Below are 57,671 nucleotides of genomic sequence, written 5' to 3'. Positions count from 1 at the left end.
GATATTGAGCTTTCAAGTTTGCGTACACAAATTGCAATGGTAAATCAGCAAGTTGTTTTGTTTAACCGAACTGTACGTGAAAACATTGCTTATGGTCAGTTACATAATGCAAGTGATGAAGACGTAATAGCTGCAGCAAAGGCTGCTTATGCCCACGACTTTATTATGAACTTACCAAATGGCTACGATACTGTTTTGGGTGCTCAAGGTCTAAATTTATCGGGTGGTCAACGTCAACGTATTGCAATTGCTCGTGCAATTTTGAAAAATGCCCCAATTCTCATTTTGGATGAGGCGACAAGTGCGCTTGATAATGAATCTGAACACTTTATTCAACAAGCATTTGATGAAGCTATGCAAGATCGTACAACGATTGTGATTGCTCACCGTCTATCAACCATTGAAAATGCGGATCGTATTGTTGTGATGGACCGCGGACAAATTGTTGAACAAGGTACTCATCAAGAATTACTTGCTAAGCACGGTGCTTATTATCAATTACATCAGCGTAATTTTGAGGACCATTAAGTATGTCTTTAGCCCAGCTGATCCAAAATGCATGGAATAAGCAATCAAGTTGGTTGATTGTTTTACGTCCTTTGTCTTGCTTGTATCGTGCTGGGTTTTTACTAAATCGTTATCTTTATAGTTCAGGCTTTAAAAAAGTTTATACCGCACCTGTGCCGGTCATGGTAATTGGCAATATTACGGTGGGGGGAAGTGGAAAAACTCCATTATTAATAGAGCTGGTCAATTATCTAAAGCAGCATGATGTAAAGGTAGGGGTAATTAGTAGAGGCTATGGTGGAGCTGGCCCTTTTCCTATGTTGGTAACATCGGCCAGTCAAGCAGCTGAAGCAGGAGATGAACCTGCTTTGATTGTACAGTCAACTGGCGTACCTATGGTAGTAGGACCCAATAGACAAGTAGCAATCGAGTTATTATTAGCATCGACTAAACTAGATTTAATTATTAGTGATGATGGGTTGCAACATTGGGCATTAGGTCGCCAAATAGAATGGATCGTACTTGATCAAAATCGTGGCCTTGGAAATAGAAAGTTATTACCAGAGGGATATTTACGTGAACCTGTGGAACGTTTAAAAACTAGTACGGTAATTGAGCATACTTTCACACCAACAACTACATTGCATATGCATCTTGATGCAGGCCAGCCTTACTTATTGAATCCTTCTTCGGCAACTGAATTATCATTCAATATTCAAAATAATTACCATGCAGTAGTCGGTATTGGTTTTCCTCAGCGCTTTTACCAAACACTTAAAGGTTTAGGGGTGAAACAATTTCAAGAGCATGCTTTTCGTGATCATCATGATTACAGTATTGATGACCTTCTATTTAATGATGACCAACCTATCATTACAACTGAAAAAGATGCAGTTAAGTTGTTACCATTACTTAAAAAGCATCCAGAATTTAAACGACCTATTTGGGTCGTGCCAGTTAAAGCTGTTTTGTCTGAAGAGTGCTATCAGGTTTTAAATCAGCAATTGCAAAAGCTTGATATTCAAATATCTTAGGAAGAAAAAATGAAACATATCGTCATTCCAGCACGCTTCTCAAGTTCTCGTTTGCCAGGTAAGCCATTGTTACTTATTCATGATCGTCCTATGATTTTACGTGTAGTGGATCAAGCAAAAAAAGTTGAAGGTTTCGATGACCTATGTGTAGCAACGGACGATGAACGTATCGCTGAAATATGTCGTGCAGAGGGCGTTGATGTTGTTTTAACAAGTGCAGACCATCCATCGGGAACAGATCGTTTAAGTGAAGTTGCTCGTATTAAAGGATGGGATGCTGATGACATTATTGTAAATGTACAAGGCGATGAGCCATTACTGCCAGCCCAGCTTGTTCAGCAAGTTGCAAAGCTTTTGGTTGATAAGCCAAACTGTTCAATGTCTACATTATGTGAGCCTATTCATGCGTTGGATGAATTTCAGCGTGATAGTATCGTAAAAGTAGTCATGTCTAAACAAAATGAAGCATTATATTTTAGTCGTGCAACTATTCCTTATGATCGAGATAGTGCTAAACAAGCTGAACCAACTTTACATAGCCAAGCATTTCGTCATTTAGGTTTATATGCTTATCGTGTGAGCTTATTACAAGAATATGTTACATGGGAAATGGGTAAACTTGAAAAGCTCGAGAGTCTTGAGCAATTGCGTGTTTTAGAAAATGGACACCGTATTGCTATTGCTGTAGCAGAAGCGAATTTACCACCAGGTGTTGACACTCAAGCAGATCTTGATCGTTTAAATAATATGCCTGTTGAGTCTTTTGAGTAAGCGTTAATTTAATGAATCAGAATGTGACTTCTAAGGTTTATCCGTGGCAACAGACAATGTGGGAAACGTTAACAACACGTTTTCCTAATATTGGGCATGGCTTATTATTTTATGGTAAACAAGGTTGTGGTAAACATGCTTTTGCTAAGCATTTCTTAGCGTGGGTACTTTGTTTAAATAAACAACCTCAAGGTGCTTGTGGTGAATGTAGTAGCTGTCAATGGTTAAAATCAGATACGCATCCAAACTATGTTCATATCACGACAGATGAAGAAAATAAAAAACAGAATGCAAAAATTAAAATAGAAAAAATTCGAGATTTATTGCCATTTGTACAACAAACTGGTGAGGGATGGCGTGTTGTTGTTATTGAGCCAGCTGAAGCTTTAAATCTTGCGTCATCAAATGCGCTGCTAAAAACCTTAGAAGAGCCAGGTGAACGCGTCGTTTTAATCTTGTTGGCCGATCATTATTTGAAATTACCGGCAACCATTCGAAGTCGCTTACAGCATTTTGCTTTAGACCGTATTTCATATACAGAAGCCACATCTTATCTAAATGAACATTTAGCGGAAACAGCATCTGTACCACCTGAATTATTGCTAGGCCTTTCTAATGATATGCCGTTGCAAGCAGTTGAAATTGCGACTAGTGATTGGTTTGCTAAAAGACAGTCTTTTTTAGAAGATTGGACTAAAGTTGTAAATCAAAAAAATATGCCTTTATTTTATTCGGCTAAATGGCAAAAAGAACTCAACTTTAGTGATTTTATGATGCTTCTTGAATACTTGTTAGGGGATTTAATTTGTGTCAAGCTCAATCAACCACAGAAAAATATTGATTTACAGTTCGATCAATTAGCGCAAAACTATAATTTAGAAAGCTTATTCAGTCTTTATGAGGAATTACAGCAATCTAAAAGATTAGTTGAACAGAATGTACAAACACAACTCATCATAGATCAACTTTTTATAAAATTAATGAACGTTTAAGGGGAACACTAATGCAACCACAAATGGGTGGAATTATTCAGGTCAATATTCCAGATAGAGCAACATTGCAAGCAAGTTATATGGGATATGTACAAGGTGGGGGCTTGTTTGTACCATCGAAGCAAAAAGTGAAGATGGGTCAGGAAATTTTTATTTTAGCTACGTTACCAGAACAATCACAAAAAATTCCTTTAACTGGTAAAGTAGTTTGGATTTCACATAAGCAAAGTGGATTTAAACCGCAAGGTTTCGCAATTCAATTGAGTGGTGATAAAGGAATTTACTATAAAGCTGAAGCTGAGCGGATTTTAGCTGGTAGTATGTCTTTAGATCGCCCAAGTTATACCATGTAAGCAGATAGGAAAGAACAGTGTTTGTTGATACCCATTGCCATTTAACAATGTTAGATTTAACGCCTTATAACGGTGATTTAGATCTAGCACTTGCTGCTGCGCGAGCAGAAGGTGTTTCTAAGTTTATGGCAATTTCAGTTGACCTTGATGATTATATTGCTTTAGCTGAAATCGCAAAGCGTCATGAAGATGTGGGGTATACGGTAGGCGTACATCCGTGTGAGGATGTTGATACTATGGCTCGAGCAACGACTGAGTATTTGACTGAATTGGCTCAATCAGAAAAGGTGTGGGCTTTAGGTGAAACAGGTTTAGACTATTACCACAGCACTGACTTTATTAATGAGCAAAAAGATTGTTTTGCTCGTCATATTCAAGCCTCTAAAAATGTTAAAAAACCAGTAGTTGTTCATACACGTTCAGCAAAACATGATACGGTGGATATTATTCGAGCTGAACAATCTACACATGGTATTTTGCACTGTTTTACTGAGGACTGGGAAACAGCAAAAGCTGTATTGGACTGTGGTTACTATATTTCCTTTTCAGGAATTGTTTCATTTAAAAATGCTCAAGATCTACGAGATGTAGCCAAGCAAGTTCCTTTAGATCGGCTTTTGATTGAGACAGATAGCCCTTATTTGGCTCCCGTACCATATCGTGGTAAAACGAATGAACCAAAATATGTACCTTATGTAGCGAAAGCACTAAGTGAGGTATATGATAAGCCAGTTGAGGAAATTGCAAGAATCACCTCGCAGAATTTTGAAAATTTACTTAAAGCGATTTAACTTATAGAAACTATATAAAGAGAGTAATTGCGTGAAGATGGACCGTCAAGCTCAGTTCCGAGCAAGAGAAGCATTAATATTTCAAGTTGCGGAACAGTTGTTGTTAGAAAATGGCGAAGCCGGAATGACACTTGATGTGCTGGCTGCTGAGCTTGATTTGGCAAAAGGTACTTTGTACAAGCACTTTCAAAGTAAAGATGAATTGTACATGCTATTAATTATTCGTAATGAGCGCATGTTACTGGAAATGGTTCAAGATACTGAAAAGGCTTTTCCAGAACATTTAGCTTTCTTTATGTTGCATCATTTGCACCATCCGGAAAGAACAGTGCTGTTTCACCAAATTGAAGAAAAGCTTTCAATTACTGCCCAAGGTGTGCACCATCTTTTTAATGAACTCTACCAAGTGAGAAAGCAACGCTTACGTATTATTATTCGTATGACTGATCACTATTTAGAGTCAATCCAGAGTCATATGACTACACGAGATTACTTGGCTTCAATTTGGTCACTCACTCATGGAGCTGCTGCAATTCTGAATTCAAGCTTTTATCAACGTTATTTGGGTTCAAGAGATACTTTACGAGTAGCCTATATTGACCAGGCATTAGCCTTACCCAAACAAGCAGTTGAGCAGTATGCTTAATAGGTCGATATGAAATCGAATCTACCATTTCAATCACAAAAAGGCTTTACCCTCATAGAAGTGATGGTAGTCATTGTGATTATGACAATTATGACTTCTCTGGTTGTATTGAATATAGGTGGCGTCGACCAAAAAAAAGCAATGCAGGCGAGAGAGTTATTTTTACTCGATTTACAGAAAATTAATAAAGAATCGATCGATCAATCACGTGTATTGGCTTTAGAAACTCATGGTGAGACAGATGTCTCACCATTTTCTTATGAACTTTATGAATATCACGATCAAAGCACCTTACAAGTACAAGATATAAAAAACCGTTGGCAGAAATATACTGAGTTTAAAACACGGCAACTTCCTGCCCATGTGTCTTTTTCAGTACAACCCTTAGATGACCAGAATTATTCTAAAGCTAAAAATACAGATTTGATTGGAGGACAAACGCCTCAACTCATCTGGTTTGGCAATGGAGAAGCTAAAACCGTTAAAATACAATTTTATTTAGAACAAAAACCGATTGGTTCAGAAATACAAATAGATCACTTGGGTAAAATAAATGAAATCTAAAGGCTTTACCCTCTTAGAAGTTATGGTTGCTTTGGCAATCTTTGCTGTCGCAGCTGTCGCTTTAACTAAAGTGGCAATGCAGTACACTCAGTCCACTTCAAATGCAATTTTGCGAACAAAAGCTCAGTTTGTAGCAATGAATGAAGTTGCTATGATGGAGATTAATCAAGAATGGTTGCAAGGAACTCAAAGTAAGCAAGTAACTTCCCAAGGTGAAACTTGGCAAATTGATAAGTCAGCTCAATCTACTATTAGCCCGAATGTTCAAAAAATTGATTTACAAGTGAGTTTGTATGATCCGGATAAGGGAAAAGTACAAAATGGCATTACACATATGGTCTTTTTTAATTATCCAGTGAAAGCAAAATAATGATAAAAAATAAATATATTCACATCCGCAGCTTTGCTTCTCGCCTTGCAGCACGATCGAGCAGTGCTCGATTAACTCGCGCCTCAGGATTTACTTTGGTTGAATTGTTAGTCGCGATCGCTATCTTTGCGGTTTTATCTTTATTGGGGTGGAAAATTTTCGATTACTTGCTCAAAGTTCGTGATCGTAATGCCGAACATGAAGTGCATTTATTTGAATTACAAGATGCTTATCAACAAATTCTTCGTGATACTTTGCAGATTATCCCTTTATCCGCCAACCAAGGTGGGCAACTTCATCCAGCTTTAGAAATCGATAATCAAATTCTACGTTTTAGTAAAGCTGGGGTAACAGATCCTTTAAAACAAGGCTTATCACCATTTGAACGAATTGAATATCGTTATGATGCAGATCAAAAAAAACTATATCGTCTTAAATATACAAATTTAAATACTTCGAACAGAGAGCAACCTTTATCGAGTACTTTGTTAAGTCAAGTCGACCAATATCAGATTATGGTTTTGACTCCGCAAGAAGTCACAAAATGGCCCGAGGTTAATATTGATCCAACGAAACCTAATGAGTTAAAAAAATTACCGAAAGGGATAAAAATCCAACTTACAGTCGCTGGTGTAAATTATGAATGGATTTATAGCTTAAATCAGGGTGACTTATCGCTTTCACAGGAAGGTAATTCATAATGGCCGTTAGTTACAAACACCAACAGGGTGTCGCTTTACTGACAATACTTATTATGGTTGCCTTAGCTACAATTTTAGCGGCTTCTATTGCCAAGCATCAAAATAATACTATGGAAAATACAGCCTACTTAATGCGCCAAAATCAATCTTTGCTTTATGCAAAAAGTGCAGAAGCCTTTTTTTCAGAATTATTAATTCAAGATGCAAATAATGCAGGTGGAGTAGATCATTTAAAAGAGACATGGGCACAACCTATGCCTCCGTTTCCTATTGAAGATGGTTCAGTATCCGGTCGTTTGCTTGATGAGTCTGGTAAATTTAATTTAAATAATCTAACTAATGGGGAAGGCATTGTAAATGAAGATGCTAAAAGTTGGTTTGAACGTTTATTGGTACGTGTGGGATTACCAGCCGAATTAAGCCAAGCTGTGATTGATTGGCAAGATCCAAATGATGAGCCAACTGGGCCAATGGGGGCAGAAAGTAGTTATTATGAAGGTTTGGATCCAGGTTACATGGCTGCGAATACTAAATTCCACCGTATTGAAGAGTTAAAGCTAGTGAGAGGCTTTGATGGAAAAAAATTTGATCTAATCGCTCCATATATTTCTGCTTTACCAGAAAATTCGAAGTTAAATATTAATACTGCTTCGCCATTGGTTTTAGCAAGTATGGATGAAAAATTAGATATAGGGGCTATCGAAAGAGAATTACAGACACGCCAACAAAATTTAAAGTTCTTCCAAAATGTAGATGAATTATGGCAATTGAATGCTTTTTCAGCGGTTGATAGTCAAAAGAAAAATCAAGTAAATAGCCTTATTGATGTTAAATCCAGCTTCTTTCAAGCTCAGATTGAAGTTGTTCTAAATAATAGGAAGCGACAGTTTACTAGTGCTTTAATGAGAAAAGATAAACAAGTATATGTTTATTCAAGAAGCATGGCTCCATTTAACTAAATAAATTTATTGATATTTTTTCTGAGTCTGTAATACTTGAAACTTATTAATAAAAGGGATGAGGTCATACTTCTGTATAGGCAGTATTTAAAGTAAAAATCAATATCTTCAAAATTTCTTCACATCTCTTATCATACTTTTTGCTAATTGTTTCTATTTGAAAAGTGGTGCGAAGTTTTTATCTTTTGCTTTATAATAATGTTCTTAGAAGGAATGATCGATTTGGCACATGTTAATTCGTAAGTTATTTAAGTTTGAAAATGCACACGTTGTACGTAACTGTACATCGGATCGTTGTAAGCGATCCATTCATGGGCATAGTTATAAAGTCGAGTTATTACTTAAAGCTTCGAAATTAGATCATGGACAAATGGTATATGATTTTGGGCTGTTAAAAGGCGTAATTAAAGACCTTTTTGATAGCTTTGATCATGCGATTTGTTTCTGGGAAAAAGATGATCCTCAATATATTGATGCTTGTAAGACTTTTAGCGCGCGTTGGATCTCTTTACCAGTTTCGCCATCTGCTGAGCAATTTTCTCGAATCTTCTTCTATTTAGCTCAGCAAGTATTACAATCTACTGTTACCCAAAATGGGGAAGGTGATGTTGAAGTCTATTCAGTGATTGTTCATGAAACCGATACAGGTTATGCCCAAAGTTTTCTTGAAGATATTCAAAATGAACAAATGGGGCTGTTAAACCTTGAGGGAATTATTTTTTCAGAACAAGTCCAATCCGAATGGGCTGATCCAAATATGTATGAAAATTTAAAACAAGGGATTAAGTTTCATAATCCGCATGTTAACTTACAAGTAGAAGTGTAAGTTAACTTCCTTTTGTTTGTAGAAATGAAAATTGATCTAGGATGACATTAATGCAATTAACTGAGCAACAGCAAGACAAACTCAGTAAAGTTCAATTAGAAGAAAGCTGGAAAAGATCATTAACTCCATTTTTACTGAGTCCTTATATGGATAGTTTAAGAGACTTTTTGTTTCAACAAAAACAGGCTCAAAAAACCATATATCCACCAAGTAAACAAATATTTAATGCTTTAAATATTACGCCGTTAGATCATGTGAAAGTCGTTATATTAGGGCAAGATCCATATCATGGTCCAAATCAGGCAAATGGCTTAAGTTTCTCGGTTCAAAGAGGGGTTGCATTGCCACCATCTTTACGTAATATTTTTCATGAACTACATACAGATTTGGGTGTGCCGGTTTCTCGTCATGGTGATTTAACCAAATGGGCTGAGCAAGGCGTACTTTTATTAAACAGTGTACTTACTGTAGAAGCAGGGCAACCCACATCACATCAAAAACAAGGTTGGGAAGAGTTTACTGACGCAGTAATTGATGTTTTAAATGAACAACGTGAACACATTGTTTTTATTTTATGGGGTGCTTATGCACAACGTAAAGGACAACGTATAAATAGAGAAAAACACTTGGTTTTAACTGCTGCACATCCATCGCCACTTGCGGCTAATCGTGGTGGTTTCTTTGGATGTAAAGTGTTTTCCAAAACAAATCAATATTTGAAACAACATGGCATTGAGCCCATAGACTGGCAATTGGACGCATGATGAACTCTCCCAATGTAAATAGCTATCATCCGGATTTGGTAGTTGAAGAAGCGAAAAATGGTTGGCGTATTGTACGTTTGAATCGACCTAAATCATTACACGCTTTAGATGAATCAATCGTAACGGCTCTATTACGAGTATTTGAAGACTTCCGTGATGATGAGCAAGTAAAAGCAATTTGGTTGGACTCGACTACACCAAAAGCATTTTGTGCGGGTGGAGATGTACGCAAATTACGTCAGCTGGTAATTAATCAGGAAGTAGAAACCGCAAATAAATTTTTCCAGCAAGAATATGCTTTGGATTTATTGTTACATAACTATGCTAAACCGGTTGTTGTTTGGGGCGAAGGCTATGTAATGGGTGGTGGTTTAGGCTTGTTTATGGCTGCACCTTTCCGTTTGGTTACACCATATTCACGTTTGGCTATGCCTGAAATTAATATTGGTTTATACCCTGATGTTGGAGCAAGCCGTTTCCTTGCTGACCGTGGGCAAATTGGTTTATTTACTGGTTTGACAGGTTCTATTATGACGGCTGCTGGGGCATATAGCATTGGTTGGGCGACGCATATTTGTGAAGCACAACGTGATAATGTTCTACAGAAAGTACTCAATATTAATTGGGCTCACTATCCGGCAGGTGATTTCCGTGCGATTGATGATACTTTAAATAGTTTACATCGCCCGGTTGCCGCAGGGCCATTACAAAATTCGTTAGACGTTATACATAGTGTTTGCCGTGGTTCAAGCTTTGAACAAGACTATCAAGCGATCGTCAGCTTGCGAGATGCAAGCAGTGACTGGTTGCGTCAAGCGAGTGAAAACTTACAAAAGGGCTCGCCTAGTACAGCAGCAATTACTTGGTTGTTATGGCAATGGGGTAAACAAGTTCATTCTTGGGATGAAGTTTTTGATCTAGAAGCGCAAATCTCTGAATGGAAAATTCGCCATCCTGACTTTGTGGAAGGTGTTCGCGCACGCTTAGTTGATAAAGATTTATCACCTGAATGGAAAGCATGTGAAGACCTTACATTACGAGGCATTTTGGCCGATGATCCACCGATCACGACGATTGATAGCTGGAATGCATTACTTAGACAATATGGTGTAGTGTCATAATCAATAATGTCTAAATTTAGTGATGAGTATTGGATGCAGCTTGCTTACGAGCAAGCTGAATTAGCAGCCGAGCAGGGGGAAATTCCTGTAGGAGCTGTAATCGTGAGCCAAAATAAGTTAATTGGAGCTGGTTTTAATGCTCCAATTGGTTTATCTGATCCTACAGCTCATGCAGAAATTCAAGCTATTCGTGCGGCTTGTGAGTCATTGAAAAATTATCGTTTACCTGAAGATGCGACTTTGTATGTTACGCTTGAGCCGTGCACAATGTGTGTGGGAGCATTAGTACATGCAAGAATTAAACATGTCGTATTTGGAACAACAGAACCTAAAGCTGGCTCACTCGTGAGTGCACGTCAATTATTAGAAAATGGTTATTACAACCATAAATTTACTTTTGAGCATGGATGTTTACATGAAAAATGTGCTCAACAGTTAAGTCTTTTTTTTAAGCAAAGACGTGAACAAAAGAAACAAGAGAAACAACAAAAAACGTCCTTAAATGATTAAAAAATGTCATGAGGTTATGGCACACTAACGCCGTTTCATTGACATGATTTATTTAAATAAGGAACTTTCATGCGTAATGTAATTACTATACAAAAAGAATTTAATGCTCCTCTTAGTGATGTCTTTAACCTGCTTTCTAAACATGCAGCTTACAACACTGCATTTGCTCCACTACAAGTTGTGCGTGTTAAAGATTCGGCAGATCCTGAAAGACCTGATGGAGTGGGTTCTGTTCGTCGTATGGGGTTTGGCGTGATTAAACCACTTAAAGAAGAAATCACGCATCTCGAAGAAAACAAACGTATTGAATATAAACTGATTGATAATCCGCTAGTGAAACACCATTTAGGTCGAATCGAGTTCTCAGAAATTACTCCTTATATTACTTTGGTTACGTATCGTATCGAATTAACCGCAAAAGCTCCTGTTGTAAGTAAATTAATTCTTGCACAGCTAAAACTAGCGATTACACTAGGCTTTTCGAGATTAGCTAAAGCATTTGCTTCTTCGTGAGAGTTCAATGACAGTTCAAATTATTACTATTGATGGTCCGAGTGGTTCGGGTAAAGGAACATTAGCGGCGAAACTTGCTGCGTATTATCAATTTCATTTACTTGATTCAGGTGCCTTATATCGTTTGTTAGGGTTGTCATTACATAAACATGATTTATTGGAAAAATTAGATAGCCATTTAGATGAGTGTGTTAACTATGCTCGTCAGCTTAATATTAAGTTTGAAACCTCGGCAGAGGGAACATTAGTTTTCCTCGATGGGGAAGATGTAACCCAAACTATCCGTACAGAGCGAGTTGGAGAATATGCATCTAAAGTTGCAGCAATACCAGAGCTCAGACAAGCACTTTTTGAGCGTCAAAGAGCATTTGCACAAACTCCGGGATTAGTTGCAGATGGTCGAGATATGGCAACATCAATTTTCCCGGAAGCTAATGCTAAAATTTATTTGACTGCTTCAGCTGAGTCGCGTGCTGAGCGAAGAGTAAAACAGTTGCAGGGTATGGGGCTAGATGCTAAAATAAACGACATTTTAGCTAATATACAAGCGCGTGACAAAAGAGACATGGAGCGAGAAGTAGCTCCTCTCAAGCCAGCCGCAGATGCTTATATTATTGATAGTTCGGAATTAACGATCGATCAAGTATTTAAGTTGATGGTTGATTACGTCAATAGCCGTACTGTTAGCAACTAAGATTATCAGTTGACGCATAGCTTGATCAGTCTATAAAGACTATGTTGATACTTAACTAAACCGGCCTTGTCTGATCCAAGACCGCTGACTTTATCAGGTATATCATGACCGAATCTTTTGCAGCCCTCTTTGAAGAAAGTGAATTAAACCTCAACGTTGAAAAGGGTGCAGTCATCCAAGGTGTTGTTGTAAACATCGATAGTGACTGGGTTACTGTTGACACTGGCCTTAAATCTGAAGGCATTGTTGACCGTGCTGAATTTTTAAATGAACAACGTGAACTTGAAGTTCAGGTTGGCGATACTGTTGACGTAGTTGTTGAAGCTCTTGACAACGGTATGGGTCAAACAGTTTTATCACGTGAAAAAGCTAAACGTGCTGAAACTTGGACTAAACTTGAAAAAATCTTTGAAGATGGCGAAATCGTTACTGGTGTTATCTCTGGTAAAGTTAAAGGCGGTTTCACTGTTGACATCGGTCCTGTTCGTGCGTTCTTACCAGGCTCATTAGTTGACACTCGTCCTATCCGTGACACAACTCACCTTGAAGGTAAAGAGTTAGAGTTTAAAGTAATCAAGCTTGATGCTAAACGTAACAACGTTGTTGTATCTCGTCGTGCTGTTATGGAAGCTGAATCTTCTGCTGACCGTGAAGCATTACTTGCTCAACTTGAAGAAGGTCAAACAGTTACAGGTACTATCAAAAACCTTACTGATTACGGTGCATTCGTTGATCTTGGCGGTATTGATGGTCTTCTTCATATCACAGATATGGCTTGGAAGCGTATTAAGCACCCTTCAGAAGTTGTTGAAGTTGGTCAAGAAGTTACTGTTAAAGTACTTAAGTTTGACCGTGAACGTAACCGCGTATCTTTAGGCCTTAAACAATTAGGCGAAGATCCATGGTTAGCGATCATGAGCCGTTACCCTAAAGGTTCTATCGTTAAAGCACGTGTTACTAACTTAACTGACTACGGTTGTTTCGCTGAAATCGCTGAAGGCGTTGAAGGTTTGGTACACGTTTCTGAAATGGACCACACTAACAAAAATATCCACCCATCTAAAGTTGTTCAGATCGGTGACGAAGTTGACGTTATGGTTCTTGAAGTTGACGAAGAACGTCGTCGTATCAGCCTTGGTATCAAACAAACTCGTGCTAACCCATGGGAAGAGTTTGCTAAGTCTCATGAGAAAGGCGAAAAAGTTTCAGGTACAATCAAGTCTATCACTGACTTTGGTATCTTCATTGGTTTAAATGGCGGTATCGACGGTCTAGTTCACTTGTCTGATATTTCTTGGAACGAACAAGGCGAAGAAGCTATCCGTCGTTACAAGAAAGGTGACACTGTTGAAGCAGTTATCTTGTCTGTAGACGCTGAAGGTAACCGTATCAGCCTTGGTATCAAGCAATTGAACAGCGATCCGTTCAATGATTTCTTAGCTGCTAACGAACGTGGTGCTTTAGTTAAAGGTACTGTAACTGCAGTTGATGCTCGTGGCGCAACTGTTAAGTTAGCTGACGAAGTAGAAGCTACTCTTAAAGCTTCTGAAATCAACCGTGACCGCGTTGAAGACGCAACTAAATTCTTAGAAGTTGGTCAAGAAGTTGAAGCGAAAATCATCAACGTTGACCGTAAATCTCGCTCTATCAACTTGTCTATCAAAGCGAAAGACGAAGCTGAAGAGAAAGAAGCAGTTGCTAACTTGCGTACAGCATCAGCTTCTCAAGACAATGGTCCTAAGACTATTGGTGACTTGATCAAAGCACAAATGAAGTAATAAGTTAACAAAGTACAGTTTCATGTAACGAAATTGTACTTTTTATACAAATTACTGTAAACGGTAGCGTAGTATTCAACATACTGCGCTACCGTTTTGTATTTAAACAGGTTATTATCAAACGACTTAGAGTAGTAATAAATAACGAGGTCGTAGATGACTACTGAAGCTCTTAATAAGTCTGATTTGATTGAACGCATTGCGCTAAAAAATCCACACTTGGCTGAACCATTAGTGGAAGAAGCGGTTAAGATTATGATTGACCAAATGATCGAAGCTCTTTCGTCTGACAATCGTATTGAAATCCGTGGTTTTGGTAGCTTTGCATTACACCACCGTGAACCTAGAGTTGGTCGTAACCCTAAAACAGGTAAGTCAGTAGATGTTGCAGCGAAGGCTGTTCCACATTTTAAACCAGGTAAAGCACTTCGTGATGCAGTGAATGAATCTGGAAAATAAATAAAACTCATAAGTGGGGTGCCTATGCGTTATATTCTAATTGCATTACTCATTATTGTATTTGGCTATTCTTTAGCACTTGTTTTGCAGAACCCAACAGAACTTCCTGTTGATTTATTATTTACTCAAGTTCCTGCAATGCGTTTAGGTTTATTATTGTTGCTTACCTTAGCGCTTGGAATTGTAGTTGGGCTTTTATTAGGTGTACAAGTTTTCCGAGTTTTCCAAAAAAGCTGGGAAATCAAACGTCTTCGCAAAGATATTGATCATTTGAGAAAAGAACAAATTCAAAGTGCTCAATTGGCTGCAGCAGAAGCAGCTGCAAATGTAAGACACGAAAAAACTGTTGTAGATATTTATCCGCAAGATAAAAACTCTACTCCTTTATAATTTTTGGTACTACTCTTTATTTCGTCATAAAGAGTAGTATTTTCCCTTCTATATTCCTCATTATCCTTCTAGTTTAAAATCACTATTTCCTCATTTAAGAACTTGGTTCAATAGATTTCTTTATTACTGGCTGACTTGTCTATTATAATAGCGCTGATTTTATGTGATGGAAGAAAGTCTCTTGAGTATCATTGTTGCGTTGGATGCTAAAAGCCAATATGACGCTTTAAAAATTGTTGAACAACTTGATCCTACTTTATGTCGCGTAAAAGTAGGTAAAGAGCTTTTTACTCATGAAGGCCCATCTGTTGTAAAAAAACTTCAAGAAGAAAATTTCGAAGTTTTCCTAGATTTAAAATTCCATGATATTCCAAATACGACGGCTCAAGCTGTATGTGCTGCCGCAGACTTAGGTGTATGGATGGTTAACGTACATGCATCAGGTGGCCGTAAAATGATGGAAACCTGTGTCGAGCGTTTAAAAGCAGGTAATTATCAAACACAATTAATTGCGGTAACAGTTTTAACTTCAATGGGCCGTGAAGATTTAAAAGATATCGGGTTAGATATTGAACCTGTAGAACAAGTTAAAAGATTGGCGAAACTTACTAAAGAAAGTGGTTTAGATGGTGTAGTTTGTTCTGCTCAAGAAGCTAAAATTCTTCGTGAGTTAATCGGACAAGATTTCTCTTTAGTTACTCCGGGAATACGTCCTGAGGGTAGTAATGCAGATGACCAAAAACGTATTGTAACTCCGAAACAGGCAATGCTTGATGGGTCTACACATTTAGTTATTGGTCGTCCGATTACTAAAGCAGAAAATCCAACTGAAATGTTGAAGTCAATTCTTGCTTCAATTGCTTAAAAGTTTAAAAACACAGTAATTAAAAATGGAGCGAGTAGACTTAAGAGTAAGCCGCTCATCATGGCATGTGGTACATAATGTGTACCACATGACTGTTTTACCATTGCTAATGTTACATCCATTGAGGTAGCGCCAGCACTTGAAATTGCTGGACGTGGAAACCGCCAACCCATGGTATACATGAGTAAAATTGCAACTATCTCTCTAAATAGATCTGTGAGCAAGGCAATCCCACCTAACTCAGCTGAATGTAGCTGTGTAAATAAAATACCTGACATTGAATACCAACCATAGCCTTGGCCCAAAGCTAATATTTCATTAAGTGTAAACTCATGACCAAGTAAGGAATAGTTGAGAAACCCAGCTAAGCACGAGCCTATAAAGGCGGCCAAAGGTACAATAAGAATTTTCCAACTTAACCATGTACGATTAAAATGAGTAAAAGCAAGTTCGATTCCGATTAAAAAAATAAAAAGTAATAGTAAATACCAACTATTAAAGGGAATATGGGTATGTAATTGGGTAAGAAGAATTCCTAAAATCACGCCTATTGTTAAAGCTAAAAATGCCTTGGCAATATTTTTTAATGCATTCATAAAAAGTTGAAGTGAAATTTTCCCTTTAACACTCTCTTTATCAAAAATTGTATAGGCGAATAAGCAAGTAAAAAAAGAACCAAGAGAAGTGGTTAATGCAATTAATAGAGCAGGTGGAAGTATAGTAGAAGGATTATCAATTTGATCAAGGGCGAGTGTTAGTTCTAAAGCTACACTGGTTAGTAAAATATAAGAAAAATAAGGTAGGATTTTAAAAATAAAATGCCGAATATTTAGTGAGAGTTTAGGACCTAGAAAATAACCAAATGCTAATACAAGAAAAATTTGAATAATGAGACTAATGGACTGCATATAATAATAGATAGATTGTTATCAACCTATCTATTATGTATTGAACATTTTATGCTGCATAGCTCTGTGAGCATTTATTTAATAACAAATAATCTTTAGGATTAACTTTACGAGTGTCTAGCCAATATTTCCATGTATAAGTTGGCCATAAAGAAAAGTTCTTTCCATCGGCAGCTTGATACCAGCTGCTACATCCGCCAGCTTGCCATACAGTACCTTGAAGTTGTGTTTGTATTCTTTCATTGAAGGTATCCTGAACTTCCGGTTTAACTTCTATAGCGTGCTGTCCAGATTTTTCAACCAGATCAATAAGCTGTAAAATATAATTAACTTGTGACTCAATCATAAATATAATCGAGTTATGACCTAAAACGGTATTTGGCCCGACCAGTTGAAATAGGTTAGGAAAATTCTTGGTCATAATTCCATAATAACTTTCTGCACCGTTTTTCCAAGCCTGTTTTAATTCTATTTGATTGCGACCAATACATGTAAAATGTTTTAAATAAATACGTGGATCGGTAACAAAACCAGTTCCATAGATTAAACAGTCAATTGGTCTTTCTTTTCCATCCTTTGTAATAATACTGTTCTCTTTAATTTCTTGAATACTCTCGGTCACTAATTCAACATTTTTACGGTTAAATGTAGGGAAGTATTTATTTGAAATAAGAATGCGTTTACAGCCCATCACAAAGTCTGGTGTAAGTTTCTTGGCTAAATCTTTATCTTTAACTTGGAAACGTATAAATGCCTCAGCTAATTTTTGCCCATATTTCATGATTTGCGGCTGAACTATAGGAACAACGCGAGATTCATTACTCCAATAAAGGCGGCTGCGGTGAATTTGTCGGTAGAGGTTTGATTTTTTAAATAGAGCTTTGCTCAAATTAGAGTATTTACGCTCATCTCGTGGGATAACCCAAGCTGCTGTACGTTGGAATACATATAATTGCTTAACGTCTTTTGCGATTTCTGGAATATATTGAATTGCACTACCACCAGTACCGATGGAAGCAACTGATTTACCTTCTAGACTGTAGTCATGTTCCCATTGGGAAGAGTGAAAAACTTTACCCTTGAACTTTTCAATACCTTGAATATGAGGGATTTGTGGAATATGTAGCGGACCTGATGCAAAAACTACAAATTGTGCTTCGAGAGAAGGTTGGTTTGCAAAATCTAGTGACCATACATGGCGCATTTCATCATACTGTACATGAGTAACCTCATGGTTAAACTTACAGTAGTTTTTAATTTGATATTGATCGGTTATATCTTGGATATAATCGAAAATTTCAGGAGCTTCTGCATAACGTTTTGACCAGTCAGTTTTAGGTGCAAAAGACAAAGAGTACATATGTGATTGAACATCACACGCAGCTCCTGGATAGCGGTTTTCACGCCAAGTTCCACCGACATCATTAGATTTTTCTAAAATAAAAAAATCTGATTGTTGGCTTTGTAACAGACGAATAGCCATGGCAAGGCCACCGAATCCAGCACCAATAATTGCGATTTTAGTTTTTTGAATAGCATGTTGTTTTGCGTTTAGCATTGGAAACCCTGCATATGCGGTAAAGAGGATTGCAGGCAAGACTAACGTTTTTTAAACAGTTTAAACATGATTGTATCGACGTGAAAATTGATAGATTCGGCAATTAATTTTATCACTTCTTTATAGTAAAACATTTCAGTCTAGGGAAATTGATAAAAGAATGAAACGATCGGCACTTGGTTTAATCTATTTAATTCAAGGAATGCGCAATGCGGGCATTGATGTCGACTCACGTTTGGCAGATATAGGTATTAAAGTAGATTCCTTGGACCCAAGCTCAACAATTCATGACAGTTTGGAATGGGATATACAGCAAATTATTAGTGAGAATGTTGACCCAGAGAAAGGATTATTTATTGGACAACATTACGCATTGGCAGGTTATGGTCCTTTACTCATGTTACTTGTGACCAGCCATGATATACAAACAGCCTTAGAAAAAGGCATACAGTATCAAAAGCTTACGCATTTATTTGGTACTTTGAGCTTACAAGAAACTGAAAATCACATCATTTTGAACTATTTACCGGTCGATTTAAAAACAGAAATCGGTTTACTCCGTGCCCAATGCGAAATTTCGGGCACTTATAAGTTTATTCAGGATATTTATACCATGATGGGCTTAAAAATGCCTGATATGCGTATAGATTTACCATTTCCGAAACCCTCTGATCCAGATACCGTTGCTCAATATTACGCATATTATGGAGATGATCTACATTTTAATTCTACACATGCAGCATTTAGCCTAAGTAAGAATGTGCTGGAAATAAAAATTCCTTCAGCAGATATTATTACTCATCGTATCTATGAGGCTAAATGTATTAAAGAAATAGAAAGATTAAATGAACAAGATCATCAAATACCGCCTATTATTCAATATGTGCAAGATTATTTAGAGCTACAACAAGGAATTATCCCGAGCATGGCGGAAACCGCTTTTGCTTTGAAAATGCCTGAAAGGACATTAAGGCATCAATTGCAGCAGCTTAATACGAGTTATAAACAAATTCGTGAACAGATTATTAAGAATAAGGCGCTTAAACTTATGGAATATAAAGAGTATTCAATAGAAGTTATTGCAGAAGCACTTGGTTATTCTGAACCTGCCGCTTTTAATCATGCATTTAAAAGATGGTTTGGACAGAGTCCTCGGCAATATGGAAAAGAGTTTTACTGAGTGTAACTCTTGATGCTAAAAGCTAATGTGGTCGGACAAAATGTTCGCTATACTCTCTTCAGTTAAAATTGAAATAAAATGATATGTTAAATTTAAAATCTTCTCATAGTACTGCATTTACTCCGTCTTCCCCAGCAGAGCGCTATGCTGAGGCATTGGCTTCAGGCCAGTTTATGGCAGATGAGGCACAAGCACAGGCAGTGCAAGAATTAGATCGTGTATGGAAAGAACTTTTAAATCGTTATAAGGCTTCTAAAAAAGCTTTCCGTCGTTTCCGCCGCCAAACTTCTCCAAAAGGTGTATATATGTGGGGCGGTGTAGGACGTGGCAAAACTTGGCTTATGGACCAATTTTATGAGTCTGTACCATTTCGCCGTAAAACACGTATGCATTTTCATCACTTTATGCAACATGTTCATAAAGAGTTAAATAAACTTTCGGGTCAACGTAATCCACTCGATATCGTAGCTGATCAAATTTATAAAGATGCTGTCGTTATTTGTTTCGATGAGTTTTTTGTCTCGAACGTAACTGATGCAATGATTTTGAGTGACTTATTCCAAAAGTTATTTGTTCGTGGTGTAACACTCATTGCAACTTCAAACATTGCACCAGACGGTTTATATAAAAACGGGATTCACCGTGATCGCTTTATTCCTACAATTGAAATGGTTAAAAAGAACTGTGTCGTTTTAAATGTAGATGCAGGAGTGGATTACCGTTTACGTGTTTTAAAACAGGCTCAATTGTTTAAATCACCATTAGGTAATGAAGCTCAAAGCTGGATATCAGAGCGTTATACTGCTTTAACTCATACTCAAACAAATTCTCATGAACCGATTGTGATCAATAACCGTGTTGTTGAAACCCTAGGGCATACGGAAGATGTTTTATGGTGTGAGTTTTCTGAACTTTGCTTAAAGCCCCGTAGTCCAGCAGACTTTATTGAAATTGCCAATATTTATAATACGGTTTTAGTTAGTAATGTTCCTCACTTAACAGACTTCCTGTCTGAAGGCACACGTCGTTTTATTTATCTAGTCGATGAATTTTATGATCGTGGAGTGAAACTACTTTTAACCTCTCAAGATAGTATTATTGATATCTATCAAGGCGAGAAATTGGCTTTTGAAATTGAGCGTACTCGTTCACGTTTATTAGAAATGCAGTCAGATGAGTATTTGCATTCTGAACATCGACATATTGATGCGACTAAAACTTCTTAAGAAATCAGATATGAAGAGCGCTCTAAATTGAGCGCTTTTTTTACAACAAAAAAAGATAAATTTAGCGAAATAGTACTTTTTCATTGTGCAAAGTTTGATATAACTAAGTACGCTTTAGAAAAAACAAGATAGTGAAATTTTTTGTCTGTTAACAAAAAGTCTAGTTTCAGTATCTTTAAATATTGAATAAATTGTTGGGAATCCTAGTTAGAATTTTAATATTTTCCTATATAGAAAAATTTATCTTTGTCAATAGGTATGCAAGGGAAAATGCTTACTATTTAGGAATGTGATATTAGTATTCAGCTTAATTTAAATCGGTATACTAGGATTCTCTTGGTATAAAAAGTAGCAACTTCAGGAAAGACAATGACTGCACGTATTCAAAAAGGCAAGTTAGCGATTGCTAAAGAACTTTACGATTTTATCGAAAATGAAGCTTTACCAGGTTCTGGTTTAGATAGTGAAACTTACTGGAAGAACTTTGAGCAAGTTGTTGTCGACCTTAGTCCAAAGAATAAAGCATTATTGGCTAAGCGTGATGAATTACAAGCAAAAATTGATGAATGGCACCGCAACAATAAATTTGAATTAGATGCTTACAAAGCATTTTTAACTGAAATTGGTTATTTATTACCAGAAGTTGAAGACTTCCAAATTACTACTGAAAACGTAGATGAAGAAATTGCATTGTTAGCGGGCCCACAATTAGTAGTGCCTGTACGTAATGCACGTTATTGCTTAAATGCAGCAAATGCGCGTTGGGGTTCTTTATATGATGCACTTTACGGTTTTGATGTAATTTCAGAAGAAGGCGGTGCAGAAAAAGGAAAAGGATATAACCCTGTACGTGGTGCGAAAGTTATTGAGTTTGCTAAAAACTTCTTAAATGAAATTTTCCCGCTTGCGCAAGGCTCACATGCTGATGCAACTAAATATGCAATCGAGCAGAATAAACTGGTTGTGACTTTAAAAGATGGTACTAAAACTGGCTTAGCTCATGAAGCTCAGTTTGTGGGTTTCAATGGTGAAGAAGCGAACCCTTCAGAAGTTGTTCTTTTGAGTAATGGCCTACATGTCATTATTGAAATTGATGCGAATAGCCCAATTGGCCAAACTGATTTAGCGGGTGTTAAAGATCTAACACTTGAAGCTGCGGTTACAACAATTCAGGATCTTGAAGACTCTGTAGCAGCTGTTGATGCAGAAGAAAAAGTTGAAGGTTATCGTAACTGGTTAGGTTTGATGAAGGGTACTCTTCAAGAATCTATCGAAAAAAATGGTAAAACAATTGTTCGCGCTTTGAACAAAGACCGTGAAATTAAAAATTTGATCGGTGGCACAACAAAACTTCATGGTCGTTCACTTATGTTACTTCGTAACGTAGGTCATTTAATGACGAATCCAGCGATTTTAGTTGATGGTGAAGAAATTTTCGAAGGTATTATGGATGCGTTGGTAACACCATTGTTATCAATTGCTGACATCCGTAGTGAAAACGAAAATAAAAACTCTCGTAAAGGGTCTATGTATATTGTTAAACCAAAAATGCATGGTCCTGAAGAAGTTGCTTTTGCTGTTGAGTTATTTGAGCGTGCTGAGCAAGCCCTAGGATTACCAGCGAAGTCTTTAAAAATCGGTATTATGGATGAAGAACGCCGTACATCTGTAAACCTGAAAAACTGTATTGCTGCTGCTAAAGATCGCACAATCTTTATTAACACTGGGTTCATGGATCGTACTGGTGATGAAATCCATACTTCTATGGAAGCTGCTCCAGTTGTTCGTAAAGAAGCGGTTAAAACACAAAAATGGATTGCTGCATACGAAAACCGTAACGTTGCAATTGGTTTGAAATGTGGTTTACAAGGTAAAGCTCAAATTGGTAAAGGCATGTGGCCAAAACCAGATAGCATGAAAGATATGTTGGCAACTAAAGCTGCTCATCCAAATGCTGGTGCTTCATGTGCTTGGGTTCCATCACCAACTGGTGCTGTACTTCATGCGATGCATTACCATCAAGTAAATGTAAAAGCACGTCAAGATCAGTTAAAAGCTGAAGAAATGTTGTCATTAGATGACTTGTTAACTCCTCCATTTGCAACTGATACAAACTGGTCAGCAGAAGAAATTAATAACGAGCTCGAAAATAACTGCCAAGGTATTTTAGGTTACGTTGTGCGTTGGGTTGACTTAGGTGTAGGTTGTTCAAAAGTTCCTGATATTAACAACGTGGGCTTAATGGAAGACCGTGCAACATTACGTATTTCTTCTCAACATGTTGCCAACTGGTTACGTCACGGTATCGTGACTCGTGAACAAGTTGAAGAAGTGCTTAAACGCATGGCAAAAATTGTTGATGAACAAAATGCGAATGATCCATTGTATAAACCAATGGCAGCTAACTTTGAAACTAATATTGCTTTCCAAGCAGCTTCAGACCTTATCTTTAAAGGTTGTGAACAGCCTTCTGGTTATACTGAGCCATTACTACATGCGGCTCGTTTAAAATTAAAAGGTTATACAGGTGACTAATTTTAACCTGTTATAAAAAAGCCTCTTCGGAGGCTTTTTTATTTCCGGTATATTTTGTGCTTATAGATAAGGCGTGAATTTATAAATAAAGGATTTCAAGTTTGATTAACTTAAAAAATCTCGATCGTGAAAATTGGCTTCTATGCGCAAAATTATCATTAGATGAATCTCAAAAGGACTATGTCGCGCCAAATGTATACTCTATTGCTGAGTCTAAAGTCGAGGAACACTTTAAAAAAACGCTAACTGAGAATTCAAGTTAGCGTTGAAGGAAATGGAATTAACTAAAGTTAAAAGCGATATTAATTGCTACTCACAATCCCAATTTTAGTTACACCTAAACGCTGCGCCGTAGCCATGACCATCGCTACATTTTTATATTCAGCCATTTGGTCTGGTTTAAGTTTGATTTGGTCTTGATCTTTTTTGGCGACAACACCTTGAAATAAAGTCTCTAGTGCCTTGCGGTCAGAAACCTGTTGGTTATTCCAAAATACTTTGCCTGCTGCATCAATTCTTACATCAATGACTTCAGGTGGCTTTTCATTTGTTGGTGGCGGTGTGCCATTTGGCAAATTAATATTAATCGCATTGTTTGGTGCAGGTATAGTAATAATAAACATAATAATGAGTACCAGCATGACATCAATAAGCGGTGTCATGTTCACCTCTAGCATTACATCGTCATCATTATTTGAGCCAACATTCATACCCATAAAATTCTCCTTAAAATCATTACGGGGAAGCTGGAGGGGTAGTAACAAAGGCAATTTTGCCAATACCAGCTTGTTTGGTCGTACTAATGACCTGATCTATCGCTTCAAAATGGGTAAGCTGATCTCCTCGAATATGTACTTCCGGCTGCGGTCTTTTTTGTGCCACAGCTTGTAATTTTGCTAACAATATTTCTTTATTCGGTACATAACTCTCGTTCCAGAAAATATCGCCTTTCTTATTAACTGAAAGTTGAATATTTTCAGGCGTGGTCGCGTACGGAGTATTTTTTTCTTCTGGTAGTTTCACCGGAACTGTATGTGTAACTACCGGAATAGTAATAAGAAAAATAATAAGTAAAACCAACATGACATCTACGAGAGGTGTCGTGTTAATCGTTCCAATCATTTCTTCATCATCTTCAGAACCAACACTCATACCCATAATGTCTGCTCCTGATTATTTAATGCTGCGATTAATTGAATTGTTGGTATTAATTTCTCCGCTTAATAAAACTGCATGTAGATCTGAACCAAATGAACGAACATTTTCCATCACTGCTTTATTACGACGAGTCAACCAGTTGTAACCCAGTACAGCAGGTACTGCGACCGCAAGACCAATAGCGGTCATAATGAGAGCTTCACCAACTGGGCCTGCAACTTTATCAATAGATGCTTGACCTGAAATCCCGATTGCAGTTAAAGCGTGATAGATTCCCCATACTGTTCCGAAAAGACCTACGAAAGGTGCTGTAGAGCCAACTGTTGCTAAAAAAGCGAGACCGCCGCCTAAATGGTTTTGTACTTTTTCAATCGCACGTTGTATTGAAATGCTCACCCAAGTATTAAAGTCAATGCGTTCAAGTAGAGAGCCGCCGTGTGATTTAGTCGAGTTAATGCCTTTTTCTGCAATAAAACGGTATGCGCTACTTTGTTCTAAACCTTCTGCAGCATTATCAAGCGAAGTTGCCTCCCAGAAATGTTTTTCAGCTTCTTTACCTTGGCGTTTGACTTTACCTTGTTGTAATAATTTAGAGATGATGATGTACCAAGTACCAATCGACATGAGTACTAAAATAAATAAGGTAGACTTAGCGACTAAGTCACCTTCACGCCAAAGGGCTTCTAGACCATATGGATTTTTAACAGTTTCACTTGTTGCAGGCTGTGGTGGTGGAGTTGGAGTAGTTGTATTTGAAGTAGCTTCAGTAGTTGCTGTTGCCACAGGAGCATTGCTCGTTTCTTCTGCGAAAACTGAGCTTAATGGAAGTAACGAGCAAGCTGCGATTAAACTTGCAGAAGCGAAATGTACTAGTGGTTGAGTTGATTTTTTCATCATATATCTCCAATATTTTTTAATTTCTTGCTAATTCAATTGTTTATTCAATTACGAATGGATATTCAATTTCATACCAGTCTTGCTGAGGCACGCCATCTTTCATTGCTGGTTTGAACGTACATAAGCTGTAGGCTTTAGTTGCTGCTTTATCTAAGGTTTTGCTACCACTCGATTTTTTCACTTTGGCATCAATAACTTTGCCGGAAGTATCAACTAAAACACGTATACGCACCGTACCTTGCTCTTCGTTCATGAGTGCTTCGCGTGGATATTCTGGTTTTTCGCAGCCCGCAGAGCCTTCTGAAACACCACGAGTTACACCAGCGGGTTTAGGTGCTGGTGCAGCAGCCGCCACTGGAGCGGGTGCAGCAATAGGGCTCGGAGAGGGAGTGCTAGGTGCAGCAGGAGCCGGAGTAGCGACTTTAGTCGGTTGAGCTACTGGCGTCGTTTTTTGTACTGGTGTTGCTACTTTCTCTACTTCTTTTGGTGGCTCAGGAACCTTGGCAACTTTTTCTACCATTTTTGGTGGCTCAGGTGGTTTTTCCTTTGGTTTCGGCTCTTCCGGCTTTGGTGGAGGAGGTGGCTTAATATCCTGAATAATTTGTAATTCCACAGGTTTTTCTGCTGGTTTTTGAATATTGTTTGCTAAACCTGACATCAGAATATAGGCAACAAGAAGATGCAGAAAAATGACTGCAGCAATACCAATTAGGCGTTTGGCAGATTTATTTTCTATGTCTGTAAAAGTCATGCCCATAGTTACTCCTGAAACTGTAGACAAACAATTTTTAAATTAATGTTTGGCTAAGGATGAGTATTCGGTCTGAAACATGATCTCTAAAGTCGTGTTTGCAAAATAACCATTTAGAACTTGTATGTACCACGTAAATAGTATGTACGTCCTGTTGGGTCACCATACCGAGGGTCATATCCGTATTGGAAATTATCTAATACGTTTGAAGCAGATGGGTCTTCGTCGAAAATATTTTTAATACCCGCTGTTAGCTCAAGATTTTTAAAGCCTTTATAGGTACCAGAAATATTATAGAGGGTATAATCACTAACTTTGTGATGATCATATTGTTCTTCACCTATCTGATTTTGATCATCGTAACCACGTACAAACTGTTGTTCAAAAACTAATTTCCAATTTTCATATGCCCAGTTAATATTAGCTGTGTGTTTCCATCGGACGACAGCAGGGTCCTCATATAGACCAACCTGTCCTGTCCATGGCTCACCTTTTGAGTCGCGATAATCTAGTTTGGATACATAAGTCCCATCAATTCCAAAGCCAAAACGGCCAGTGGATGTCATTGGAGTTAAATAATTTAGGCTAATATCAAAACCTTCTGTTTTCATGCCACCAGAGTTGAATAAATTGGTTTTTATATAGTCGATAGTACCATCAGCATTTCTTACAAAAAGAGCAGAGTATTTTTCAGGTTCCCCAAAGATGGTGGCTTCTCCCACCTGAGCAATTAGGTCGTCAATTTTAATATTGAAATAGTCAACCGTTAGTACAAGATTTTTAATTGGTTCAAAAACAAAGCCGGCAGTAAATGATTTTGATTCTTCTGGTTGTAAATCTTTTGAGCCTCCCTGTAATTTCATAAATTGAGTATTACAAAAGTCATTTTTATTTTTCCCTTCTACGACCTCACCGCCTGGGCAATAAAGTGGGTCATTATATTTTGCACCAGTATAAGTTTTGCTTTGAGCCGCATTAATCTCATATAGGCTTGGTGCACGGAAACCTGTGCTATATGAAGTACGGAACATGAGTTGTTTTAATGGTTCCCAACGGATCGCGAATTTAGGATTAAAAGTATCGCCAAAGTCACTATAGTCATCGTAACGGGCTGCAAGTTGTGCCTCGATCGTTTTGGTTATTGGTATTTGTAATTCTGCAAATGCAGAGGTAATGTCTCGGTCACCAGAATTATCAGGTTTACTAGGGTCTGTACCACTACTAGGAGCTTGACGGACTAAATCTGCATTAATATGTTGTTTCCAATCTTGATTAGTAAAGCTGCCTCCTAAAGCAAAACCAACCTCACCAGCAGGTAAAGTAAAAATAGGGCGGCTAATACTGAAGTCAGCAGTAGTGGATTCTAAAGTTGCTTCATTATATTTCCCTTTAACTGATAAATTATTCCAGATATTAGGATCACTACTTTCACCAAATGGGTTTAATGTTCCGTTATTTAAGGCATCTTGTAATTTAGTCTTATTTAATTGACCAGTAACGAAATTATCTGAGGCTTCACTTTTTGCATAGGTAACACCTGTGTTTAAATCCCAACCCCATACGTCACCTTCCAAACCTGCAAAAAGCCGATGTGATTCATTAATTGATTTAGCTATACGGTTTCCTGCATGTGATCGTAAATAGAGTTCAAGGGGAGCACCACTTAACCCTTTAACGCTAGGAACAATACCATTGCCTGGATAATATGGACTATCACTTGAAAGGGTGACGCGAGTTGACAGATTACTGCGGCTAAATGGGTCAGGGGCAACAGAAGTGATAACTTCACTACGTGAATAAATATATTCACCAATAGCATTTAAATTATCGTTAACTTTGAATGTACCACGTCCTAAAACAGAAACGTTTTCTACATCTGGTTTGATACCTATCAAAGCTTGAGTATTTGCATAACAGAATCCTTCTTCTGCTGACTCTGCGGGACCCAAACATTGACCATTTTGAGCATAGGGATTTCCTGAAACTCCAGATATAGGGTCATAAAAATTTGAGGTAAAGGCATTAGCAGAGCGTCCATCAAGACCGAGTTCTGGTAATACTCCTCCACGTTCAGAAATTCTTCGGTCTTTCGCCATAATGCCGTTAGTACGACGATAATCTACAACACCGAAAATATTAAAACCATCTTCATCTAAGTCGCCGTAGCCACCAAAGATAGAAATATCTTGTTTATCACCACCTTTGTGTTCTGGTTGTAATAAACCTGCGCTAATACCTACACCTTGATATGTTTTTTTTGTAATGAAATTAATAACCCCTGCAACAGCATCAGCACCATAAACTGCTGAGGCACCATCACGTAAAACTTCAATACGATCAATCATTGCTAAAGGAATAATATTTAGGTTTACAGTGGAAGTACCAAAAGGGTTCGCTGCGAGGCGTCGTCCATTAAGTAAAACGAGTGTTTTATCACTACCTAAACCCCGAAGGTTAGCAGTAGAACCATCGGTATTACTGGCACCCACATTCTGGTCAGTTGAAAAACCTGCCTGATTTGAACTTACACGGGTTAATGCTTCTTCAACTGTAGTAACGCCAGCATTTGCGAGATCTTCGCCTTTAATAATGGTAATCGGGGAAGCACTTTGTGCCGCAACCCCTTTAATTGAAGAACCTGTAACGGCAACTTTTACGACTTTTGTTGGTTTTTCATCGGTACTTGATTGTTCAGTTTTTGCTGCTTGTGCCATGGTAAGACACATCATGCTTAAACTAAGGGTGCTTAATTTAAGAATTGTTTTGCCAATCTTGGGGGTTGCCTGAGATCGAACATTGTATTTTTTTTTCATCGTGGACTTGATCCCTTTTTGTTGTCGTTAGCGATATTGCTGGAAAGTTTTTAAGCAAAGCAAGTGCCAACTATATATTTTTCTTTTTTTAGTTTATGCAAAATATTGATAAATATTGATTTTATTATGCTTGAGTATGATGCTTTAGCTTTTTTGATATAAAAATAAATTTTCCATTTGGAAAATTTTTTGATGATGGCGAAAAGTTTCAAATTTATTTGTATAAAAAATATACATTACTAGACTCTTCACATGCTTATTAAATAAAAATGTATCGTTTTAGAGCCTTTTAATATGTAATGTTATAATATTTATCCCTACACGGTTAAATTATATTTTTATTATTAATCAATATATTGTTTTAAAAATATCTGTAATTTAGGCTTGAGCTAATGTGGATCATAATTAATTTTTAATGTATTTTATTTGTGCATTTAAGGTATTAGATGATTAACTTATATGAATATAATATTTGGCAAAAAGTTACTTTTATTTATATAGTTCAAACGTTTTTAAGTATCTAATAAAAATATGAATTTTTAATGTTTTTAAATATTTTAAGATGGATATTAATAAATGGCATGAAATTCGCTTTATATTCAATGGTTACAAAACACTAGGTATTTGAGTTTATTTTTTCCATTTGATCAAATCGAAAGAGGATAAAGGAAAGTAAATTTTAAATCCTAAATAGGCCTATCTGTTGAAAAAGAACTTTTCTTATGCAGATTTAGATGTTACTCAAAAGGATAATATCTTTTAAAAAAACTAATTACGTGGGTATGAACTTGAAATTAAAATTTTTTAAGCTCGCCATTTTAAGTCTGGCTATTACATCAGTTCCTTGTGCTTACGCAATTACGCCAGCGCAACCAAACAAAATTTTGCATGTTGCCTATGAGGCCCCAGATGATGGTTTCGATATGGTCAAAACCACCAATTTCTATAGTGCTAGTATTGCTGAGGCAATTTTTGAGCCTTTACTCAAATATGACTATCTAGCGCGTCCACTACAGTTAGTTCCCAATACTGTAGAAAGCCTGCCCAAAGTGGAACAAGACGGTAAAGTTTATATATTTAAGATTAAGCCGGGTATCTATTTTACCAATGATCCCGCTTTTAAAGGTAAACGCCGTGAGTTGGTGGCTGAAGACTACGTCTATACAATTAAACGTATTTTAGACCCTAAAAATAGAGCGCCTTCTGTTTCTTTTATTGATGGTAAGTTACAAGGTGCCGATGCGGTTGTAGCTCAAGCAAAGAAAACTGGAAAATTTGATTATGCTACTCCGATTGCTGGAGTTAAAGCTCTTGATCGATATACTCTACAATTTACTCTGACTCGCCAAGACTTTAATTTTCCTTATATTCTTGCCTATATTACTTTTGGTGCTGTTGCTAAAGAGGTTGTTGACTATTACGGTGACCGTATTGGTATGCATCCCGTAGGTACTGGTCCTTATATGTTAAGTAAATATGTACCGAGAAGTAAGGTCGAGTTAGTTGCTAATCCTGATTATCGTGGTTTTGTCTGGAATTTTAAGTCAACAGGAACACCTTGGGATAACCAACTTGTTAAGGAAATGTCTGGAAAGAAAATGCCACAAGTTGGCAAGGTGGTGGTCAGTATTATTGAAGAAGAGCAGTCACGATGGTTAGCTTTTCAGTCTGGACAACTAGACTTTGATAAACTCACAGCGAATGCTGTTCCTCAAGCTTTAGATGGAAATCAGCTTAAAGCTTCTTTTAAGAAGAGAGGAATTAAGCACTATCCAAATAAGGATCCTGAGATTACCTATACTATGATGAATATGCGTGATCCGGTGATCGGTGGTTTTAGCCCAGAAAAAATAGCGCTTCGTAGAGCAATTACTCTGTCATACAATCAAAAAGAAAGCATACAACAAGCTTATAAAAGTCAGGCTGTTAGATCACAAATGTTTATACCTGAAGGTGTAAACGGATATAACCCTAAATATAAAAGTAGCGTAGGATATAATCCGCTGTTAGCAAATAAACTACTTGATCATTATGGTTATAAAAAAGGGGCTGATGGCTACCGGACCTTACCAAATGGCAAACCTTTAATTTTAAAAATCAATACAGAAAATAGCTCAGCATCGGTTATTCATTCAGAACTCTGGAAAAAAAATCTAGATGCGATTGGCATTCGAGCTGACTTTAAGGTAAGTAACTTTGCAGATAACTTAAAAGCCGCTACTCAATGTAAATATATGATCTGGAGCGGTGCATGGATTGCTGACTATCCTGAAGGAGATAATTTTGCACAATTATTATATGGACCAAATGCTGGGCAGGGAAACCATGCTTGTTATCAGTCTAAAACATATGATGCTCTTTATACTCAGGCCATTCATTTACCACCTCAACAACGTCTACCATATTACGAAAAACTTAACCGTCAGATAGAAGCTGATAACCCTTGGATTATTCATGTAACACGAATTCGTAATTGGTTGATACGGCCTCAAGTTCAGGGGTTTAAAGCTCACCCAATGATGAATACAAACTGGCAATATCTTGATATTACCCCTATTAAAAAATAATTTTAGATAAAGATCATCATGACCGAAAATTTAAAACAAAAGCTTAAGCACTGTAGTGTCGGCCTATTCTTTGCCGGAATGGCTTTAACGGGTTCTATATCTATTTTTGCGAAAAGCCCAGCCGATCCAAATAAAGTTTTGCGTTATGTATTCCCAACAGCTGAAACAGGCTTCGACCCAGCTTATGTACATGACTTATATTCAGCGCATGTACTCACATCTATATTTGAAACTTTATATACCTATGACTATTTGGCAAGACCAGCAAAATTAATCCCACACGTGGCTACGGCTATGCCAGAAGTGAGTGCAGATGGTCTGACTTATACCATTCACATTAAGAAGGGTATTTACTTTACAGCCGACCCAGCGTTTAAAGGTAAACCTAGAGAGTTAACAGCTTACGATTATGCATATTCTTTTAAGCGGTTATTAGACCCAAATTTACGCTCACCCAATAGTTGGTTATTGGAAGATAAAATTGAAGGTATGAATGCTTTAGTCAAAGCAGCCAATAAATCCGGAAAATTTAATTACGATCAAAATGTAAGTGGTTTACAAACACCTGATAAGTACACTTTGGTGATTCGGTTAGTAAAACCAGACTATAACTTCCCTTTATTACTGGCCCATGATCCGACAGGTGCGGTGGCACGCGAAGTCATCGAGAAATATAAAGATAAAGCTGGTTTTGTTATGGGGCATCCGGTAGGAACCGGACCTTATATGCTCAGTAAGTGGATACCTGCCTCACGTATTGTTTTAAAAGCAAATCCTGAATATCGAGGTTTTACCTGGAACTTTAATGCCAGTAGCCCCGGGGATGAAGCAATTGTAAAGCGCCTTAAAGGTAAACAAATGCCTCAAATCGGCACAATTGATATTCAAGTCATGGAAGAAAACCAGTCACGATGGTTAGCATTCCAGCGTGGTGAGGTAGATATCATTCAGCTTGAAGGGCAATTAGTTTCAAAAGCGATTAAAGACGGTAAATTAAGACCCGAGCTTGCAAAAGAAGGCGTGCAATTATCTCGTATTGTTGATCCAGAAATTAGTTATATCTATTGGAATCTCAAAGATCCCGTTGTTGGAGGAATGAGTAAAGAAAAAATTGCCTTACGCCGTGCTATTGCGATGTCCCGTTCAATAGATCAAGAGATTAAATTGGTAAGGAATAGTGATGCAGAACGTCTTCATTTCCCAGTTCCACCTGGTGTAGTGGGATATGACCCACAGTATAGAAGCAGTACACCATATTCAGTAAAAGCAGCCAATCTGCTGTTGGATCGATATCACTACAAAAAAGATGCTTCTGGTTGGCGTACACAACCAAACGGCAAGCCGCTCGTGGTCGAATATAAAGCGCGTAATGACAGTATTGGCCAACAAAGTGCTGAACTTTGGAAGAAAAACTTCGATAGCCTACATATTCGCATGGTGTATAAGCCAATGCTTTTTTCAGACTTACTTCGATCACAGAAACAATGTGAGGGAATGTTTGGTTCTTCTGCATGGATCGCTGATTATCCAGATGGGGATAATTTTATGCAGAATTTTTATGGTCCAAATACTCATATGACGAACTGGTCTTGTGGTTCGATACCAGAGTTTGATGAGTTGTACCGCCAGTCTCAACAAGTGAAGCCAGGCCCAGAAAGAGATGCGTTATATCGAAAAATGACGCGCTTGTTAGAGGTTTATATGCCTGTGCAAATGTCTTATGCACGCTATCGCAATATGTTGGCCCAACCACGAATTATTGGATATAAGAAGCATCCGATTTTACATGCTGAATGGATGTACTTCGATATTGATACAAATACGAAATCTAATCATTAAATGAAAAAAATTGGAGATACGATGAAAAATAATACACTGAAAATGACTACATTATGTATGTTGACCATAGGTATAAGTCAATTTGCATCGGCTGAAGCGACGCGTGCGACATTACCATTACTCAAAGCAGAGCAACTCCCAGCATGGTGTGATTCTAATTTAAAAAAAATTCAGCAAGAGATTTCTAGTTTTGAAAAAACGCCTGTTAAAAACGATGCTGCCGCTGCTCCGATATTAGCCAAGTGGGATAAAATTTTTGCTCATCTTGAAGATTTTTCGGGGCCCATAGGTCTATATAGTAATGTAGACCCAGATGCGAAATTACGTAAGGCAGCAGAAGACTGCGAAATCAAAATTAATCAATTTCATACGGATATATTCCAAAACTCCAAACTGTATAACGTAATTAAAAATACAAAAGCGACTGATCCGATTGACCAGAAATACCGTCAAGATATTCTGGATCAATTTGAAGACACAGGGGTTCAGTTAGAACCAGCAAAACGCGCAAGAATGAAGGCTATTCTGGATGAGTTGACTAAACTTGAACAAGAATATAACCGTAATATTCGTGATAACCCGGAAAAACTTGAATTTACTCCTGAAGAGATGAAAGGCTTACCGGAAAGTTATATTTCGGGGTTAAAGAAAAATACGAAAGGAAATTATCTATTAGGTTTTGAGTATCCGGAGTATCGCCCCTTCATGGAGCTAGCGGATAATGATGATGCCAGAAAAAAATACCAGATTGCCTTTACACGACGTGGGACTGAACAAAATTTAAAACTACTCAAACAGGCAATAGATTTACGTTATGAACTTGCACAGTTATTTGGAAAAGCAAGTTATGCAGATTGGGCTTTAAAAGACCGAATGGCAAAAACACCAGAAGCTGTAAACAAGTTTTTGGCAGAAGTACAAAAAACTGTAGCACCACTTGAACGTAAAGAAGTAGAAGAGCTTCGTGCCTTTAAAGCACAAACTTTAAAAACACCACTAGATAAAACCGAGATAACGCGCTGGAGTGAAGCTTACTGGAGTGAAAAACTTCGTAAGAGTAAATATCAAATTGATCAGGAAAAGCTTCGTGATTATTTTCCAACTTTAGCTGCTCAAAAATGGTTATTTGCCATTTCATCTGATCTTTACGGTATTGATTTTAAACCTGTCAAAGTTAAAGCATGGCAGGATGAAGTTGAATATTACGATGTAGTTGATAAAAAGACAGGAAAACTCCTTGGTGGCTTATATATGGATAAATTCCCCCGTGAAGGGAAATATGGCCATGCAGCAGTTTGGGGAGTATATGGTGGAAGCACTTTAACCAACCGATTACCGATTTCAGTATTGGTGACCAACTTTAACCGTAAAGGTTTAAATAGTGATGAGCTTGAAACTTTTGTTCATGAGTTCGGTCATGCTTTACATGGCATCTTATCAAACACACGCTATGCCAGTCAGTCCGGAACCTCTGTAGAGCGCGATTTTGTAGAAGCACCTTCTCAAATGTATGAAGAGTGGGCACGCCGTAAAGAGACTTTATCTAAAGTGGCCGATTATTGCGATCCAGCTTGTCCACGTGTTGACGATGAATTAATTGCCCGTTTAAAAGCAGTACATAATTATGGCCGTGGTTTGCGTTATGCGCGTCAGACGCTTTATGCACAATATGACATGGCACTTCATACGGCAGATGCCTTAAAAGTAAAACCTTTAGAAACTTGGCAAAAAATGGAAGCCGCTACAGCCTTAGGATATGTGCCAACAACTGAATTCCCGGGGCAATTCGGGCATTTAATGGGTGGTTATCAGGCAGGTTATTACGGTTATATGTGGTCTGAGGTTTTAGCGCTAGACATGCTTTCTGCTTATGGTGACAACCTGAACAACCCACAAGTGGGACAACGTTATCGTCAGACGATTTTATCGCAGGGTAGCCAAAAACCGGCAGCTGAATTGGTTAAAGATTTCCTTGGTCGTGATCCTGACAATAAAGCATTCTTTAACGAAATTACCGGACAACGGGTTAAATAAGGAATTATCACTATGCTGGCATATGTTATTCGGCGTTTATGGCAGATGATTCCGACCATGTTGGGAGTAGTGCTGCTTATTTTTATCTTATTTAATTGGGTCGGTGGAGATCCTGCCTATATTTTGGCAGGTAAGATGTCTAACCCTGAGCAGATTGAAAATATCCGTAAACAGTTAGGTGTTGATCAACCTTATTATGTTCAACTTTGGATTTTTATTAAGCAAATTCTTACTTTTGACTATGGCGCAAGTTGGAGCACAGGTGAATCCGTTTCACAAATTATCTTAACCCGATTAGGACCGTCGCTCACACTTTTAATTCCACTCACCATTTTACAAACAGTTATTTCAATTATTTTAGCATTGGCTGTAGCGGCAGTACGTGGCTCTCTAACTGATCGTATGGTCATGATGCTATGTACCATCGGTATGTCGATTAGTATTTTGGTTTACATTATTGTTTTTCAATATGTTCTGGCTTATCAACTGAGCTGGTTTCCAGTACAGGGATGGAGCGATAGTTTTACCGAAAATTTATTTAAGTTTTCCTTACTACCAATTCTAATCATGCTGGTGGTGAGTATTGCACCTACTTTACGTTTATATCGTAGCTTTGTGCTTGATGAAGTAAATCAGGATTATGTGAGAACCGCACGTGCTAAAGGTGTAGGGGAAAGCCGAATTTTAAGTGTGCATGTTCTACGTAATGCCTCAATTCCGATTATTACTGATGTGATGTCAAATTTACCGGCATTATTGATAGGTGCATTTTTAATTGAACGCTTTTTTGGTATTCCCGGTATTGGTCGTGAAGTGATTATTGCTGTAGAGCGTAGTGATTTTCCTGTCATCAAAGCCATTACTGTATATATTGCAGCTGCAACCATGATTTTTAATTTGATTGCGGACTTGGTCTACAAAGTGGTTGATCCACGTGTACAGTTGAAGTAGGTGGGTTATGCTGAGTGTTTTACCAAAAAGAAAGTTAGAAACCCAGACCGCTCCTGCTTCAGCGGGGCTATGGCGACTTGCCATGCGTCGCCTTCGGGCCGATAAAATTGCAATGGCATCGCTCATTGTTGTGTTGTTCTATTTGATCGTATTAATACTGTCTCTAACGGGTGTGATTGCATCTGATTGGAATAAAGAAGTTGCTGTCAGTTATGCGCCTCCTACATTTATAGGTGCAGATAAGACAACGGAAGCTTTGAAAAGTACAGCCGCTGTAGATGAGGAATTACCGGAAAATCCAGTCGATCCCTTAAAAGATGTAATTCACCAACTCAAGGCTGAAATCAAACAAGAAAAGAGCTCTGGAAGTGCAATTGATTATTATGGTGTAGTTGATCCATTAGCTGATGATATGAAAGCAATTGATCAGCAACTCGGTGGACATTTACTTGATCAGCAAAGTGAACTAAAAAGTACCCTAATTTTTGGTGCTGACAAATGGGGACAAGATGTCCTTAAAAAAACCATTAAAGGCGCTGAAACTTCAATTATTGTAGGGCTTGTTTCTGCCTTACTGGCAGTCACATTAGGAACGCTTTTAGGGGCAGTTTCAGGTTATTTTGGTGGTTGGGTCGATGATATTCTCAACTGGTTTTATAATATTTTTACTTCCATTCCATATTTATTATTAGTTCTTGCGATTGCTGCTGTACTACAACAAAAGGGCATTTTATCTATTGTTCTGATTTTAGGCTTAACGGGCTGGACAGGTGTCTATCGGTTAATTCGTGCTGAATATATGAAACATACGGCACGCGAATATGTACTTGCAGCTAAAGCCATTGGTGTCGGGCATTTTCGCCGTATGTTTATTCATATTTTTCCTAACGTCAGCCATATTGCATTGGTCCAAATGTCTATTTTGGTGGTTTCTTTTATTAAATCGGAAGTGATTTTGAGTTTCTTAGGGTTCGGTGTGCCAGTAGGTGTAGTGTCTTGGGGCAGTATGTTAAATGAAGCACAAAGTGAACTTCTTTTAGGTAAGTGGTGGCAGCTTGTCGCAGCCTCTGTCGCAATGGCGGTTTTGGTTACGGCATTTTCAATGTTTACTGATGCGCTACGCGATGCATTAGACCCGAAACTAAAATAAGAGGAAATCCAAATGACAGAACAAGAAAAAAAGACCCCATTACTCCACATTGAAAACTTACGTGTAAGCTTTAAAGGTGAAGATAAACAATATATCGAAACTGTGAAAGGAATTTCCTTTGATATTCCGACCAATACGACTGTAGCTTTGGTTGGTGAATCGGGTAGTGGTAAGTCTGTCACTTCTTTAGCAACTATGGGTTTACTTCCCGTAGGTCAAAGTAAGATTGATGAAAAAAGTAAGATTATTTTTGAAGGTAAAGACTTGCTTGGCTTATCGCGTACAGAGATGCGAAAAATCTGTGGTAAAGATATCGCCATGATTTTTCAGGAACCGATGTCATCATTAAATCCGGTTTTTACGGTTGGCAATCAAATTGCAGAAGTGTTGTGTTTACATATGGGTATGAGCCGAAAACAGGCGCGGCAACGTGTTTTAGAGTTGCTTAAAGAGGTCGGTATACCTTCACCAGAAACGAAAATTGATGCTTATCCTAACCAGCTTTCGGGTGGTCAGCAGCAACGTGTCATGATTGCAATGGCAATTGCTTGTGAGCCCAAACTACTGATTGCCGATGAACCGACTACGGCACTTGATGTCACCATTCAAAAACAGATTATTGATTTACTTGAATCATTGCGTCAGCGCCGTCAAATGTCGATGCTTTTTATTACTCACGATTTGGCTTTGGTTGGTGAAATTGCAGATCAAGTGATTGTGATGCGTCATGGTGAAATTAGAGAGCAAGGTACCGCTGAACAAGTTTTGGAACAGCCTAAAGATGTATATACCCGAGCCTTACTTTACTGTCGTCCTCAAATGTCACAAAGACCTTATCGTTTGCCTGTAACCAGTGATTTTATGCGACAAGAAAACAATATATTGGTTGAGCAAAGCTTTGATGTTTCAGAAATTCCTGAGCGTAAACGTGGTTTAAATGGCGATGAGCAAATTATTTTAGAAGTAAAAGATCTGAAAAAAAGTTTTTATAGTCGTAAAGGATTGTTTGGCAAAGAAGAATTTCAGGCGGTAAAAGGCGTTTCTTTTAAATTGGCTAAAGGAAAAACGCTTGGTTTGGTAGGAGAATCGGGCTCCGGTAAAACGACTGTTGGGTTATTGCTCATGCGCTTACATCAAGCATCGGGGGGACAGGCTTTAATTGAAGGTAAAGATATTCTTTCTTTAACTGAAAAAGAGTTTGCCAAATATCAAAGGAAGATCCAAATCATCTTTCAAAATCCATATGCTTCACTAAATCCACGCTTTACGATTGGGCAGATCTTATTGGAACCTATGCAAATTCATGGAATTGGTAAAGATGATGCGGAACGTAAGCAAATTGCGCTTGGTTTACTTGAGAGAGTGAATCTGCCTGAACAAGCTTATTATCGATATCCGCATGAGTTCTCGGGCGGTCAACGCCAACGTATTGCGATTGCGCGCTGCTTAACGCTAAAGCCTGAAATTCTAATTTGTGATGAATCTGTTTCGGCGTTAGATGTTTCAGTTCAGGCACAAGTACTTAATTTATTACAAGACTTACAAGATGAGTTTGGGCTTAGTTATATTTTTATTTCCCATGACTTGTCGGTTGTGAAATATATCTCCGATCAGGTTATGGTCATGAATCATGGTGAAGTTGTTGAAATCGCCAACTCGGATGAGCTCTATGCACATCCGCAACATGACTACACCAAACGACTATTGCAGGCTATTCCACAAGGAATTCGGCACGTTTCTTAAGCGTAAAGTTATGTCGTTAAAGGCACTTTCGAGTGCCTTTTTATTTGGTTTATAGAATAAATACTTATAAAATAAGAGATGTAAAAGTACAGTATTTTATTCCTGCTATGTGTGCCAACTTTAAGCCTTTAACTCTTGCCCAATTGCAGCAACTTCAGTTGCCTGTGGTCGGCTTTAGCTATGCCGATGAGGTTTATCCGGGTGGGACAATGCCATTATTATTCAAATCACCGCAAGGTTTTGAGTGGCGTGAAGTCATGTTCGGTTTGGTTCCTAAATGGGCAGAAGATACGAATATAGCAAAACATACTTATAACGCCCGTCATGAAACGATTTTCCAAAAACCGAGTTTTCAAGAAGCTGCTCTTAAATGTAAGTTCGGTGTGATACCCGTCACGGAGTTTTATGAGAGTAAATATATAAATGATAAACCTGAGCGGTGGGGCGTACGCCGTAAAGATGGGCAGGCTTTTTTTATCGCAGCAATCTATGAAATTTGCAAAATGAATGAAACGATTGTCCGTTCTGCGAGTATGTTAACTATGGATGCGATTGATCATCCCATGATGAAAGACTTCCATGAACCGGGTGATGTTAAAAGATCAGTCATTGTGATTCCACATGACCGCTTAGATGAATGGTTAAGTTTAGAAACACCAGATATTTCAAGCTTTATTGAAGGTTTTCCTGTTGAGGAATTTGAATGTTTACATGTTCCTAAAGAGAAGATTATAAAACCTACACCTCAATTAAGTATGTTTGAATAACTGCATTGGAGTTAGGTTATTGGCTTAATTTTTAAGTCAATAACCTTTGATATTTAATCAATATTCTTACTTAAAGTTTGTACCTGCTCATCTTGCGCCAGATAAGCCAATTCAATCGGTGAGATTACAAAAGTTGAGTTATCTGAGGTTTGTTTAAAAACAAATCCATATTCAAAAGATTGCGTATTTTTACTTGGTAACCAAAATAAATAAGGACAGCCTGTATAACTGCCATCCCAACCCATTTCTTTAGCTAAGGCCAAAGCTGTATCGGATTTAGCAATAATTTCTTTAAGTGATTCTTTATCTCTTTGGGAGACATCACCATCATCATCTGCAAATGTTTGTAAAAACTCATTTAATGGAGTTAAGTCTTCCCAGTTATTTTCAATTGTTGAGAAGTGATATCCATATAGCATCATATTTAGTCTTCCATTTTGTTATTGTGCTATTGAACATAGCAAGAAATGCGTGAAAAAGAAATGGTTGAATTTACTTTAAGTTGTTTATTTTTCATAAGTTATAGCATATTTTCTATACAAAAATTAACTGAGCTTTCTCTTGAGTAATAAGCGTCTAATCAAGTTAAAATATAAAGATTCAGCTGTTGAAGGAATAATAGTGTTCTTAATAAAAAGTTAAGTCTTTTTGTAAGGATACTAGACTGTTGGTGAATATTGAATTTGTCATAATTCACTTATAATGAAAAGGAAAGTAAATAGAGCTTATTTATGTTTATAACAACAACTCGCCCCAATGATGCTTTAATTGAACAGTTACTACCAATCTTGGAAGAAGCTAGCCAAATCTTATTACAAGAATATCAAAATTATTCGGCTGGATATGAATTTACGATTGAAGAAAAACATGATGATTCACCTGTAACGCAAGCAGATTTAAAGGTAAATCGTTTTTTATTAAAGCATCTTGCAGAAATTACACCTGAGTTACCGGTTTTATCGGAAGAAAGTGACTATAGCGCTCGCCATGCTTGGTCTTCTTGCTGGATGCTAGATCCACTTGATGGTACGAAAGAGTTTATACATGAGCGAGATGAGTTCACGATAAACTTGAGTTTGATTGAAGGGCGTGAAACGATTTTTTCGGTGATTGTTGTGCCATGTGAGCAAGTTGTTTATTTAGGTTATTTAAAAGATTTACCTTTTAAATATAGCTTTAGCCAACAACAATGGTATCAATATCAAAAAACACCTTATTCAAAACAAGCTCCTGTACAAATTGGTTTAAGTCATAGTAGTAAAAATCCGAAATATCAGAAATTCATTGAACCTATTGAAAAGATTCGTACCGTAATTCGACGTGAAGCAGGCAGCGCTTATAAGTTTTGTATGATGTTAGAAGGAGAGATCGATATTTATCCTAGATTTCATCCGACATCAGAATGGGATACCAGCTCAGGTCAAGGATTATTAGAAAGTATAGGTGGAGGTTTACTCACTCTAACAGGTAAGCCCTTTGAATATAACCAGCGTGATACCGTATTAAATGGGGGCTTTATCGCATTTCGTGATCAGGAAAGCAAAAAAATAGCATTTGAAGCTTTAGCTCAATCAGGTGTTTTGGATTGAGAGTTATTGTAGACATGCTATAGTGGCAAAATATTGAGAAAAGATGACAAGATAAAAATGGCACTCGATTTATTGCCTAAAAGCATGTTTGAAGCAATTGATTTATTGCCTGATGCTTCGACCCCTGTAACCCTTTTTACACGTCACTCCTTAAGAGAGCTGGTAGATGGGCAAGGCTTGGCAGGATACGACCTCCAGCTTACACCGCAAGGACGTGAGCTTGCTCAGGAATGGGGTAGCTATTTAATTAAAAACACGGATCGTGTAATTCAACATTGCATTTCTAGCCCAATTCAACGTTGTGTAGACACTGCTGCACTTATGATTGAAGGAGCAGATGGGGTGAGTCCTGAGCCGAATACACATACAATTGAAATAGTTGAACAAGGTTTGTTGGTTGAACCTGGTAGCTTTGTACTGGATATTCAGCAGGCGGCGCCTTATTTCCGTAAACAAGGGGCACTTGGTTTTATTAATAGCTTTGTGAACAATGCCTTACCGGGTATGAAACATCCAATTACTGGCGTATTAGATGTATTAGAGCTGATCTATCAAACTCATCCTAAAACAAAAAGTGGTCTAAGTTTAGCTGTAAGTCACGACACAATTATTGCAGCGATTGTTGCGGTAATTTCAGGCAATAACCAAATACAAAAAGCAGATTGGCCTGCCATGATGGAAGGGCTGTTTGTATGGTTTGAAGGTGATGAATTTCCAAATTGTAAATTAAAGTGGATTTGGAGAGGCAAAACTTACGAGTTAGATGTTTCTGAGTTCCATAAAGTACAGTAAACACAAAAACATAGACAATAAAAAAAGCCCTGTTGGGCTTTTTTTACATGCTTCAATTAGTTAGCTAAAGCTTTAACTTGAGCATTTAAACGGCTCTTATGACGAGCAGCTTTATTTTTGTGGATGATGCCTTTATCAGCCATGCGGTCGATTACAGGAACAGCTTTTTTGTAAGCTTCTGTAGCAACAGCATAATCACCACCAGCGATTGCACTTAAAGTACGTTTGATGTAAGTACGAACCATAGAACGCAAGCTTGCGTTGTGTTTACGCGCTTTAACGTTTTGGCGCGCACGTTTTTTAGCTTGAGCAGAGTTTGCCACTCTTGCACTCCTTGAAAATAAGTTGGTCTGGGCGGGCTGTGGTCAATCCAGTAAACTGGTGCAACCATCACCAGCCCGTAAACAAGTGCCATATTGTGATGAATCAATACCGTGAAGTCAAGCCTTGAGAGCATTTTAAGCGGTTTTAGGGGCTGCTAAAACCGTAAGAAAAGGTTAAATTTGATACAAACTTAAAGAGGGTTGGATAAAAAATGACTATAAGTACGAAAAAAGCAATTGTAGTAGGTGCTACAGGACTCGTTGGTTTAGCGCTTGTTGAACAACTTGAGCAAACACCAGAATTTGAGGCCATTACCGTTGTAGTAAGAAAAGAATCACAACTACTTAATACATATAAGAAAGTTACTCAGCTCGTTATAGACGATTTTTTATTGCTCAATGATGAAGATGTGAATGGTCATACTCATGCATTTAGTTGCTTAGGTACAACTTTAAAAATAGCGGGCTCAAAACAAGGCTTTTATGCAGTTGATTATGAGATAAATGCTCACTTTGCAGACTTAATCCAAGATAAACATATTCATTTTTTAATTGTTAGTGCACTTGGGGCAAATGCTAATTCACCAATTTTCTACAATAAAGTAAAAGGCGAATTAGAAGATTATATTCAAAGTTTAGGAATCGAAAAATTATCTATTTTTAGACCTTCTCTACTGATTGGTAAGCGTAGCGATGTGCGTTTTATTGAAGATTTAGGACAAAGTTTATTTAAACTTATTGAAAATAAATGGACTAAGCCTTTCAAATATAAACCAGTTACAGCAGAGCAATTGGCTCATACCATGGTCGTAGCGGCACTAACGCAAATTGAAGCTTTTAAACGATATGATAATCTCAGCATACAACAAACTCGATAAGGGAGAATAAAAGTGTCGACAGTACCATTTGTGACATGTGATTTATTAGATGACAATCCGGAAAAAGATTTGCAAGTGGTCACGCCATCAATGGACGGTAAGTTCTTTAAAAGCTATGGCGCACGTCAAACTTTTGGCGGACAAGTTGTGACTGTAAAGTGTTTTGAAGATAACTCGCGTGTAAAAGAGTTATTGGCTACAGATGGTACAGGGAAGGTATTGGTTGTGGATGGTGGTGCTTCAATGCGCTGTGCACTTATGGGAGATATGATTGCGGAATCAGCAGTTAAAAATAACTGGAATGGTGTGGTTATTTATGGCTGTGTACGTGATGTTGATGCACTTGCAACCTTAGATTTAGGTGTACATGCATTGGCTGCAATTCCGCAAAAAAGTAACCGTAAGGGCATTGGTGAAGTAGATATTCCTTTGTATTTTGGTGGAGTCACAATTCAATCTGGTGATTTTATCTATGCAGATAATAATGGAATTGTGATTGCTAAAGAAAAACTAGTCTAGCTCCACAATTCAAGGAATGCATAATGGTGAATCATCAAATTAAAGTACTGCAAGCATTAGCGTCTGCAATTGCTGAAGGTGGTAGAGGTGTTACAGGTACAGCATTTCCTAAACAGCCTGTTAGAGCTCTTAAACTTTATGAATTTGAGGGTTCACCATTTTGTCGCCGCGTTCGTGAAGTGATTACACTTTTAAATTTGGATGTCGAAATTTATCCATGCCCGAAAGGTGGATTAAAATATCGCTCCATCGTTAAAGAAATTGGCGGTAAATTACAGTTTCCTTTTTTTATTGATGAAAATACAGGTGACAAATTATACGAATCACAAGATATTATTCATCATTTATTTAAATACTATGGTAAGACAGGCCAAACTCCTGATAAGTTTTCAAATTATCCAAAAATGCCATATCTGGCGTTTGCCGGAACATTATTAAATGGTGCTCGTGGTGTCTGGATTAATAAAAAAATAGTAAATAGAGCTGCGCCTGAGCATAAACTTGAACTATGGAGCTTTGAAGCAAGTCCGTATTCAAGAGTAGTAAGAAGTGTATTAAGTGAGCTTGAGCTACCTTACATTTTACATAGTGTTGCCAAAGAAAGATGGCAAGATATGGGGCCTGCGATTCTTCGGTTAAAACCGGGCAAATATGAACCTTTAAAAGAGGGAAAGCGAGAAAAATTGTTGCCGGTCATGCAAGGTAAAATGCAAGTGCCTTATTTAGTGGACCCAAATACAGGCGTTAAAATGTTTGAATCTGCGGAAATTGTAAAGTACCTAAAAAAACAATATGGCAGTTAAAATATAAATGAGAAAAACACGCTAGAGATTGAGATAACTCAGTCTCTTTTAAGAAGCGACAACAATAAGAAATCATACGATAAAAACATGAATATGCTAGATTACTACCTTAAATTACCAAAATAAGGCCTGTTTTATGGAATGTATGAGAATTCAGCCTGTAACGAGTCATCCTGGAGAAAATGCTTTATTTATTGTATTAGGATTAGCTCAAGGTGATTCTGTTGTAGAAAAAGTAAAAGATTTTGCTGGTAAATTCTCAGCGTTAACCAGAAGTTTGTCTAACCGTTATCCTGAAACTAAATTTAATGCCATATTAGGTTTTAGCTCAAACGCGTGGGATATTTTATTTCCACAGCAAGCAAAGCCTCAAGAATTAGAAACATTTCAAGAAATCAAAGGCCCAAAATACACAGCCGTTTCAACACCCGGGGATTTATTCTTTCATATTCGTGCTGATCGACAGGCTTTATGTTATGAGTTAGGAAGTATCATCAATGAACAGTTAGGTAAAGTAACTTACCCAATTGATGAAGTGCATGGTTTTCGTTATTTCGATGGGCGTGCGATTATTGGCTTTGTAGATGGAACAGAAAATCCTGAACCTGTAATTGCTGCACAATGGGCATTAGTGGGTAACGAAGATCCTGACTTTATTGGGGGAAGTTATGCATTTATCCAAAAATATACCCATGATATGGAAAAATGGCGTGCATTAAGCGATGAGGAACAAGAAAGAGTTATCGGGCGTAAAAAGTTCAACGATATTGAGCTTGATGATGACGAGAAGCCTTTAACAGCACATAATGTAGTAAGTAAAGCACATGATGCAGAAGGCAATGAACTAAAAATTATGCGTGCAAATATGCCTTTTTCGAATCCATCCAAAAATGAATATGGTACTTTTTTTATTGGTTACTCACGTAAATTTAGTACGACACGTCAAATGCTTGAAAATATGTTCTTAGGAAATGAGCAAGGTAATCTTGATCGATTACTTGACTTTAGTACTGCCCAAACAGGAACTCTATTTTTCGTACCAACAGTAGATTTTCTAGATGGCTTGGGTGACGAGTAGGCATTAAAAATAAACTTAGATGGTAGAGGTGAATTGCCTCTACTATATAAATTGAAATTAATATGATGTGATAAGATGTTTAAAAAATTAACCCAACTTTTTCAAGGTTCGAAAGAGACACCAGAACAAATTTATTTACAAGAGAATCAGCTCAGTTTTGATTCAGAGCGTGGTCCGGTTATTAAAGATGTCGTGATTAATGAAAAGTGGTCAGAGCACCTTGAGTATTTTTCAAATCGTAAATTACAGAATTTTGATAACTTACCTAAGCTATTTCAAATTACACCACAAATTAATGAAAAGATTGATTTAGAGATTGCAACGCAACGATATGTGGAAAGGTTAGGTAATACACAAGAAAAGTTACTTGAGCTTAAAGCAATCATACAGGTATTAAACCAATATTATGTGATGTTTTTACGAGACAAATAACTTCAAATGATTGTTTAAGAACTATAAAAAAGTATCACAAAGTAGTAGCTTGATTGCAGAAAAATAACTCAATTCACTAAAAACATCATGCTACTATTAACCTCATATCTTTTTAGCTCATAAAAGCCATATACATGTTTCAACAAGAAATCTCTCAATTGAATTTGCAACAGCTCAAGGCCGGTGAAAAGCGTTGGGTGGGGTCATTATTAGGTTCATCAGCAGCTTTATTGCTTAAAGAAATTGCCACGCAGCATTCTTCTTTATTGGTATTAGTTGCTAGAAACAACCAACATGTTGCTCAATTAGAAAGTGAACTTGAGTTTTATGGAGTTAAGCCGACAATTTTTCCGGATTGGGAAATTTTGCCTTATGACCGTTTATCTCCCCATCAAGATATTGTGTCAGAACGTCTTGCTATTTTATCTAATATGCCTCAGCAAGGCGTATTACTGATTTCAGCAAGTACCTTGGCTCAACGGGTTGCACCTTACTCATGGGTATTGGGAGAACACTTTGATATAAAAGTGGGGCAAAAATTTGATTTAGAACAACAAAAATTAAGGTTAGTTCAGGCGGGCTACCACTTAGTAGATACAGTTTATGACCATGGTGAGTTTGCTGTACGCGGCAGTATTATGGATATTTTTGCATCGGGTCAAGAATCTCCAATCCGCATAGATTTATTTGACGATGAAATTGATTCTTTAAAATTCTTTGACCCTGAAACTCAAAGAACAACAACCACACTAAAAAGTTTTACGGTTTTACCCGCGAAAGAATTCCCTTTAAAAGAAGGACGTTCTGTATTTAGAGATCGTTATTCTGAGTTTTTTCCTACTGCCAATCCTAAGAAAAATCCAATTTATCAGGACGTTTTAGATGGTATAGCATCGCCTGGTATTGAATTTTATTTACCGCTATTTTTTAATAAAGAACAAATGCAGTCACAAAGTATGTTTACAACATACTTACCAAAGAATTGCATTGTAATTACAACTAATGATATTGATACTGATTTAACGAGTTTCTGGAAAGAAGTTATGCGTCGTTATGAAGACCGACGCCATAATATGGATCAACCTATTCTTGCTCCAGAAGAGCTATTTATTTCTCCAAATCATCTGCTAAGTGCTTTAAACCAGTTTCCACGAATGCTTGTAAGCGTAGAAACTATTGAAGAAAAAGCTGGTGCACTTAATCTTAAAACTGAACAACCACCCAAGTTGCCAGTCGATCCGAAAAAAGAAAAACCATTTAGTGCCGTAAAAAAATATATTGATGAAGCAAATCATCCCGTTCTATTGGTTGCGGAAAGTGCAGGACGTCGTGAAAGCTTAAAAGATGCGTTGCGTTCAAGTTTAGGTGAGATTCCGAATGTAGAGAATTTTGAGCAATTCCAAATTAGTCAGTTCGCAATTGCTATTACTAATGCACCTTTAGATCGTGGTTTACTTTTAACTGATCAATTAACGGTTATTTCAGAAAATCAGCTTTACGAGCACCGAGTTGTACAGCGTCGTCGCAAGCGTCAACAGGAAGTTTCAGAAGAGTTTTTGATTCGAAGCTTAACTGAGCTAAGCATTGGTGCTCCTGTTGTACATATCGATCATGGTGTGGGGCGTTATGCTGGTTTAATTACACTCGCGATTGAAGGACAAGACTACGAGTTCTTACAACTAGATTATGCCGAAGATGCAAAAGTCTATGTTCCAGTAACGAACTTGCATCTGATTAGCCGTTATAGTGGTGGCGACCCGGATTTAGCACCGTTACATAAAATCGGAACTGATGCTTGGAGTAAAGCTAAGCGTAAAGCATTAGAGCAAATTCATGACGTTGCAGCTGAGCTTTTACATATTCAGGCACGTCGTCAGTCAAAACCTGGCTTTGCTTTTGAACTGGATCAGTCGCTCTATATGCAATTTGCAAGCGGTTTTGCGTATGAAGAAACACTTGATCAGGCTAATGCAATTGAAGCCACGCTCTATGATATGCAGCAAGCAAAACCAATGGATAGGTTGGTGTGTGGTGACGTAGGTTTTGGTAAAACCGAAGTGGCCATGCGTGCAGCATTTGTAGCGGTACAAAATGGCAAACAGGTCGCTGTTTTAGTTCCTACGACTTTACTAGCTCAACAACATTATGAGTCTTTTAAAGACCGTTTTGCTGATTGGCCAGTACGTATTGAAGTGCTCTCACGTTTTGGTTCAAACAAAACACATTTGAAAAATATTGAAGACTTGGCAAATGGTAAAGTCGATATTGTGGTAGGTACACATAAGCTTCTACAAGAGAATGTTCAGTTTAAAGATTTAGGCTTAATGGTTGTAGACGAGGAGCATCGCTTTGGTGTGCGTGATAAGGAGCGTATCAAAGCTTTACGTGCCGATGTTGATATGTTGACACTTACAGCAACGCCAATTCCTCGTACGCTTAATATGGCTTTTTCGGGTATGCGTGATTTGTCGATTATTGCGACTCCGCCAGCCCGTCGATTAGCAGTAAAAACCTTTGTGCAAGAGCATACAGATGCTTCAATCAAGGAAGCGATTTTGCGTGAGTTACTTCGCGGTGGACAAGTTTATTTCTTACATAATGAAGTAGAGACCATTGAGCGAGCTGCCGAAAATATTCGTGTGCTTGTACCCGAAGCACGTGTAGCGGTAGCACATGGACAAATGCGTGAACGCGAACTTGAGCAAGTTATGCAGCAGTTCTATCACAAAGAATATAATGTGCTGGTGTGCTCAACCATTATTGAGACAGGTATCGATGTTCCAAATGCCAATACAATTTTGATTGAACGTGCGGATAAACTTGGTTTAGCGCAATTACACCAGTTACGTGGCCGTGTAGGTCGTTCGCATCACCAAGCATACGCGTATTTATTAGTACCTTCAATTAAACACTTAAAAGGTGATGCCGAAAAACGCCTTGATGCGATTCAACGTGCTTCGACATTAGGTGCAGGCTTTATGCTCGCTACGGAAGATTTGGAAATTCGTGGAGCAGGCGAATTGTTAGGCGAGCAACAAAGTGGCTCAATGCAGGCGATAGGATATAGCTTGTATATGGAAATGCTTGAGAAAGCGACTAAAGCAATTCAACAGGGTAAAACCCCGAATTTTGATGCTCCATTGTCGTTAACTGCCGAAATTAACTTACATATTCCTGCACTTATTCCAGATGATTATCTGGGTGATGTTCATCAACGTCTATTATTCTATAAACGTATTAGTAATACCGATACACAGGAAAAACTAGATAACATCCGTATGGAGCTTATTGACCGTTTCGGTATTCCACCGCAGTCGGTTAAGCACTTATTTAGCGTGCATCAAATCCGTTTGAAAGCAGAACATTTAGGTATTACGAAAATTGATATTAATACTCAAGGTGGAAATATTGAGTTTTCACCAGATACGCCAGTTCAGGCCATTAGTATTATTCAGTTAATGCAAAAAAATCCGACTTATTACCGTATGGAAGGCGGACAACGTTTGAAGGTGATGGTGCAGCTTGAAGAGTATGAAAAACGAATTCAATTTATCAATGATTTATTGCAAAAATTGATGAGTGAACTACATGCCTGAGACCTATTTTTCTAACCAGTGCTAGCTAATTAGGACATTTGTTTTGTTGTAATCGGATTTTATGCACTATTTATACCTTGAGATATGAATAAGTGCATAAAATCATTGTTATTTGTAAGCAAACGGGCTACTAATAATATTCACATCAAAACTGATGTGATAGTATTAGCCATTATTGTTTATTGTCATTTATAAAAGATATGTTTAGTTTGCATCCACAACTTGCTCAAGATACTTTTTTTGTAGGCGATTTCCCGCTTTCAACATGTCGTTTAATGAATGATATGCAATTTCCTTGGTTGATTTTAGTACCACGCGTACCAGGAATCACGGAACTATACGAATTGAGTCAAGCTGACCAAGAACAGTTTCTACGTGAATCAAGCTGGTTATCTAGCCAGTTATCTCGCGTTTTCCGTGCTGATAAAATGAATGTAGCAGCTTTAGGTAATATGGTGCCTCAATTGCATTTTCATCATGTTGTCCGCTATCAAAATGATGTAGCTTGGCCGAAACCTGTATGGGGTACACCAGCGGTGCCATATACAAGTGATGTTTTAGCTCATATGCGTCAGACTCTTATGCTTGCTCTACGTGGCCAAGGTGATATGCCTTTTGATTGGCGCATGGATTAAATCAATGTAATGCCACATATCAATGTGGCAACATTGAAATGTGGAGGATAGGGTGCAATTAGAGAGGTTTATAGATCGGGAACCTAAGCAGTTTGCATATTTTCATCGTTTGATGGGATATTCAATTCTGTCATTAATTTTAGTGATCTATGCCTTTACCTCACCGAATACTAATTATCAAATCTATATTCCTCCTTTTTTTCTTTTTTTACTTTTTGTCAGTTCTAAACTAGAACACTGGTTGCAGTACCAGTTTGATAAGAAAACTCAAAAAAGTGTTTTTTTCGCAATAGATGCGATTGTAGTGGCTGTTACTCTGGCAGGAGTGCACCTTAATCTCGTTCCAACATTTATTGCGCTTTTTGCATTGTTTTACTCAGCAATTAATAGTCGTATTTCCTTTGCAGTTATTTGTTTAACGAGTTTGCTTGGTGCGATTATTTTTTATTTGAGTACATTTTTCCTATTTGGTTTTCATCCATATTTCGAAGCCACAAGCCAAGAATTAACAGTAATTACCTTACTTGGTTTGGTAATGTTTATTACTATCGGAAATTATTACCAACACCGCTGGGTTAAAAAAATTAGTCAGCAACGTCAGCATTATTATGACCAGATGACACGTTATATTGCTTTTGCTAATCAGTTAAGCCGCTATGCTCCATTACAATTATGGCAGTCGATTATGCGTGGGGAAGCTGAAGCAAAAATCGAATATAAACGTAAAAAAATGACCGTATTCTTTTCTGATATTCAGGGGTTCACTGAACTATCAGAAACTTTAATTCCTGATGACTTAGCTTTCTTGCTTAACGATTATTTAAGTCATATGACTGAAATTGCAAAGCAATATGAAGCGACGGTCGATAAATTTATGGGAGATGCAATTCTCATATTTTTTGGAGATCCGAATTCACAAGGGGTTGAGCAAGATGCCAAATCCTGTGTAGAAATGGCAATTGCTATGCGTCAGCAAATGAAGTTGTTACGCGAACGATGGAAGAAAATGGGATATTCGGCCTTACATATCCGTATGGGTATTAGTACAGGTTATTGCCACGTAGGGAATTATGGAGCAACCCATCGTATGGCTTATACGATTGTAGGTCGCGACGTAAATTTAGCGGCACGTTTACAGTATGCTGCTGAAATTGATGAAATACTCATTTCTGATGATACTTATCAATTGATCAAAAGTGATTTTCTATGTGCGCCTAAGACCCCAATTTATTTAAAGGGTATTCAAGGGGCAGTAAAAACATGGCAAGTCATGGAAAAATACACAGGAAATAAATCAGACCATCAACAATGGTTTGATTATGAATATAAAGGTTTCCATTTAGTTTTAAATTTAGAAGAAGTACAAAACTACGAATATCCTGAGTTGGTTGAAGTGCTTGAAAAAATGATTCAGCGCATTAAAGTTCAACAAAATTTGGTTAATACTCAAGGTGTTGCTCAGCTTAGACTTGAGGATGAAGTTAAGCCTATAAATATCGATGAAGAACAAGATCAGGTATAAATTTATATAAATAAAAAAAGCTGCCTAAGCAGCTTTTTTTTATTATTTATTAGTGATTTTCCGAAGCATGGTTAATTGTGTATTTCGGAATCTCAATTTCAAGATCTTCATCTACAACTTTAACCTGACATGAAAGACGTGAGTCAGGTTCCAACCCCCAAGCACGGTCTAGAAGATCGGCTTCAACATCATTCATTTCTTCTAAGCTATCAAAGCCTTTACGAACGATCACATGACAAGTTGTACATGCACAAGACATATCACAAGCATGTTCAATTTTGATTCCTTTGTTGAGCAAACTTTGGCAAAGATTTGCATTTTGTTCAACTTCAAATTCTGCTCCTTCTGGGCAAAATTGAGCGTGAGGAAGTACTTTAATACGTGGCATATTGATCACCTATACCTTTTAATTTGATTTTGACCAATCATCGAGCTTCGTGCCTTTTAAGGCATGGTCAATATGTCGATTCATCCGTAGTGCTGCAAAAGCATCACTATGTACTTTAAGTTGTTGAACTGCTTGCTCAATCGCTTGGATATCACTGCCTTCAAGCTGAGCTTTTAGTGATTCCTTAGCAGAGTTGAGTGCTTCAAGCTGCTTTTCATCAAGTAAATCCGCATCTACTTTTAATGCTTGCTCAAGAGCCTCAAGCTCACGTTCTGCTTCAACTTTAGTTTCTTTTAAATGACGAAGATTTTTGTCCTCTTCGGCATGTTGGAAACCTTCAATTAATAAGCGTTCCGTATCTGCCTCAGATAAACCATAAGATGGTTTTATATCAATATGAGCTTGCACGCCAGAAGTTGCTTCACGAGCAGAAACGGTGAGTAAGCCATCTGCATCAACTTGGAAAGTGACTTCAATACGAGCTTGGCCTGCAGTCATTGGTGGAATGCCATGAAGTACAAATCTACCTAATGAACGGCAATGTTCAACTAAATCACGTTCGCCCTGAACTACATGAATTAACATAGCAGTTTGGCCATCTTGATAGGTGGTGAACTCTTGACGACGTGCAACAGGAATCGCTGTATTACGAGATATCAGACGCTCAACGAGTCCTCCCATAGTCTCTAGACCAAGAGAAAGAGGGGTTACATCTAAAAGAAGAGAGCCATCTTGGCTATTACCGATTAACTGGTTGGCTGTAATAGAAGCGCCAATTGCCACCACTTCATCCGGGTTGATCGTGCAAAGAGGTTCTTGGGCAAAAACTTCCCGTACTGCTTTTTGAACAGCATAAGAGCGAGTAGAACCACCTACCAAAACAACATTTTGAATATCGGTTAACTCAAGTTTTGCATCACGCAGTACACGCTTACAAACACTAATCGTTTTATCTAATGCTACTTGAATAATGCTTTCAAATGTAGGGCGATCTAGTGTGAGAGTTGCTTCGAGTAACTTTAATTCAACTGAATCTTGAGTTGATAATTGTTCTTTAGCTTGACGTGCTGCCACAATAAATACGGCATAATCTTCATCGCTTAATACATCAATATTAAGCTGTTTTTTAGCCCATTTTACGATTAGACGGTCTAAGTCATCACCACCTAAAGCAGTGTGACCGCCAGTCGCTAAAACTTCAAATACGCCTTGTGAAAAACGTAAGATAGATACGTCAAAAGTACCGCCACCCAAGTCATAAATTACATAATTACGGTCGGTCGCTAAATTACTTTCTTGATCTAATCCATAAGCTACAGCGGCAGCTGTAGGCTCATTTAATAAACGTAATACATTTAAACCGGCAAGTTGAGCTGCATCGCGAGTTGCTTGACGCTGAGCTTCATCGAAATATGCAGGAACTGTAATTACTGCTCCATTAACAGGATTTTGTAAACTGTCTTCAGCGCGATCTTTTAATTGTTTTAAAATTTCAGCTGAGATTTCTACTGGTGTTTTGCGTCCAGCACGGGTTTCAAAAGCAGGCATTTCATTTTCTGAGCCTACTAACTCATAAGGGTGTTGAAATTTAATATCTGCCTTTGAACGGCCCATAAATCGTTTAACAGAAACAATTGTATTTTTTGGATCTGCAATGATAAACGGTTTAGCTTCTTCACCGTAATGAGTTGTATTGTCCCCATAATGAACGATAGAAGGAAGTAATCTTCTATTTTGAACATCATTGAGTACTTTAGGTTTGCCTGATAACACTGTCGCAACTAATGAGTGTGTTGTTCCTAGGTCAATACCAATCGCAATGCGATGTTGGTGTGGGGCACTGGATTGACCCGGTTCAGCAATTTGCAAAAGTGCCATGAGTTAAATCCCTTGAAAATAAAGTAGAGAAAGCAAAATTAAAAATCGTCGTCTAAATCAAAACTGTCTTCATCATCTAACAGTTGATCTTCTGCTTTATCAATATCGTTTAAAACACGTTGAAAGAAACGTAACTTACGTACGGTATCGCGTGCTTCTGCCCAATCTTCTTCACTGTAATCAATTTTGAATTCACGGACCAAACCATCAATCCATTGTTGTACTTCTAATCTTAAAGTACGTAAATGTTCAGATGATGTCGCTTCATCAAGTTGTTCACGAAGTTCTAAAGCGGATTGTAGAAATTCGAAATCACTAATAGATTGATCAAGATGATGATCTTGCTTTTTAAGAGCTAAAAGATAAGCAGCGCGGCTATCAACTTGAGAAAGCGTTTTAAAAGCTTGATTGATTTCACTTGATTTGATCAATGCTTGATCTTTATCTGCGGCTTTATCTGGATGATATTGTTGTTGCAAACTTAAGAAATTTGATTTCAAGCTTGCCAAATCGATATCGAGTGCCACAGGTAAATTGAACAACTCAAAATGATTCATTAGAAATGAGGTCCACATTAATTAAATACATTAAAACAGTGCTGTTAAAAGGCACTGTTTTAATGAGAAAAAGGAAAGGAGAGGGTTAAACAGTGAATGACTCACCACAACCACATTCACCCTTTTTATTAGGATTGTTAAATTCGAACCCTTCATTAAGGCCATTTTTAACATAGTCCATTTCTAAGCCGTCTAAGTAAACTAAGCTTTTAGGATCTACAAAAACCTTAACGCCGAATTGTTCGAAAATTTGATCATGTTCATCGATATCATCTACAAATTCGAGAACATAAGCCAACCCAGAACAACCAGAAGTTTTCACACCAACGCGAATGCCTTCACCCTTACCTCGGTTTTTAAGGTAATTGCTAATATGAGTCGCAGCATTTTCAGTTAAATGAATCATGAAAACTCCAACGTTTATAATGGTAACAAATTAAGCTTTTGATTTTTTACTACGATAATCTTCAATCGCAGCTTTAATTGCATCTTCAGCTAATACAGAACAGTGAACTTTTACTGGCGGAAGAGCTAGCTCAGTTGCAATATCAATGTTTTTGATTGCTTGAGCTTCATCCAGAGTCTTACCTTTTAACCATTCTGTTACAAGTGAACTTGATGCAATTGCAGAACCGCAACCATAAGTCTTGAAACGTGCTTCTTCGATTACACCGTTGTCATTTACTTGAATCTGTAAACGCATTACGTCGCCACATGCAGGTGCACCCACCATACCTGTACCAACATTCTCAGAGTTTTTGTCTAAAACACCAACATTACGTGGGTTTTCGTAATGATCAATTACCTTTTCGCTATAAGCCATTTCGCTTCTCCAAACCTCGGGGTCAGCCTAATATTAATATGAGGGTTAAAACACTAATTTCAATAATTAGTGTTCTGCCCATTCAACTGTAGAAAGATCGATACCTTCTTTGTACATATCCCAAAGCGGAGAAAGTTCACGTAATTTCTCAACAGCGGCTTTGGTAATTGTAAGCACGTGGTCAATATCTTCTTCAGTCGTGTATTTACCAAAACTAAAGCGAATTGAGCTGTGTGCTAGCTCATCAGATAAACCTAATGCGCGAAGAACATATGAAGGCTCTAAAGTAGCAGAAGTACAAGCAGAACCACTTGATACAGCAGCGTCTTTAAGCGACATCATTAAAGATTCACCTTCAACAAAGTTGAAGCTGACGTTTAAATAGTTAGCAACGTTTTGAGTTGGGTGGCCATTTAAGAATACTTGTTCAAGGTCTTGTAAACCGTTCCAAAGTTTGTCACGAAGTTTACGAATACGTTCTTGTTCTGCATGCATTGTTTTGCCTGCAAGTTCAAAAGCTTCACCCATACCAACAATTTGGTGAGTCGCTAAAGTACCAGAACGCATACCACGTTCATGTCCACCGCCATGAATCTGTGCTTTTAGACGAACACGTGGGCTACGACGTACATATAATGCGCCGATACCTTTTGGACCATAAATTTTATGAGCAGAGAAACTCATTAGGTCAATTTTCATAGTAGATAAGTCGATATCGACTTTACCAGCTGCTTGTGCTGCATCTACATGGAAAAACGTTTTATTTGCACGTGTTAATTCACCGATCGCTGCTACATCTGTAACTGTACCAATTTCATTGTTTACCATCATAAGTGAAACAAGAATAGTATCTGGGCGAAGGGCAGCCTTAACCATCTCAGGAGTAATTAAACCTGTTTGTGGTTCTGGCTCTAAATAAGTGATTTCAAAACCTTGTTCTTCCAATTCACGGCAAGGATCTAGAACAGCTTTATGTTCAATTTTACTTGTAATGATATGTTTGCCTTTAGATGCATAGAATTGAGCAACACCTTTAAGAGCAAGGTTGTCTGATTCAGTTGCACCAGAAGTCCAAACGATTTCACGTGGGTCAGCTTTAATTAAGTTTGCGACTTGCTCACGTGCATATTCAACTTTTTCTTCTGCCTGCCAGCCATAAGCGTGGGAACGAGATGCAGCATTACCAAAGGTACCGTCGAAAGTTAAACACTCCATCATACGTTCTGCAACTTGCGGATCTACTGGAGTGGTTGCTGCGTAATCAAGATAAATTGGACGTTTCATATCAAATACCTGTACCCGATAAAAGAGCTGAATCTGTGCCAGTTACATTTTGGCGTAATGCAACAGTTTGAACGTTGTCTCGGCTAATGAGGTTGGCAAGAGTGATTTTAGCTAAATAGTCGGCAATATGATGAGAGAGTTCTTGCCATAAATCGTGAGTAAGACACATTGCACCATTTTGGCAGTTGCCTTTATGGTCACAACGCGTTGCATCAACGGTTTCATTTACGGCTTCAATGATTTCTAACACAGTAATTTCATCAGCGTTTCGAGCCAAATGGTAACCACCATTTGCACCGCGAACACTAGAAACTAACCCATGACGCTTAAGTTTTGCGAACAACTGCTCTAAATAAGCAACTGAAATAGATTGACGTGCGGCAATTTCGGCGAGCGTGATCGTTTGTTCAGTTGGCTGCAAAGCTAAATCAAGTAGAGCAGTCACTGCGTAGCGACCGCGAGTTGTAAGGCGCATGATTCGATACACATGTTAAGACTAGATAATAGGATTTTATGAATCCCGACTAAAATAGTCAAGTTTTTTTATTTTTAATTCAAGTGCAGGATCAAATTAGAAAAAATAAGTTAAGCTACCCACAAATTATATATGAAATAAACAATAAATATTAGGCTAATTATACCAAAGCACAAGTTAATGTTCCGTTGGCGCTGTTGTAAACGTGCAATTCGGTTTTGATACTGTTTAATTTCGACATGCAACGAATTTATTTCTGAGCGTTGTTGGTCGATTTTTTCAAGTAATGGAGCAATTTTTTTGCGAGAGGCTAGTGCTTCGGCTTCATCATCTGGTGCGTTGAACCACTGCTTCCAGTCTGCTAGAAGCTTAGGTAAAGTGAGATGCGAAATTAAATCGATGAGTTCTTTTTTA

General features: G+C 37.8%; 58 protein-coding genes and 2 pseudogenes (2 of these 60 cut by a window edge). 42 read left to right on the top strand and 18 right to left on the bottom strand.

Features of this window, described 5'->3' with window-relative positions:
- The 21 genes from msbA to pyrF form a co-directional block, all read left to right on the top strand.
- Positions 1-528: the 3' portion of a lipid A export permease/ATP-binding protein MsbA gene (msbA, locus tag RFX69_RS16185; protein WP_005128798.1), read on the top strand. The gene continues 1,200 nt to the left of window position 1, outside the view; only the last 528 of its 1,728 coding nucleotides appear in the window; its start codon lies off the left edge, out of view; it ends in the stop codon at positions 526-528.
- Positions 529-530: 2 nt separating this feature from the next.
- On the top strand, positions 531-1,541 hold the full coding sequence (gene lpxK / locus RFX69_RS16180; RefSeq protein ID WP_289332450.1) for a tetraacyldisaccharide 4'-kinase: 1,011 nt from the start codon (positions 531-533) through the stop codon (positions 1,539-1,541).
- Between the two features lie 9 nt (positions 1,542-1,550).
- Positions 1,551-2,312, top strand: coding sequence for a 3-deoxy-manno-octulosonate cytidylyltransferase (gene kdsB, locus RFX69_RS16175; RefSeq protein ID WP_000680697.1), 762 nt, complete (start codon positions 1,551-1,553; stop codon positions 2,310-2,312).
- An 11-nt stretch (positions 2,313-2,323) separates the two neighbouring features.
- Positions 2,324-3,304, top strand: a complete 981-nt coding sequence (locus tag RFX69_RS16170) for a DNA polymerase III subunit delta' (RefSeq protein ID WP_001075416.1) — start codon at positions 2,324-2,326, stop codon at positions 3,302-3,304.
- 11 nt (positions 3,305-3,315) lie between these two features.
- Positions 3,316-3,657: a PilZ domain-containing protein gene (locus tag RFX69_RS16165; protein ID WP_001183024.1), complete on the top strand. Its 342-nt coding sequence runs from the start codon at positions 3,316-3,318 to the stop codon at positions 3,655-3,657.
- A gap of 17 nt (positions 3,658-3,674) precedes the next feature.
- Positions 3,675-4,448, top strand: a complete 774-nt coding sequence (locus tag RFX69_RS16160; protein WP_000497302.1) for a TatD family hydrolase — start codon at positions 3,675-3,677, stop codon at positions 4,446-4,448.
- A 37-nt stretch (positions 4,449-4,485) separates the two neighbouring features.
- Positions 4,486-5,094 (top strand): TetR/AcrR family transcriptional regulator, encoded by a 609-nt coding sequence (locus RFX69_RS16155; protein ID WP_000375838.1) that lies wholly within the window; start codon positions 4,486-4,488, stop codon positions 5,092-5,094.
- A 9-nt stretch (positions 5,095-5,103) separates the two neighbouring features.
- On the top strand, positions 5,104-5,658 hold the full coding sequence (locus RFX69_RS16150) for a type II secretion system protein (protein ID WP_005128793.1): 555 nt from the start codon (positions 5,104-5,106) through the stop codon (positions 5,656-5,658).
- The gene (gspI, locus tag RFX69_RS16145) at positions 5,648-6,028 is read left to right on the top strand and encodes a type II secretion system minor pseudopilin GspI (RefSeq protein ID WP_000836911.1); all 381 of its coding nucleotides are present in this window, start codon (positions 5,648-5,650) and stop codon (positions 6,026-6,028) included. The genes RFX69_RS16150 and gspI overlap by 11 nt, the downstream gene beginning before the upstream one ends.
- Complete coding sequence (gene gspJ, locus RFX69_RS16140) at positions 6,028-6,729, top strand: type II secretion system minor pseudopilin GspJ (RefSeq protein WP_004747380.1); 702 nt, start codon at positions 6,028-6,030, stop codon at positions 6,727-6,729. Before gspI ends, gspJ begins: the two co-directional genes overlap by 1 nt.
- Positions 6,729-7,688 (top strand): type II secretion system minor pseudopilin GspK, encoded by a 960-nt coding sequence (gspK, locus tag RFX69_RS16135; RefSeq protein WP_005128789.1) that lies wholly within the window; start codon positions 6,729-6,731, stop codon positions 7,686-7,688. The genes gspJ and gspK overlap by 1 nt, the downstream gene beginning before the upstream one ends.
- A 229-nt stretch (positions 7,689-7,917) precedes the next feature.
- The gene (locus RFX69_RS16130; RefSeq protein WP_000908453.1) at positions 7,918-8,514 is read left to right on the top strand and encodes a 6-carboxytetrahydropterin synthase; all 597 of its coding nucleotides are present in this window, start codon (positions 7,918-7,920) and stop codon (positions 8,512-8,514) included.
- 50 nt (positions 8,515-8,564) lie between these two features.
- Positions 8,565-9,278, top strand: a complete 714-nt coding sequence (ung, locus tag RFX69_RS16125) for a uracil-DNA glycosylase (RefSeq protein WP_001177528.1) — start codon at positions 8,565-8,567, stop codon at positions 9,276-9,278.
- Complete coding sequence (locus RFX69_RS16120) at positions 9,275-10,399, top strand: enoyl-CoA hydratase/isomerase family protein (RefSeq protein WP_001983908.1); 1,125 nt, start codon at positions 9,275-9,277, stop codon at positions 10,397-10,399. The genes ung and RFX69_RS16120 overlap by 4 nt, the downstream gene beginning before the upstream one ends.
- 6 nt (positions 10,400-10,405) lie before the next feature.
- Positions 10,406-10,909 carry a tRNA adenosine(34) deaminase TadA gene (gene tadA, locus RFX69_RS16115; RefSeq protein ID WP_000033177.1) on the top strand — a complete coding sequence of 168 codons (504 nt, stop codon included), beginning with the start codon at positions 10,406-10,408 and terminating at the stop codon, positions 10,907-10,909.
- 69 nt (positions 10,910-10,978) lie between these two features.
- Positions 10,979-11,422 carry an SRPBCC family protein gene (locus RFX69_RS16110; RefSeq protein WP_001246675.1) on the top strand — a complete coding sequence of 148 codons (444 nt, stop codon included), beginning with the start codon at positions 10,979-10,981 and terminating at the stop codon, positions 11,420-11,422.
- A gap of 7 nt (positions 11,423-11,429) precedes the next feature.
- Positions 11,430-12,116 (top strand): (d)CMP kinase, encoded by a 687-nt coding sequence (cmk, locus tag RFX69_RS16105; protein ID WP_000218018.1) that lies wholly within the window; start codon positions 11,430-11,432, stop codon positions 12,114-12,116.
- Positions 12,117-12,220: 104 nt separating this feature from the next.
- A complete protein-coding gene (rpsA, locus tag RFX69_RS16100; RefSeq protein WP_000140309.1) occupies positions 12,221-13,894 on the top strand; it encodes a 30S ribosomal protein S1 in 1,674 nt (557 codons plus the stop codon).
- Between the two features lie 156 nt (positions 13,895-14,050).
- On the top strand, positions 14,051-14,353 hold the full coding sequence (locus RFX69_RS16095) for an integration host factor subunit beta (RefSeq protein ID WP_000205997.1): 303 nt from the start codon (positions 14,051-14,053) through the stop codon (positions 14,351-14,353).
- A 24-nt stretch (positions 14,354-14,377) separates the two neighbouring features.
- Positions 14,378-14,743: a lipopolysaccharide assembly protein LapA domain-containing protein gene (locus RFX69_RS16090; protein WP_001269278.1), complete on the top strand. Its 366-nt coding sequence runs from the start codon at positions 14,378-14,380 to the stop codon at positions 14,741-14,743.
- A gap of 166 nt (positions 14,744-14,909) precedes the next feature.
- Positions 14,910-15,608, top strand: a complete 699-nt coding sequence (gene pyrF, locus RFX69_RS16085) for an orotidine-5'-phosphate decarboxylase (protein ID WP_000392928.1) — start codon at positions 14,910-14,912, stop codon at positions 15,606-15,608.
- Here the strand turns inward: pyrF and RFX69_RS16080 are convergent.
- Entirely contained in the window at positions 15,605-16,516 is a 912-nt protein-coding gene (locus RFX69_RS16080) for a lysine exporter LysO family protein (RefSeq protein WP_215763537.1), read from the bottom strand. The genes pyrF and RFX69_RS16080 overlap by 4 nt on opposite strands.
- 49 nt (positions 16,517-16,565) lie before the next feature.
- Positions 16,566-18,113, bottom strand: a complete 1,548-nt coding sequence (locus RFX69_RS16075; RefSeq protein WP_215763536.1) for an NAD(P)/FAD-dependent oxidoreductase — start codon at positions 18,111-18,113, stop codon at positions 16,566-16,568.
- Between the two features lie 121 nt (positions 18,114-18,234).
- Between RFX69_RS16075 and RFX69_RS16070 the strand changes: the two genes are divergently transcribed.
- The 4 genes and pseudogenes from RFX69_RS16070 to RFX69_RS16055 form a co-directional block, all read left to right on the top strand.
- Entirely contained in the window at positions 18,235-19,254 is a 1,020-nt protein-coding gene (locus RFX69_RS16070; RefSeq protein ID WP_000830354.1) for an AraC family transcriptional regulator, read from the top strand.
- An 83-nt stretch (positions 19,255-19,337) separates the two neighbouring features.
- On the top strand, positions 19,338-20,480 hold the full coding sequence (zapE, locus tag RFX69_RS16065) for a cell division protein ZapE (RefSeq protein ID WP_000933387.1): 1,143 nt from the start codon (positions 19,338-19,340) through the stop codon (positions 20,478-20,480).
- 369 nt (positions 20,481-20,849) lie between these two features.
- Complete coding sequence (locus RFX69_RS16060; RefSeq protein WP_215763534.1) at positions 20,850-23,015, top strand: malate synthase G; 2,166 nt, start codon at positions 20,850-20,852, stop codon at positions 23,013-23,015.
- 101 nt (positions 23,016-23,116) lie between these two features.
- A pseudogene (locus tag RFX69_RS16055) lies at positions 23,117-23,248 on the top strand (GNAT family N-acetyltransferase); the annotation flags it as partial.
- A 69-nt stretch (positions 23,249-23,317) separates the two neighbouring features.
- On the opposite strand, the gene RFX69_RS16050 reads toward RFX69_RS16055, so the two are convergent.
- The 6 genes and pseudogenes from RFX69_RS16050 to RFX69_RS19420 form a co-directional block, all read right to left on the bottom strand.
- Positions 23,318-23,731, bottom strand: a complete 414-nt coding sequence (locus tag RFX69_RS16050; RefSeq protein ID WP_000525670.1) for a biopolymer transporter ExbD — start codon at positions 23,729-23,731, stop codon at positions 23,318-23,320.
- Positions 23,732-23,750: 19 nt separating this feature from the next.
- Positions 23,751-24,173 (bottom strand): biopolymer transporter ExbD, encoded by a 423-nt coding sequence (locus RFX69_RS16045; protein ID WP_000525864.1) that lies wholly within the window; start codon positions 24,171-24,173, stop codon positions 23,751-23,753.
- A 15-nt stretch (positions 24,174-24,188) separates the two neighbouring features.
- Positions 24,189-25,070, bottom strand: coding sequence for a MotA/TolQ/ExbB proton channel family protein (locus tag RFX69_RS16040; RefSeq protein ID WP_002011828.1), 882 nt, complete (start codon positions 25,068-25,070; stop codon positions 24,189-24,191).
- Between the two features lie 40 nt (positions 25,071-25,110).
- The gene (locus RFX69_RS16035; protein ID WP_215763532.1) at positions 25,111-25,827 is read right to left on the bottom strand and encodes an energy transducer TonB; all 717 of its coding nucleotides are present in this window, start codon (positions 25,825-25,827) and stop codon (positions 25,111-25,113) included.
- 107 nt (positions 25,828-25,934) lie between these two features.
- Entirely contained in the window at positions 25,935-28,634 is a 2,700-nt protein-coding gene (locus RFX69_RS16030; RefSeq protein ID WP_289332451.1) for a TonB-dependent receptor, read from the bottom strand.
- Between the two features lie 520 nt (positions 28,635-29,154).
- Positions 29,155-29,247, bottom strand: a pseudogene (locus RFX69_RS19420) (hypothetical protein); the annotation flags it as partial.
- Positions 29,248-29,410: 163 nt separating this feature from the next.
- Between RFX69_RS19420 and RFX69_RS16025 the strand changes: the two are divergent.
- The 7 genes from RFX69_RS16025 (at position 29,411) to RFX69_RS15995 (ending at position 39,685) form a co-directional block, all read left to right on the top strand.
- Positions 29,411-31,201, top strand: a complete 1,791-nt coding sequence (locus RFX69_RS16025; protein ID WP_168650261.1) for an ABC transporter substrate-binding protein — start codon at positions 29,411-29,413, stop codon at positions 31,199-31,201.
- Positions 31,202-31,216: 15 nt separating this feature from the next.
- Entirely contained in the window at positions 31,217-33,040 is a 1,824-nt protein-coding gene (locus RFX69_RS16020) for an ABC transporter substrate-binding protein (RefSeq protein WP_085941292.1), read from the top strand.
- Positions 33,041-35,074 (top strand): M3 family metallopeptidase, encoded by a 2,034-nt coding sequence (locus RFX69_RS16015; RefSeq protein ID WP_086262377.1) that lies wholly within the window; start codon positions 33,041-33,043, stop codon positions 35,072-35,074.
- Between the two features lie 12 nt (positions 35,075-35,086).
- Positions 35,087-36,025: an ABC transporter permease gene (locus RFX69_RS16010; RefSeq protein WP_000881926.1), complete on the top strand. Its 939-nt coding sequence runs from the start codon at positions 35,087-35,089 to the stop codon at positions 36,023-36,025.
- A 7-nt stretch (positions 36,026-36,032) separates the two neighbouring features.
- Positions 36,033-37,175, top strand: coding sequence for an ABC transporter permease (locus tag RFX69_RS16005; RefSeq protein WP_021510819.1), 1,143 nt, complete (start codon positions 36,033-36,035; stop codon positions 37,173-37,175).
- A 12-nt stretch (positions 37,176-37,187) separates the two neighbouring features.
- On the top strand, positions 37,188-38,918 hold the full coding sequence (locus RFX69_RS16000; RefSeq protein WP_215763547.1) for an ABC transporter ATP-binding protein: 1,731 nt from the start codon (positions 37,188-37,190) through the stop codon (positions 38,916-38,918).
- Positions 38,919-39,025: 107 nt separating this feature from the next.
- On the top strand, positions 39,026-39,685 hold the full coding sequence (locus RFX69_RS15995; RefSeq protein ID WP_000332555.1) for an SOS response-associated peptidase family protein: 660 nt from the start codon (positions 39,026-39,028) through the stop codon (positions 39,683-39,685).
- A gap of 53 nt (positions 39,686-39,738) precedes the next feature.
- On the opposite strand, the gene RFX69_RS15990 is transcribed toward RFX69_RS15995, so the two are convergent.
- Positions 39,739-40,107 carry a hypothetical protein gene (locus RFX69_RS15990; RefSeq protein ID WP_000979740.1) on the bottom strand — a complete coding sequence of 123 codons (369 nt, stop codon included), beginning with the start codon at positions 40,105-40,107 and terminating at the stop codon, positions 39,739-39,741.
- Positions 40,108-40,416: 309 nt separating this feature from the next.
- On the opposite strand from RFX69_RS15990, the gene RFX69_RS15985 reads away from it, so the two are divergent.
- Together RFX69_RS15985 and RFX69_RS15980 are read left to right on the top strand one after the other, a co-directional pair.
- Entirely contained in the window at positions 40,417-41,274 is an 858-nt protein-coding gene (locus tag RFX69_RS15985; RefSeq protein ID WP_000471049.1) for a 3'(2'),5'-bisphosphate nucleotidase CysQ, read from the top strand.
- Between the two features lie 57 nt (positions 41,275-41,331).
- Positions 41,332-42,066 carry a histidine phosphatase family protein gene (locus tag RFX69_RS15980; RefSeq protein ID WP_001162376.1) on the top strand — a complete coding sequence of 245 codons (735 nt, stop codon included), beginning with the start codon at positions 41,332-41,334 and terminating at the stop codon, positions 42,064-42,066.
- A 56-nt stretch (positions 42,067-42,122) separates the two neighbouring features.
- Here RFX69_RS15980 and rpsT read toward each other — a convergent pair whose 3' ends face one another.
- Positions 42,123-42,389: a 30S ribosomal protein S20 gene (gene rpsT / locus RFX69_RS15975; protein WP_000013652.1), complete on the bottom strand. Its 267-nt coding sequence runs from the start codon at positions 42,387-42,389 to the stop codon at positions 42,123-42,125.
- A 212-nt stretch (positions 42,390-42,601) separates the two neighbouring features.
- On the opposite strand from rpsT, the gene RFX69_RS15970 reads away from it, so the two are divergent.
- The 8 genes from RFX69_RS15970 (at position 42,602) to RFX69_RS15935 (ending at position 51,852) form a co-directional block, all read left to right on the top strand.
- Positions 42,602-43,267: an NAD(P)H-binding protein gene (locus RFX69_RS15970; protein WP_000156076.1), complete on the top strand. Its 666-nt coding sequence runs from the start codon at positions 42,602-42,604 to the stop codon at positions 43,265-43,267.
- A gap of 12 nt (positions 43,268-43,279) precedes the next feature.
- Entirely contained in the window at positions 43,280-43,786 is a 507-nt protein-coding gene (gene rraA / locus RFX69_RS15965) for a ribonuclease E activity regulator RraA (protein ID WP_000108826.1), read from the top strand.
- Positions 43,787-43,806: 20 nt separating this feature from the next.
- Complete coding sequence (locus RFX69_RS15960) at positions 43,807-44,589, top strand: glutathione S-transferase N-terminal domain-containing protein (protein WP_085916949.1); 783 nt, start codon at positions 43,807-43,809, stop codon at positions 44,587-44,589.
- A gap of 145 nt (positions 44,590-44,734) precedes the next feature.
- Entirely contained in the window at positions 44,735-45,667 is a 933-nt protein-coding gene (locus tag RFX69_RS15955) for a Dyp-type peroxidase (protein WP_024432221.1), read from the top strand.
- A gap of 75 nt (positions 45,668-45,742) precedes the next feature.
- Positions 45,743-46,099 (top strand): hypothetical protein, encoded by a 357-nt coding sequence (locus RFX69_RS15950; protein WP_000473795.1) that lies wholly within the window; start codon positions 45,743-45,745, stop codon positions 46,097-46,099.
- A 134-nt stretch (positions 46,100-46,233) separates the two neighbouring features.
- The gene (mfd, locus tag RFX69_RS15945; protein ID WP_215763589.1) at positions 46,234-49,695 is read left to right on the top strand and encodes a transcription-repair coupling factor; all 3,462 of its coding nucleotides are present in this window, start codon (positions 46,234-46,236) and stop codon (positions 49,693-49,695) included.
- 200 nt (positions 49,696-49,895) lie between these two features.
- Positions 49,896-50,330: an HIT domain-containing protein gene (locus RFX69_RS15940; protein ID WP_000492048.1), complete on the top strand. Its 435-nt coding sequence runs from the start codon at positions 49,896-49,898 to the stop codon at positions 50,328-50,330.
- Positions 50,331-50,382: 52 nt separating this feature from the next.
- A complete protein-coding gene (locus tag RFX69_RS15935) occupies positions 50,383-51,852 on the top strand; it encodes an adenylate/guanylate cyclase domain-containing protein (protein WP_004841319.1) in 1,470 nt (489 codons plus the stop codon).
- Positions 51,853-51,901: 49 nt separating this feature from the next.
- Here RFX69_RS15935 and fdx read toward each other — a convergent pair whose 3' ends face one another.
- From fdx to RFX69_RS15895, 8 genes are all read right to left on the bottom strand, one after another.
- Positions 51,902-52,240 carry an ISC system 2Fe-2S type ferredoxin gene (fdx, locus tag RFX69_RS15930; protein ID WP_001137383.1) on the bottom strand — a complete coding sequence of 113 codons (339 nt, stop codon included), beginning with the start codon at positions 52,238-52,240 and terminating at the stop codon, positions 51,902-51,904.
- Between the two features lie 18 nt (positions 52,241-52,258).
- Positions 52,259-54,118: a Fe-S protein assembly chaperone HscA gene (hscA, locus tag RFX69_RS15925; RefSeq protein WP_001196574.1), complete on the bottom strand. Its 1,860-nt coding sequence runs from the start codon at positions 54,116-54,118 to the stop codon at positions 52,259-52,261.
- Positions 54,119-54,156: 38 nt separating this feature from the next.
- Positions 54,157-54,675, bottom strand: coding sequence for a Fe-S protein assembly co-chaperone HscB (gene hscB, locus RFX69_RS15920; RefSeq protein WP_001015254.1), 519 nt, complete (start codon positions 54,673-54,675; stop codon positions 54,157-54,159).
- An 85-nt stretch (positions 54,676-54,760) separates the two neighbouring features.
- Positions 54,761-55,081: an iron-sulfur cluster assembly protein IscA gene (iscA, locus tag RFX69_RS15915; RefSeq protein WP_000581597.1), complete on the bottom strand. Its 321-nt coding sequence runs from the start codon at positions 55,079-55,081 to the stop codon at positions 54,761-54,763.
- 30 nt (positions 55,082-55,111) lie between these two features.
- A complete protein-coding gene (iscU, locus tag RFX69_RS15910) occupies positions 55,112-55,498 on the bottom strand; it encodes a Fe-S cluster assembly scaffold IscU (protein WP_000331712.1) in 387 nt (128 codons plus the stop codon).
- 66 nt (positions 55,499-55,564) lie between these two features.
- A complete protein-coding gene (locus RFX69_RS15905; protein ID WP_000828390.1) occupies positions 55,565-56,782 on the bottom strand; it encodes an IscS subfamily cysteine desulfurase in 1,218 nt (405 codons plus the stop codon).
- Between the two features lies 1 nt (position 56,783).
- Positions 56,784-57,257: an Rrf2 family transcriptional regulator gene (locus RFX69_RS15900; RefSeq protein ID WP_001241480.1), complete on the bottom strand. Its 474-nt coding sequence runs from the start codon at positions 57,255-57,257 to the stop codon at positions 56,784-56,786.
- A gap of 110 nt (positions 57,258-57,367) precedes the next feature.
- Positions 57,368-57,671, bottom strand: the final stretch of a protein-coding gene (locus RFX69_RS15895; RefSeq protein ID WP_000005343.1) for a hypothetical protein. The gene runs 344 nt beyond the window's last position; only the last 304 of its 648 coding nucleotides appear in the window; its start codon lies beyond the right edge, outside the window; it ends in the stop codon at positions 57,368-57,370.

Source organism: Acinetobacter sp. 148, assembly GCF_031196675.1.
Lineage (GTDB): Bacteria > Pseudomonadota > Gammaproteobacteria > Pseudomonadales > Moraxellaceae > Acinetobacter > Acinetobacter baumannii.
Note: the sequence above shows the minus strand (reverse complement) of the source record. Positions and strands in the feature narration are given on the sequence as shown.

What these genes read in the sequence shown, in the direction of transcription:
- lpxK (WP_289332450.1), top strand. Translation starts at nt 531, where the DNA reads ATGTCTTTAGCCCAGCTGATCCAAAATGCATGGAATAAGCAATCAAGT.
- kdsB (WP_000680697.1), top strand. Translation starts at nt 1,551, where the DNA reads ATGAAACATATCGTCATTCCAGCACGCTTCTCAAGTTCTCGTTTGCCA.
- RFX69_RS16170 (WP_001075416.1), top strand. Translation starts at nt 2,324, where the DNA reads ATGAATCAGAATGTGACTTCTAAGGTTTATCCGTGGCAACAGACAATG.
- RFX69_RS16165 (WP_001183024.1), top strand. Translation starts at nt 3,316, where the DNA reads ATGCAACCACAAATGGGTGGAATTATTCAGGTCAATATTCCAGATAGA.
- RFX69_RS16155 (WP_000375838.1), top strand. Translation starts at nt 4,486, where the DNA reads ATGGACCGTCAAGCTCAGTTCCGAGCAAGAGAAGCATTAATATTTCAA.
- RFX69_RS16150 (WP_005128793.1), top strand. Translation starts at nt 5,104, where the DNA reads ATGAAATCGAATCTACCATTTCAATCACAAAAAGGCTTTACCCTCATA.
- gspI (WP_000836911.1), top strand. Translation starts at nt 5,648, where the DNA reads ATGAAATCTAAAGGCTTTACCCTCTTAGAAGTTATGGTTGCTTTGGCA.
- gspJ (WP_004747380.1), top strand. Translation starts at nt 6,028, where the DNA reads ATGATAAAAAATAAATATATTCACATCCGCAGCTTTGCTTCTCGCCTT.
- gspK (WP_005128789.1), top strand. Translation starts at nt 6,729, where the DNA reads ATGGCCGTTAGTTACAAACACCAACAGGGTGTCGCTTTACTGACAATA.
- RFX69_RS16130 (WP_000908453.1), top strand. Translation starts at nt 7,918, where the DNA reads ATGTTAATTCGTAAGTTATTTAAGTTTGAAAATGCACACGTTGTACGT.
- ung (WP_001177528.1), top strand. Translation starts at nt 8,565, where the DNA reads ATGCAATTAACTGAGCAACAGCAAGACAAACTCAGTAAAGTTCAATTA.
- RFX69_RS16120 (WP_001983908.1), top strand. Translation starts at nt 9,275, where the DNA reads ATGATGAACTCTCCCAATGTAAATAGCTATCATCCGGATTTGGTAGTT.
- tadA (WP_000033177.1), top strand. Translation starts at nt 10,406, where the DNA reads ATGTCTAAATTTAGTGATGAGTATTGGATGCAGCTTGCTTACGAGCAA.
- RFX69_RS16110 (WP_001246675.1), top strand. Translation starts at nt 10,979, where the DNA reads ATGCGTAATGTAATTACTATACAAAAAGAATTTAATGCTCCTCTTAGT.
- cmk (WP_000218018.1), top strand. Translation starts at nt 11,430, where the DNA reads ATGACAGTTCAAATTATTACTATTGATGGTCCGAGTGGTTCGGGTAAA.
- rpsA (WP_000140309.1), top strand. Translation starts at nt 12,221, where the DNA reads ATGACCGAATCTTTTGCAGCCCTCTTTGAAGAAAGTGAATTAAACCTC.
- RFX69_RS16095 (WP_000205997.1), top strand. Translation starts at nt 14,051, where the DNA reads ATGACTACTGAAGCTCTTAATAAGTCTGATTTGATTGAACGCATTGCG.
- RFX69_RS16090 (WP_001269278.1), top strand. Translation starts at nt 14,378, where the DNA reads ATGCGTTATATTCTAATTGCATTACTCATTATTGTATTTGGCTATTCT.
- pyrF (WP_000392928.1), top strand. Translation starts at nt 14,910, where the DNA reads ATGGAAGAAAGTCTCTTGAGTATCATTGTTGCGTTGGATGCTAAAAGC.
- RFX69_RS16080 (WP_215763537.1), bottom strand. Translation starts at nt 16,516, where the DNA reads ATGCAGTCCATTAGTCTCATTATTCAAATTTTTCTTGTATTAGCATTT.
- RFX69_RS16070 (WP_000830354.1), top strand. Translation starts at nt 18,235, where the DNA reads ATGAAACGATCGGCACTTGGTTTAATCTATTTAATTCAAGGAATGCGC.
- zapE (WP_000933387.1), top strand. Translation starts at nt 19,338, where the DNA reads ATGTTAAATTTAAAATCTTCTCATAGTACTGCATTTACTCCGTCTTCC.
- RFX69_RS16060 (WP_215763534.1), top strand. Translation starts at nt 20,850, where the DNA reads ATGACTGCACGTATTCAAAAAGGCAAGTTAGCGATTGCTAAAGAACTT.
- RFX69_RS16050 (WP_000525670.1), bottom strand. Translation starts at nt 23,731, where the DNA reads ATGGGTATGAATGTTGGCTCAAATAATGATGACGATGTAATGCTAGAG.
- RFX69_RS16045 (WP_000525864.1), bottom strand. Translation starts at nt 24,173, where the DNA reads ATGGGTATGAGTGTTGGTTCTGAAGATGATGAAGAAATGATTGGAACG.
- RFX69_RS16040 (WP_002011828.1), bottom strand. Translation starts at nt 25,070, where the DNA reads ATGATGAAAAAATCAACTCAACCACTAGTACATTTCGCTTCTGCAAGT.
- RFX69_RS16035 (WP_215763532.1), bottom strand. Translation starts at nt 25,827, where the DNA reads ATGGGCATGACTTTTACAGACATAGAAAATAAATCTGCCAAACGCCTA.
- RFX69_RS16030 (WP_289332451.1), bottom strand. Translation starts at nt 28,634, where the DNA reads ATGAAAAAAAAATACAATGTTCGATCTCAGGCAACCCCCAAGATTGGC.
- RFX69_RS16015 (WP_086262377.1), top strand. Translation starts at nt 33,041, where the DNA reads ATGAAAAAAATTGGAGATACGATGAAAAATAATACACTGAAAATGACT.
- RFX69_RS16010 (WP_000881926.1), top strand. Translation starts at nt 35,087, where the DNA reads ATGCTGGCATATGTTATTCGGCGTTTATGGCAGATGATTCCGACCATG.
- RFX69_RS16005 (WP_021510819.1), top strand. Translation starts at nt 36,033, where the DNA reads ATGCTGAGTGTTTTACCAAAAAGAAAGTTAGAAACCCAGACCGCTCCT.
- RFX69_RS16000 (WP_215763547.1), top strand. Translation starts at nt 37,188, where the DNA reads ATGACAGAACAAGAAAAAAAGACCCCATTACTCCACATTGAAAACTTA.
- RFX69_RS15995 (WP_000332555.1), top strand. Translation starts at nt 39,026, where the DNA reads ATGTGTGCCAACTTTAAGCCTTTAACTCTTGCCCAATTGCAGCAACTT.
- RFX69_RS15990 (WP_000979740.1), bottom strand. Translation starts at nt 40,107, where the DNA reads ATGATGCTATATGGATATCACTTCTCAACAATTGAAAATAACTGGGAA.
- RFX69_RS15985 (WP_000471049.1), top strand. Translation starts at nt 40,417, where the DNA reads ATGTTTATAACAACAACTCGCCCCAATGATGCTTTAATTGAACAGTTA.
- RFX69_RS15980 (WP_001162376.1), top strand. Translation starts at nt 41,332, where the DNA reads ATGGCACTCGATTTATTGCCTAAAAGCATGTTTGAAGCAATTGATTTA.
- RFX69_RS15970 (WP_000156076.1), top strand. Translation starts at nt 42,602, where the DNA reads ATGACTATAAGTACGAAAAAAGCAATTGTAGTAGGTGCTACAGGACTC.
- RFX69_RS15955 (WP_024432221.1), top strand. Translation starts at nt 44,735, where the DNA reads ATGAGAATTCAGCCTGTAACGAGTCATCCTGGAGAAAATGCTTTATTT.
- RFX69_RS15950 (WP_000473795.1), top strand. Translation starts at nt 45,743, where the DNA reads ATGTTTAAAAAATTAACCCAACTTTTTCAAGGTTCGAAAGAGACACCA.
- mfd (WP_215763589.1), top strand. Translation starts at nt 46,234, where the DNA reads ATGTTTCAACAAGAAATCTCTCAATTGAATTTGCAACAGCTCAAGGCC.
- RFX69_RS15940 (WP_000492048.1), top strand. Translation starts at nt 49,896, where the DNA reads ATGTTTAGTTTGCATCCACAACTTGCTCAAGATACTTTTTTTGTAGGC.
- fdx (WP_001137383.1), bottom strand. Translation starts at nt 52,240, where the DNA reads ATGCCACGTATTAAAGTACTTCCTCACGCTCAATTTTGCCCAGAAGGA.
- hscA (WP_001196574.1), bottom strand. Translation starts at nt 54,118, where the DNA reads ATGGCACTTTTGCAAATTGCTGAACCGGGTCAATCCAGTGCCCCACAC.
- hscB (WP_001015254.1), bottom strand. Translation starts at nt 54,675, where the DNA reads ATGAATCATTTTGAGTTGTTCAATTTACCTGTGGCACTCGATATCGAT.
- iscA (WP_000581597.1), bottom strand. Translation starts at nt 55,081, where the DNA reads ATGATTCATTTAACTGAAAATGCTGCGACTCATATTAGCAATTACCTT.
- iscU (WP_000331712.1), bottom strand. Translation starts at nt 55,498, where the DNA reads ATGGCTTATAGCGAAAAGGTAATTGATCATTACGAAAACCCACGTAAT.
- RFX69_RS15905 (WP_000828390.1), bottom strand. Translation starts at nt 56,782, where the DNA reads ATGAAACGTCCAATTTATCTTGATTACGCAGCAACCACTCCAGTAGAT.
- RFX69_RS15900 (WP_001241480.1), bottom strand. Translation starts at nt 57,257, where the DNA reads ATGCGCCTTACAACTCGCGGTCGCTACGCAGTGACTGCTCTACTTGAT.